Here is a 54123-nt window from a genome sequence, read left to right as displayed (position 1 = left end):
CGGATCTGCCACAGCGACACCAGCGGCACGTCCAGATGGTAGAAGACCTGGGCGTTGGGGGAGCTGATCAGGACGCCCAGATCGCGCTTCATCGTGCGCAGACCCGGGACGGTCGCTTCCTTCTCGGCGAACACCTCGCCGGCCAGGGCGTCATACTCGGGCAGGTGGTCGTTGACCGCGCGCAGGTTCAGCCAGATGCGGCCCTCGCGGGCCATCCGCAGCAGGGTCTGGCCAGACAGGTTGCCCGCCACGCCGCGCCGCCAGGTGCGCCACTCGCGCGGGTCCTCGCCCATGGTGAAGACGCCCAGCCTGTCGCGCGGATAGCGGTCCAGCAGGTCGGCCAGGCCGTCGTCGTCGAACATCGGCCGGGTGTGCAGGTCGTGGTCGAAGGTCAGCACTTCCTTGCCGAAGGCGTGGGCCTTGTCCGGGGTCCAGTCGCGGATGATGGTCATGCGCTGCGTCCGTAGAAGTTGATCTTGAAGGGGCCGAACCAGAGGGTCTTGCCGAGACCCCGGGCCACGCGGTCCAGGGCCTGGGCGCGATCGGGCGCTCCGATCATCCATTTGACCGCCGCGACCGCGCCGAAGACGGCGGTCTGGCCGAGGCCGATGACCATCCAGCGGGCGACGCCGGGCCAGTCGGGCGGCGTCGAGGAGGCGCAATGCTCACTGGGACCCTGTCCGTAGGCGAAGGCGCGCAGAAGCGTGTAGCGGAGCGTCAGCCGGTCCGGGATCGGGTCTTCCCAGACCCAGGCGTCCGGAGCCCAGACGAAGGTCGCGCCGGCCGCCTGCATGGTGCCGAACAGCAGGTCGTCCTCGCCGCCGATGCTGTTGCGGCCGAGGTCGAACGGCTGCTCCGGATTGGGCAGGGCCGCGCGGCGCAGCAGGCTGTCGCCGCAACCGAAATAGCCCGGCATCGGACCGGCGGCGGCCGGCCCCTCGCGGGAAAAGAAGCGCTCGAGATAGTCGCGGTGGACGCGGACCGTCTCCGGCGCGCGGGCGCGGACCGGTCCGAACACCACGTCGCCCTGATAGCGCTCCATCGCGTCCAGCAGGGCCGCCAGCCAGCCTGTCGGGGCTTCCTGGTCATCGTCGAGGAAGGCGATCAGCTCGCCCTGCGCCGCACGCATCGCGCCGTTGCGGACATTGGCCACGCCGGCCTCGGGTACATGGATGTAGCGCACGGGGAACGGCGCGCCGGTCGCCGCCGTCTCGACCGCCAGCCGCGCGCTGGGTTGCTGGTCGTTGTCGGCGACGATCAGTTCGAGCCGGGCCGGATCAACCCCGGTCTGGGCGAGCGCCGAGCGCAGGGCGACGGCCAGGCCCGCGGGCCGGCGCTGGGTCGGGATGACGATGGAAACCGTCGGCCCCATTGGCGCTATTCGCCCTCCGCCATGGCCAGGCGACGGCGCGGCTGGGCCGCGACCGCCTCGACGAAGCCGCGCACCCGGCCTGCCGTGGACAGTTCGGTCACCGCAATGGCGTCCAGGCGGCGGCGCAGGCTGGCGACCATGCCGTCGCGGCGGGCGCCCGCCAGGGTCCAGGCCCGCTCGCGCCCCCCCGCCAGGACACCGGCGGGGGTCGACGCGGCCGCCGTCCCCTCCCCGACCAGCTGGCTCGGGGCGGCGTAATGTCGCTTGTAGTGATCGTGGCTCGGGCCGAGGTCGTAGGTGGTCAGGCCCAGACCCGGCATGGCGGCGATGGCCTTCATCAGGAAGGTCTGGCCCGGCGAGTATTCGCCCAGGTCCGGGTTCGTCGAGGCGACCCACGGGTGAAACCAGCCGTTCTGCGCGACGCCGAAATGGCCGGCGGCGATGGTGTCGCCCGCCCACATCGTCAGGGTGAGGCCGCGCAGCGGGCCGCGCGCGGCGGCGAGGTTGGCCAGCAGTTCGCGCGTCCAGTCGGGACGCAGGAAGTCGGCAACGCCAGTGCGGATCAGCTGTTCGCGTTTCCAGTCCATGATCTGGTCGTAGACCGCCGGGTCATCGCTGGCCTCGATCCGCACGGGACCGACCTCGCGCTCCAGCTTGCTGTCGAGACGGCGCCAGTTCTTGAACCGCTTGGGCGATGCGGCGCGCAGGCTCTCGAGATAGTCGGCCGCCGGGCCGGTGAGCGTGACCGCGTAGCCCGACGTCTCGCCGATCGAGCTTTGGGCGAAGACACCATGGGGATCGACAAGGCCGGTGAAGCGCCAGGCGCTGACCCCGGCCAGGGCCAGGACCCGGTCGGCGGTCAGGCCCGGATGAGGACCGGCGATCAGGCCGTGATAGTCCGACAGCGGCGCGCCGAGCGGACGGGCCATGCCGCCGGGGCGGCGGTGATGGGGCAGGAAGCCGACGATGGCCTCGCCGTCGCGATAGACGGTCACCCGGGCGTCGCTGCGCACCGCGCCGACGGCCATGGCGAAGTCCGGTCCCATCAGCGGGTTGCCGAACGCCGGCTCGGCGGCGACCAGCGCCCTCCAGGCCGACACCTCTTCAGGAGTCAGGGCGGCGGGGTGGACAGAACGGGCGTTCAGCATCGCGGGGCGGCTCACTTTGGGGACAAACCCTGTCCCTGTCGGGGATTCTCACCCCCGCCCAAGCAAGTAGCGGGCCGGAATTAACGGCTGAATACGGACGTCAGGATTTGCTCCAGCCAGCGGGCGTCAACCGCGTCAAAGGCGGCCGGCTGGTCGGAATCGACGTCGAGAACCGCGATCAGGGCGCCGTCAGGGCCGAACACCGGGACCACCACCTCGCTCTGCGAGCGGCTGTCGCAGGCGATGTGCCCCGGAAAGGCGTGCACATCGGGAACAAGCTGGGTCTGGCCGGTCGCCGCCGCGGCGCCGCAGACGCCCCGGCCGAAGGCGATGCGCAGGCAGCCGAGCGTGCCCTGGTAGGGACCGACGACCAGCTCATCTCGCTTGTCCGGATCGACGACATAGAAGCCGGTCCAGAAGTAGTGGTCGAAACTCGCCGCCAGCATCGAGGCGACCGTCGCCATCCGCGCGGTGAGATTGGGCTCCCCGTCGAGCACCGAGGCGATCTCGGCGGCCACCTCGGCGTAGCGGGCCTCGCGGTCGGCGGACAGGGTCAGGTCGTTGAAAGCTTCGGCCATGGCGGTGGATATAGGGGATCGGCGGCGGCGATCCCAGCGCCGGAATAGCAGAAGGGGCCCGCTCGGTGTGAGCGGACCCCCTCCAGGTCGTTCTCCCAAGGTGGGAGGATCAGCCTTACATGCGCTCGACGATGATCGCCGGGGCCATGCCGCCGGCGGCGCACATGGTGATCAGGCCGTAGCGCTTGCCGGTCCGCTCCAGCTCATCGACCATCGTGCCGATGAGGATCGAGCCGGTGGCGCCGATCGGGTGGCCGAGGGCCATGGCGCCGCCGTTCACATTGACCTTGCTGCGGTCGAGCTTCAGGTCGCGGATGAACTTCTCGGCCACGACCGCGAAGGCTTCGTTGATTTCCCACAGGTCGATGTCCTCGACCGTCAGGCCGGCCTTGGCGAGGACCTTGCGGGCCGCCGGGACCGGGGCGTTGAGCATCAGGGTGGGGCTGTCGCCCATGTTGGCCATGGCCACCACGCGGGCGCGCGGCGTCATGCCGTTGGCCTTGGCGTAGGCGGGCGAGGTCAGCAGCAGGGCGGCCGAACCGTCCACGACGCCCGAGCTGTTGCCGGCGTGGTGGAAGAACTTCATGTCGAGGTCCGGATAGACCGCGGTGATCAGTTTGCGGAAGGTCGTGCCGTTGGCGTCGAGCGGCACGTCGGCCAGCGCCTCGAACGACGGCTTCAGGGCCGCGAGGCCTTCAGCGGTCGTCTGCGGACGGGGGAACTCTTCATGGTCGAGGGCCAGCGTGCCGTCTTCCTTGTAGACCGGGATCAGGCTCTTCACGAACCGGTTCTCGGCGATGGCCACGGCGGCGCGCTGCTGGCTGACCAGGGCCAGGGCGTCGAGGGCTTCACGGCTGATGCCTTCCAGGGTCGCGATGGAGTCGGCGCAGATGCCCTGGTGCGACTGGGGATGCTTGGCGCGCAGGCGCAGGTTGCCCTGGTCCATGGTCACCGGGCCGTCTTCCGGCGAGCGACGGTTGGGCATCGACATCATTTCGCAGCCGCCGGCCACAACCATGTCGGACATGCCGGCCATGATGGTCGAGGCGGCGAAGTTCACCGTGGTGATGCCAGAGCCGCAGAAGCGGTCGAGGGTCACGCCGCTGGACTTGATGTCATAGCCCGCGTCCAGAGCCGACATCCGGCCCAGATCGCCGGCGGCCGGACCGCGCTGCGAGCTGGTGCCCCAGATCACGTCGTCGACTTCGGCGGTGTTGATCTTGTTGCGCTCGGCCAGGGCCTTGAGAACCGTCGCGCCCAGCTGCTGCGGGTGCATCTCGGACAGGGCGCCCTTGCCGTATTTGCCGATGCCGCGGGGGGTGCGGACGGCGTCGATGATCCAGGCTTCACTCATGGTCGTGTTCCTTCGGAGGGGATGGGTTTGAAAGCGTCGAAAGTCAGCGGGGGGTCATGCGAATGGCGCCGTCGAGACGGACGTCCTCGCCGTTGAAGTAGCCGTTGGTGATCATGGTGTGCGCCAGGTGGGCGTACTCGTCCGGCATCCCGAGGCGGCGCGGGTTGGGCACCTGGGCGGCCAGGCCGGCCTTCACATGCTCGGGCGCGCGGCCCAGCAGCGGGGTGTCGAAGATGCCCGGCAGGATGGTGTTCACCCGGATCGACTCGCTGGCGAGATCCCGCGCGATGACCAGGGTCATGCCGACGATGCCGGCCTTGGAGGCGGTGTAGGCCACCTGGCCGATCTGGCCGTCCTCGGCCGCGACCGAGGCGGTGTTGACGATCGCGCCGCGCTCGCCGTCTTCCATCGGCTCGAGCGTCAGCATGCCCGCCGCGCTCTTGGTGATGCAGCGGAAGGTGCCGATCAGGTTGATGCCGACGATCCGCTCGAAGTTCTCCAGCGGGTATTCCTTGATCTCGCCGGTCTGCTTGTCGCGGCTGACCGTCTTGGCCCCGCCGCCGACGCCGGCGCAGTTCACGAGGATCCGCTCCTGGCCGATGGCCGCGCGGGCCTTGGCGAAGCCGGCGTCGACCTCCTCGCTGGAGGCCACGTTGACCTTGCAGAACACGCCGCCCAGCTCTTTCGCCAGAGCCTCGCCGAGTTCCTCGTTGAGGTCGAAGATGGCGACCTTGACGCCGTCAGCGGCGAGGCGGCGCGCGGTGGCCGCGCCGAGCCCGGAGGCGCCGCCGGTGATGACCGCCGAGATGGAGGAGTCGAGCTTCATGGAACCGGTCCTGTCAGTGAACGCGGAGACCTAATCGCTCTCTCGTTGGGGAAGGCAACAGGGACGTGGCGGAAGCCCTCGCGCCTGCTAGACCGGGCGGGCGATATCGGAGTCGGAGAGCGGTCGATGGCCCATTGGCTGGTGAAGTCGGAACCGGACGTTTTCAGCTGGGATGACCTGGTGAAGACCGGCGCGAAGGGCGAGCCCTGGACCGGGGTGCGCAACCACACCGCCAAGCTGAACCTGAAGGCGATGGCCCTCGGCGATACGGTGTTCTTCTACCACTCCCAGGCCGGCAAGGAGATCGTCGGCATCTGCGAGGTGGTGCGCGAGGCCTACCTCGATCCCACCGACGCCAAGGGGCAGTTCTTCTGCGTCGACCTGAAGGCGGTGAAGCCCCTGCCCCGCCCGTTCACCCTGGCCATGGCCAAGGACGACCCCGCCCTGGCGGCGATGAGCCTGATCACCAGCTTCCGCCTGAGCGTGCAGCCGGTGACCGATGAGGAATGGGCGCACGTGTGCAAGGTGAGCGGGCTGTAGCGGGCCCAAAAATTCCGCTCATCCCGGCGAAGGCTGGGACCCAGGTTTTTTCGGGAACACTCGGACCTTGGCCCGCAAACTAAAAACGCCTGGGTCCCGGCCTTCGCCGGGATGAGCGGGTGGAGTGAGCCCCTACGCCGCGAACTTCGCCAGGCGCTGGCGGATGATCTCGTCCGCCTCGCTCATGATCCGGTCGATCAGTTCCTTGCAGGTCGGGATGTCGTGGATCAGGCCCGCGACCATGCCGCAGGACCAGGCGCCGACGTCCATGTCGCCCTCGATCATGATCTTGGGATAGACGCCCGCGACTTCCTCGATGATGTCCTCGAACTTGATGTTGGCGCCCAGCTCCTTCTCCTTCTGGAGCAGGCGTTCGACGCCGGCGTTGGTCAGCACGCGCTCGGTGTTGCGCAGCGGGCGCATGACCAGGCGGGTGTCCAGCTCGCTGGCCGCGACGATGGCGTCCTTCACGTTCTGGTGGACCGGGGCTTCCTTCGTGGCGATGAAGCGGGTGCCCATGTTGATGCCGTCGGCGCCCATGGCCAGGGCCGCGACCAGCTGGGCGCCGTTGCCGACGCCGCCAGAGGCGACGAACGGGATCTTCAGCTCCTCGGCGGCCCGGGGCAGCAGCACCCAGTTGCCGACGTCGTCCTCGCCCGGGTGGCCGCCACACTCGAAGCCGTCGACGCTGACCGCGTCACAGCCGATCGACTCGGCCTTCAGCGAGTGACGGACCGAGGTGCATTTGTGGATCACCTTGATGTCGGCTTCCTTGAGCGCGGGAAGCCACTTGGCGGGGTTGTTGCCGGCCGTCTCGACCGCCTTCACGCCGCCCTCGATGATCGCCTTCACATAGCCGGGATAGTCGGGCGTGTTGACCGACGGCAGGAAGGTCAGGTTCACGCCGAAGGGCTTGTCGGTCATCTCCCGGCAGCGGGCGATTTCCCTGGCCAGATCGTCCGGCGTGCGCTGGGTCAGGCCGGTGATGATGCCCAGGCCCCCGGCGTTGGACACCGCCGCCGCCATCTCGGCGAAACCGACGAAGTGCATGCCGCCCTGGATGATCGGATGCTCGATGCCGAACATCTCGGTGATGCGGGTCTTCATGGCGCGTGTCCTGTCCTGGGGAGCGTTGTTGTTGGCAACGATCCTACGGACGCGTGAACGCGATGGGTAGGGGTGTCGTGGCGTCAGGCTTAAGGGGACATGTACCGAAGGTACGTGTCCCCCAATCGAGGCGCCGCGGGTTCAGGGGACACGTACCTTCGGTACATGTCCCCGCCGCCCTATTTGATCAGCTCGAAGGTCGCGTTGACGTCGATCCGCACCTTGAGCTCGCCGGCCTGGACCGGTGTGGACTCGGCCTTGTCCATACGCGCCATGGCCATCATCGGCATCGGCTGGGGCGGGCTGTAGCCGCCGCCTTCGCTCAGGGTCACCAGGCGGGCGCCGCTGTAGCCGGTCGCGCGGGCGTAGAGGTTCATCCGCGCCAGCAGCACCTTGACCGCTTCGGCGCGGGCGGCGTCTTCGGCGGCGGCGCTGTTCTGAAGGCCGAACTGGATGCCGCCGACATTGGTGGCGCCGGCGTTCACTGTGGCGTCGACGACCTGGCCCAGCTTCGTCAGGTCGCGCACGATGATCGTGACCTGGTTCGACACCTGGTAGCCGGTCAGCCTCGGCGGCAGGTTCTCCTGGTAGACGTACTGGGGATTGAGGCTGAGACCGCTGGTCTGGATGTCGCGGTCGGCGAGCCCGCCCTTCTTCAGGGCCGCGATCACCTGGTTCATCTTCACGGCGTTCAGGCGCATGGCTTCAGCCGCCGTCGGCGCCTCGGTCTGCACGCCCAGCGAGATGGTCGCCATATCGGGCGCTCGGTTGACCTCGCCATAGGCCGACAGGCTGAGCGTGGTGGCGCGGAAGATGGTGTCGGCCGCCGAGGTCGGCGCTGTCTGGGCGAGGGCGCCGCCGGCGGACCCGGCGACGAGCAGCGCCCCGATGGCGGCGGCGCGGAAGAGGGCTTTCATGGTCGGTCTCCGTGACGGGCGGTTGATGGGGTCCCGTCGATGGCTGGTTTGCCTGAGCCTACATGAACCGGACCTTTAAGGCGCGTTCGGGGCATGGTAACCGGCGGCTTCTTCACCTGAAGGCCCGTAGCTCAATGGTTAGAGCTGACCGCTCATAACGGTCTGGTTGGGGGTTCGAGTCCCTCCGGGCCTACCACTCCACCGTTCGCACGCGCGCGTCGATGTTCGCCAGCGCTCGCCGATGACCCACATTATCCTTAAAGGTCAATACTTTACCGTTCGCCTCCGTTCGCGGTTGACCGTTACGCGGCGCTGGCAGCCAGCGACATTTGTTGGTACTTTGTTGGTATTGGGCGGTCGGAGCAGCTGAATATGCCAACAAATCGACTTACTGAAGCTGCCATCCGGTCGCTTAAGCCTCGGGACAGGCCATACAAGGTTGCTGACGGTGGGGGCCTGCACCTGCTGATTCCCCCTCAAGGCTCGAAGCTCTGGCGCTTGGCCTATCGGTTTGACGGAAAGCAGAAGACGCTCGCGTTTGGCGGCTATCCCAACGTGACGTTGGCCGCTGCGAGGGGCCTGCGGGATGAAGCCAGGGCGGAATTAAGTCACGGCCGCGACCCGGGTGCTCCGTGCGCACCGCCGGTAAATCTGCATGAGACGTTCGAGCGCGTTGCCACCCGATGGTTCGACGCCAGAAAATCGAAGTGGACGCCGGGTCATGCGGCTCGGGTATGGAGCCGCGTCGAGTGCGATCTCAACAAGTCGCTGGGCGACAGACTGCTGTCCGACATCCAGAAGGCTGACATGTTGTCCGCACTCAGAGCGATTGAGAGTCGCGAAGGCGCGCCCATCGAAACGGCTCGCAGGGTGAAGGGGTATGCGTCCGACATTTTCGACTTCGGGAAGGCGGAAGGTATCGTTGACCGCAATCTCGTCCTTGAACTGCAAGGGGCCCTTTCCTCCCCACGACCGGTTCGCCACCGCGCCTCGGTGAAGCCGTCAGAACTGCCGGCCTTCCTTTCAAACTTGCGGGCCTACGCGGGCGACCGACGCACGGCACTGGCGTTGCGATTGATCCTGCACACTTTTGTGCGGACTTCCGAACTGCGGTTCGCGACCTGGGATGAGTTTGAAGGTTTGGATGGTGAAGAGCCGCTATGGCGAATCCCGGCCGAACGCATGAAGATGCGCCGCCCCCATCTCGTTCCACTAAGTCGCCAAGCTATAGGGATACTGGCCGAATTGCGGGTGCAGGGGGCGAATAGCTTGCACTTGCTCCCGAGCGACACGCGTTCCGGTGTTATCTCAGAGAACACGCTCATCTATGCTCTGTACCGGCTTGGATGGGCCACGAGGGCCACCGTTCACGGCTTCCGCGGAACAGCATCGACTGTTCTCAATGAGGCCGGGTTCAATCGAGACTGGATCGAACGGCAGTTGGCGCACACGGAAAGGGATGACATCAGGGCGGCGTACAACTCCGCCGAGTGGTTGGCCGACCGTCGGGTCATGTTGCAGTGGTGGTCGGACTTTCTAACGGCAAAGGAAGCTGAGGGCTTACGCTTGTCCGGTGCGCAACTGCGTAGTATAGGCTAGCGCCTTGATCATGCGTCTCGACGCGTTGCTACGGGTCTAAGGCCCAAACTTTACGATAGCGCACTCGCGCCTGACCAAACCGAAGGTTCAAGGTTTGGTCTTACGTTCGGCGAACGCCCCGCCTTTGTGGGCATAAAGTTCGTCCGCTTTCTATTGCAATTGAACTGTCACAGAAAGCCCGGTGCTGATTCAGCACGGGCCTACAAAGGCATTCTGCAAATGAAGGCAAACACTGAAGCTCACTCTCTCGATTCTTCCGTAGATTTCGAAAGTTCGCCAGGGGTGAGATACCGAAACCAAGAACGCGTTCTGCTCAACGTGGCAGATTTTTGTACCGCGACGGGCGTAGGCCGCACAACTTTCTATAAGCTCAAGGCAAGCGGATCACTCCCTACGGTCTCCATCGGCCGGAGAACCTACGTTCGAGTGTCGGATCTGCATGTCTGGCTATGCGGCCTTGGCGTGCCGGCCGGACAGTCGCTGCAAGGCGAAGGAGACTCGCTATGAGCTCCCAAGCGCCCGTCAAATCGATCAATCCCGCCGTGCGCCGCCTCATATCCGAGCTGCTCGCCACCGTGCGGCTCTCGGCTCCGCATCATCGAGAGCGGACGTTGAGAAACGTTGCGTTCAAGCTAGGCCAGCTCTGTGGGATGTCGCTGCTGGATCGAAGAACGGCCGAAGAGTCCTTGCGGACGCTGGCCCCTCAACCGGCGTCGCCGATTGTCTGGGATGAGGTCCTCAAGACGTTCGAGCAGGGAGCGACACGGAAGGACCGCGGTTGGCCACATGATCTGACAGAAAGCTCACGCGACCCTATAGCCGGCGGCGTACTGATCCAAGGTGAGACGGACGTCGCTAATGCGCAACGGCTCATCCAGATCGCGGGGTCCGAGCTTCTATTCACTAGGGGCAGTGGGTGGCACCGCTACGTAGAGGGGCGATGGTGCTCGGCAACCCGAAATCAGATGATGGGCATAGCAATTGAGGCTATCAACACGCTTGCGACTTTCAGTACCGCGTCTGGTGATCATACACTTCGGAACTTTGCAGAGAAATCGTTGAGCGAGCGCTCCATTCGTTCGACACTTTCTCTTGCAGAACATATGGCGGAGTTGCCAGATTCATCGCTTGATTCTTTCCCGTACCTGATTGGCGCCCCGAACGGGGTCATCGATCTGGCGTCTGGGCGGTTGAGAGCTCATGATCCAGCACTGCTCATCAAGCGATGCACTTCTGTACCTTACAGAAAATCATCGAAAGCTCCGAAGTTCGGTCAGTTCTTAGGGATGTCGACGGGCGGCAACGAAGAATTGGCCAGGCTGATCCAGCAGGCCGTCGGATACAGTTTGTTTGGTGGCAACGAGAGTCAGCTGCTGTTCTTTTTGCTCGGGCCGACCGCTTCAGGGAAAAGTACATTTCTTGGAATTATCAAAGACATTCTAGGTTCCTATGCGGCAACAACATCATTCAACACTATAGCTCGCAAAGGGTCTGATCAGTTTGCGCTTTCAGAACTAGCCAGACTTGTCGGTTCGAGGCTTGTGACGACATCCGAAGCCGACTACGGGCGGTCCCTCGACGAGGCGCTAGTCAAGTCCATCACTGGCGGCGAAGCGGTTATAGCCCGGCGACTGTACGGCGAGCCTTTTGAGTACAATCCAGACTTCAATCTTTGGGTTGCGGGAAATGAGTTGCCGAAGCTTCGGGAGACCTCTGAAGCGTTTTGGCGAAGGGTTGTCGTGCTTCCCTTCAACCACACCGTACCTTCAGACAAGCGTCAGGGGAACTTGGCGGATAGCCTTTTGGAGGAGGCCCCGGGCATCTTGGCCTGGGCCGTGAGGGGCGCTGTAGATTGGCGAGCAAACGGTTTCGTCGAGTGCCAGGAGGCGGCGGAGGCCAAAAGCACGTGGCGCATGACTCGCGACCACCTCGCCAGTTTTCTGGACGAGCGCACTACTGTCGATCCCGGCTATCCAGGCACAGCGGCGTCGACCCTCTACGAGGCCTACAAGGCATGGTGCAGGACAAGCCACGAAGAGGCGCTTCACAATCGAAGCTTTGTATCCAGACTAATGGAGCTCGGACACATCAAAAGGAAGACCAGTGCCGCATGGCTTTGGAGAGGAATCCGATTGCGGACTGGCTGGTAGTATCGCCGCCATCGCTGCCGCCATGGCGGCGATGGCAGTGGCTCTAGTGAGCTTTTTTCAGTTCAAATAATTCATATAGGATTGGTCGCCACCGCTGCCATTTGGCAGCGGTGGCATCCCCTAATCAGTTGCAGACAAGACTTTTCGAATAGCATTGCTGTCGGTCACCTTGGTCGCTGACCTGAGGCTATGCCTAGGATCACGTTGTAGCAGTTTGCACTGAAACGTCGTCTCCCGGGTGTGGCGGAACTATTTTTCTTCTGACTTCCGCGAAAACAGGCTCACTCGCCGTCCAAGTACCGGCCTTGAAGCCAAGTGATCATTTCCCGGTCTCCGAACTGCCGCTCCTGAAGGCCATCACTTCCGTCGGACACATCGACCAAGGCTGCGGCCTTGCCGGTCTTGATATCCAGGACAAAGGCCCCGCTTTTCGTCGTTCCACAGGACGGGGGAGCTTGGCCGATTGAGGTGGCGTAACGGCCGTCTTCGACCGCGACCTTGGTGTCACCGCTCATAACGCAGGTGATCTCATCCAAGCCCTCCGTGGTCAGCTGCCGCTCGATGTCAGGCTTGCGGGCGGGGTCGGTCAGCAAATCAAGGGTCGGTTGCCCCGCGAGCGCCGAGGCGGTCGACGGGGCTGCTTCACGGCCGTCCCCGAGGCGATCCATCAGGGTAGGAGCATTGGGGTCGATCTGCTGCCTAAGAGTCGCGGTCTCCTCGGCCGTTAGCGCCCGCAGGAGGGAGAACCGGCCGACCGACCCGTCGGTCGTGATCCAGAGCGTGCCGGGGTCTTCGCTATCGGCCCGGAAGATCGATTCAGAGACGGTGCCGACCATGCCGTCCCGGACCTTGATCGTGTCGGACCCGGTGCGCTGGTCGTGGGCAACAAACGTCAGGTGGTACGGGAAGACGCTGGAAAGAACGCCCTGTTGGCCTAGGAACAGGATCTTCGACCAACGACCGTTCTGATCGACCCAGACCCCATCGTACTTTCCGAGCGCAGCCGGGTCAGTCGCGCCGTCTTGGCTCGACTCGCCAACAGCGGCTTGCTCAGCGTCGATTAGAGCGCCGCTGACGCCGATCCCGGCCGCGCCAGTCACGATGGCCGTCGCAACCGTCGCTGCCGCCACAGCGACGCCTATGGCCGGCGCAAGCCAACTCACGCCGCCGCGACGCGCAATCTCAGCATCCGACCACCCTGCCGCGTCAGCGTCCCTCAGGAGCTGGCGGGTCCGCTTGAGGAGCAATGCCTCCGCGCCGAGGCCGACGAGGACGGCGAACAGGGCTGCCACGGCCAAGCCAATCACCGTGGAGGCTATGAGGCCCCCACAGATGACGATCAGCACCAGAAGCCCGGGAACGTAAAGCTTGCGGTGGAGCAGCCATACGGGGCCTAGCAGCATGGCCCCGGCATTGAATGAAAACTGTCGCTCGGCAGCAGTGGGGTCGCCACCAGCTCGGCTGACCATGATCTTCCATTGCTGGAGGTGATGCGCCGCATTGGGGCCAACCGCTTTGCCCAGCCGACCGTCCGCGAAAATCGATCCCTCAGTGTCTTCCATTCTGGTCCCCCTAGATCGCGCACAGGAGTACGAGCCGTTGCGGTGCGCACGCAGCGGACGCGACCAGGGCTATACCTGGAATTGTGACGTCTAGTTTTGATCATAGATGCGGCAAAAACCAGAACTCATGGTTCGTGGCTTGAGGGCGTGGCTGGCCGTCTAACTCAGGTCATGACCGACTCTGAGCTTCGAGCCTTCTTGGGCGCGCGCGTGAAGAAGTTTCGCGCTGAACTTGGACTGTCGCAGGAAGCACTCGCCCTCAAGATTGACCGGACTGTCGAGACGGTCAGCAAGATCGAGCGCGGCGCGGCGTCGCCGACGATGGACACCCTCGCGCGACTTGCTGATGCGCTGGAGGTCAAGTTCGTCGATCTGTTCTCATTCGACGATGAGCCGTGGGCTCATAGCGAGCGCTCCAAGAGCCGTCGGCAGCTTGTTCGGGAGCTCGGCGTGCTGAACGAAGCCGAAATCAAGCGGCTGCGGCGCATCGTGCGCGAAGTGGTCGCGTTTTCAGACGACCGGCGAGCCGGCGACAAGAAGTCGCCAACTGACGTCATTGACGAGTGAAACGGCCCTAACTTCGCCGGCAAATGACATTTTCGCAGACAGCGGTTAGTTGCTTGGCCGGTATGCCATCGTCGAACTCCAGATTGCGGATGAAGACAGCGAATGAAGTGCGCCGACGGACAGGCCGCCCGTCGGCGCCTCGCTGATCCGGGCCGGTCAGGCCTTCGTCGGCGGCTTCACGCCTACCGAGCGGCGCGGAACCATGAACTTCGGCTCGTCCTCGTAGCCGACCCACTTGATGGTGATCATGTCGCCCTGCTCCTGGACCCCGATCACTTCGGCTTCCCACCAGCCGGGCTCCGACTTCGAAGTGGCGAGCACAATCGTGCCCGCCTTGATGGCGCGCCAGGGATCGGCGGCCGGCATTTCGACCACGCGTGCGCCGTCGTTCTGAGCTTTGTCAGAAGTCATTGTATTTCCTAACGATTTTGAGTGAGTTTGTGGCGACGCTGTGACGCGCGGCCGTTCGCAGCATAGCGAAAAATGCGCGAATGCTCAAGTAGTCGTTATATTTCAATATCTTAAACTGAAGAGGTGGCGTTTTGAGTGCGACATGTGTCGCCAATGAGAAGCTGGCGCCTGATAGCCTATGTCCGCTGGCAGGCTGCCTCCGACTCATCTCGCCCGTTCCGAATGTCTGCCTCCCGGAACCGGATGCCAACGTCCGCTTGTTGGCCCGGACCCAACGGGAAGAAACGCCCCCCAAGCGACGTTGAGCGGGTCCGCTTCCCGGCTTAGGGGAACAAGCTATAGTGGGGGGATGAAATACGCCTCACTGCTCGCCTTCCTCAACGGACAGATCACGTCGGAGCAGTTCAGCGAGGAGATCGCGCCCGAGGTGGAAGAGTGCGCCGCCTCCATCAGGGCCACTCGACAGGGCTACATTCTGGCGCCCAAGGGGCCGGAGATTCCCTTTACGCGCGCCCAAGCCCGACGCTTAATTCAAGCTATGGCCGACAAGACCATCTCGCTAGAAGCGGCCTGCTACGTGGCCGACTGTGTGATCATGAGCCATTGCTTCGACTTCGACGAGGATGATGAAACGGCCCTCGAGGCGATGCATTTCGCATCCGATGACAGTCCCCCGCCTCCAACCGACGAGATGATCGCAAACGTGCTTAGAAGCCTGAATTGAGTCTGCAAACCACCCTTGGCTGACGTTCACCAGGTCCGCTCTCGGGCAGGACACTCGAAGGTCCGCTTTCTGGCTTGGTGCCAATGGGGGCAATCGACCCTTAGTCGACGTTGACGATCTTCCCCCAGCCTACCAACTGCGCGCCCTCCTGGATGCGCCACTCCTTTCCCACAACGAACGCCACGTCGTTCGGCCATGCGATAAATTGGATGTCGAGCAGCCGTTCTTCCCCGGGACTGAGGGGATTGGCTTGCGACACCTCCATAAGTCCCGTGGCCATCTGTCGATTGTCGGCGTCAAAGAAGTTGTGATTTGGTCGCCAACTACCCGCAACTGGCCTCGCACGGCCTCCCTGCTCTGTTGGCAGAAGGCGGACGATTGCGCGCACCTGGACAAGCCCACTACCCATAAAGATCCTCATTCAAGGCCAGCTTACGGCACATCGACGAATGTCCGAAAGCCACCCCGAACAGCCCTTCGGCAGGTCCGGTTTCCGAGGCGGCGTCGCACGTCCGGTTAGCGGCGGGATGCTTTCGACCGAACCCGACCCTTAGCGGACAAAAACTCCCCCTTCTTCCCGCTCATCCTCGCGGAAGCGAGGACCCAGGTTTACGGCGGGTGCACCTATGGCAGCCACCGTTTGCCGTGGCGGCTGGTGAACCCCGGCATCGGCACTTCGCGATGCTCGCCGACCCTTCGCACCAGGCTGTCGGTCGATCCGATGTAGAGGGTATCGTTGGGGAGCCAGACATCCGTTGAAGTGAGTGCACCGGCCGCAAACCTGGGTCCTCGCTTCCGCGAGGATGAGCGCAGGGAAAGGGGGCTGGACCGCCGCCTTCCACCCGTTGCGGACGTTGGACTACTTGGCGGTCTTCACGATGTTGACGAGTGCGAGCCCCTGGGTCGCGCTGGCGCTTACGCACCACACGCCCGCGAGCCCGTTCAACGGGACCGGGCTGTCGGTCGCTTCGTCAAAGGCTGCCGCGACCTCCTCCGAAACGGCATCGGCAATACGACTTACACGCAGCTTGTCTTGCCAAGCGCGAACTGCGGCCTGTTCGTCTGTTGCCCGCGTCTGCGCCACGTAGGTGCCGCCAGCGTAGTCGAGCAGGATCGTATAGAGATGCATGCCGCACGCTGGCACGGCCACGCGCTTTTTCCAACGTCCGCTCCCCACCCGTTGCGGACCTTGGTGACGTCCGCCTCTATGGCACCGAGCCGGGAAACGGACATTTGAGCGCCCGGCCCGAGAGCGGACCTGGTGAATGTCAGCGAAGGGTGGCTAGCGGACTTTGTGAGGCCGAGCGCAGAGCGGCATAACCCCGTCCACTTTTTCGGGGGAAGATCACACCGTCGCCGTCGCCGCAAACAGATCCGCGTAGGCTAGTAGGCGCTCCCCTTGGGCCCTTCCGAACGCCTGTCTCGCGCCGTTGGCCTGGCGCTGCGCATCAAGGACATCGAGCAGGCGCAGGGACCCCAGTTCGTACGCCCGCCGGGCCAGGCGCAGATTTTCCTCGGCCGTCGTCAATGCCGTCTGGCGCAGGCGCAATTCCGTCTCGCTGGCCGACACTGCCTCCAAACCATCAGCGACCTCGACGAAGGCCTTCAAAACAGTCGCTCGATAGCGCGCCTCAGTCCGCCTGGCCTCAGCCTCGGCCTGACGCACCCTGGCTCTTAGCGACCCGCCATTCCAGAGCGGGGCGGTGAGGCCTGACGCGAGATTCCAGCCGGCGCCTGCTGAGTCGAACAGGCCGTCCGGGCTGAGCGCCGTCTGCGCGAACTGGGCGGTGATGTTGAGATTGGGATAGAGACGCGCACGGTCGACGCCAATCTGGGCGATGGCTGCATGATAGGCGCTCTCGGCGGCCAGAATATCCGGACGCCCACGCAACAGCAGAGAGGGGATCGCCAATGGCCTGCCGGATGGCACGGTGAAGTCTTCCAGCGAAAAGGTCCGATCCGTCCAGTCGCCTGGCGCGCTGCCGGTCAACGCGGCCAGCGCGTTCTGAGCCGAGGCGAGATCGCGCCGAAGTGCGGGCAGGACAGCTAGGTCTTGCGCCAGCTGTGTCTGCACTCTCAGCAGATCGATCCGACCCGATGCGCCGGCGTCGACTGACCGTTGGGCCAAGGCCAAGGTCTGACGGTCATCGGCCACCACGGCTTCGGCAATGGTGATTTGCGCGCGAAGCGCGGCGATAAGGATGGCCGTGCGCGTCGTGTTCCCGGCGATGGCCAGGCGGGCCGCATCTAGCTGATAGCCCTGGCCTTGAACCTTGGCTGACGCGGATTCCAGAGCCCGACGATTGCCGCCGAAGAGGTCCAGATCGTAGGAGACCCTACTCCCGACCGAGTACCGGGAGATCGTGCGGTTTGGGAATCCATCGAAGCCGAAGGCGGCGCCGTTGATGCGGGCCCGCTCCACGCCGCTGGACAGACCGACTTGCGGCGAGCTCGCGCCTTCGACGACAGCCGCGGCGGCGCGCGCGGAGTCCAGCGCTGCCTCCGCCTCCGCAATCGTCGGGCTTCCTTTCAAGGCGGCGACGACGAGGGTGTCGAGATCGGTCGAGCCAAACGACGTCCACCACGGTGGTCCTGCGCTCTCACCAGCAAAGACGAAACCTCCCGTGCTCTCAACAGCCTGGTAGCGCGAAGGAGCAACAGCGGATGGGGAGGTGAAGTTCGGCCCCACCGTTGCACAGCCGGCCAGAAGGACCGCCATCATACAGACGCCTGTGGTCAATCTAGTCCGGTAACGCATCGCTGCCTCCAGCCACGACATCGCGCGGCGGCTTCAGAAATAGAATGAGTGGAATGGTCACGATGGTAAGCAACATCGAGAGATGGAAATCGTTCACATAGGAGACCATCGAAGCCTGTCGTCCGACCTCAGCAGCCATCATCGAAAGACCCTGAACGGAACCCAGATCGATCACGCCCCCCATCTGGCCCTGAAACACCGGGTTGTCGGGGCGGACGTTCTGCACCAGGACCGAATAGGAGGTCTGGGCGTTGCGCACGAACAATGCCTGCATCAGGGAAATCCCCACGGCGGAGCCAAGGCTTCGGGCCAGAGTGATCATCGCGGACCCGTCGGTCCGCAAACTCCCCGGAAGGGTCGCGAAGGCCAGGGTATTCGAGGATACGAAGATCAGACCAAGACCAAGCCCCTGCAGCAGGCCCGACACCATGATGAGATGGGCGTCCATCTGAGGCGAAGACATGGACATCTGCCACATCGCCGTCGCATTCAGGGCGAAGCCAACGAAGAGAACAGCCCGAGGGTCGGCCCGCCCGATGAACCGGCCGACAACCATCATGCTCACGAGCATGCCCAAGCCACGCGGCATGGTGACCAGGCCGACGGTGACCACCGGATAGCCGAGGATGTTCTGCATCAAGGGTGGGAGCAAAGCCAATGAGCTGTACATCAGCATCCCAGTCGCCAGACTCAGCACCATTCCTGCGGTGAAATTCCAATTTCGCAGCAGGACGCGGGAAAAGAAGGGGCGCTCGGCCGTGATTGTATGGACGGCGAATACGTAGAGACCGATTGCCGCCAGAGCCGCCTCAATAGTCACCTCCCAGGATTCGAACCAACCTTCGCCCGGGCCTCGGTCGAGCATCAGCTGCAATGCCGCGATAAAGAGGGCGAGCGCGCCAAACCCGAGGAAGTCGAACCTTCGGGGTGAGGCCGAGCGGCTTTCCGGCAAAAATCGGAGGACGCCAAGCAGGGCGAGAATTCCGACCGGGAGGTTGATGAGGAATACCCACGGCCAGCCGAACTGTTCGGTGATCCATCCCCCCAAGGCGGGGCCAAGCACGGGGCCCAATACGACGCCGGCTCCAAACGTCGCCATTGCCTGCGGGTGCCGTTCGGGGGGATTGATCTCAAACAGAATGGCTTGCGAGAGCGGCACGAATGACGCGCCGCAGAGACCCTGAATGATCCGAAAAACGATCATCTGCGGCAGGTTGGCGGCGAGTCCGCAGGCCAACGATGACAGTGTGAAGCCTACGATGGAGATAACCATCAAGGTCTTGCGGCCAATGCGTTCAGACACCCAGCCGACAAGGGGCGTCATCAGGGCCTGTGCGACAATAAAAGACGTCAGAACCCAGGTAATCTGGTCAAGACCAGCCGAAAGGCTTCCTTGCATATGCGGCAGGGCGACGTTCGCGATAGTGCTGTCCAAAGTGTACATGCTGGTGGCCAGCATGACCGACAGGGTGATCGGTCCCCGAGCAATCGGCCGCGTTGTGGTCACGAAAGGCCCTTGCCTTTGATCGTGGCCGCTTTGGGTCGCGTATCGACGCGCACCTTGGCGCTCATCCCGGCCCCGATCAGGAAGCCGGGTGGTGGATTGACCAGGACAAGGCGCACGGGGATGCGCTGGACGACCTTCACCCAGTTGCCCGTGGCGTTCTGAGGCGGCAGCGCGGAGAACACCGCGCCCGTGCCCGGACTGAAACTGGCGATCCGGGCCTCAAAGACCTTTCCGGGATAGGCGTCAAAGCGCACCGTGGCGCTTTGGCCAGCCCGCATGCTCTCGATCTGGTCTTCCTTGAAATTGGCTTCGATCCAGGGATCACCGGCAATCAGCCAGAAAAGGGTCTGCCCAGCGTTCACAAACGATCCACGCTGGACCTGATCGACCTTGGTCACCACGCCGGTCTGCGGCGCGATGACCAGGGTGTAAGACAGCGCCAGCCGCGTCCTCTCCAGACGCGCAGCGGCTTCGCGGACGGCGGGATGATCATCAATCGCGGCGTTTACACGGCCGCCAAGTTCCGCCAGCGCCACCGCCACGCCCTGTCTTGCGGCGGCCAGCGCGGAAGCGGCGGCGTCCACCGCATGATCTGCGGCCTCAACGTCCTGCCGAGACGCGATGCCCTCGGTAGCGAGCAGTCGCGCCCGCGCCTGTTCCTTCCTCGCGAAGGCCAACCCTTCCTCCGCGCTGCGCTGCGCCGCCACGCGGGCGCCGAACGTCGCTTCAAGGGCCGCCACACGGGTCCGGGCTGCCGCCAACGCGGCCTGTGCCTGGCTCAGGTCCGCTTCCGGGTTCGCTCGATCCAGAACGAACAAGACCTGCCCGGCCGCAACATGCTCGTTTTCACGCACCCGCATGTCGACTATCCGACCGGTGATACTGGTGCTGATCGGCACTCGCGCCGCTTGGACAAAAGCGTTGTCGGTTTCCTCGTAACGGCCGGCGGTCAGCATGAACCATGCGATCACTGCCAGCACCGCGACAGGCGCGGAAATCATGAACAGCAGGCGACGACGCCGCAGCAGCCCTTGAAGGCCACCCGCCGGCTTTGCACCCTGGTCGTCCCCGACTTCAGCCGCGTCGCTCATGATCCACTCTCCTACTCGGCCGATCCAATTTTCATCTCCACCAACCGGTCCCTCAGCCGCGCGAGCAACGACTGCAACTGGCTGACATCGAGGTCGGTGAGTCCGCTGAAGCATTCCGCCTGCAGGTCAGTGGCGGCGGTAATCACGTCCGGCAAAAGGTCCAAGGACGCCTGCGTAAGATGCACACGCCATTTGCGGCGGTCTTCGGGATCAGCGCGGCGCTCGACATGGCCCGACCGCTCCAGGCGATCCACGGCCTCGCCGACCGCGACCCGGCTGATCTCCAATCTCTGGGCCAGCGAGGCCTGCGTCTGCCCATCTTCTCGCGAGAGATAGGCGAGCACCCGCCAGGTCGCGCCGGTGAGGCCCACTCTCCGCATCCGTTGGTCGAAGGCGAGCCGAAGGAGGCGCGTGACCTCGGCAAGGGCGAACCCCGCGTCGAAGCGCGCATGGGCGGCTTCCTTCCGGCGTTCCGGCTCTTCGATTGGCCTGGGGTCGGACAACTTGGACCTTTGGTGATGACTATGTAATGGTCCTTATCATCAAGTGCCTTGCAAATGAAAGTTCCACTCATGACCGGACCTTCGCCGCTGACCTTTTTGGGGGATGAGGCGGTTGTGCTCACAGCGGACAGCTATGGGACACCAAATCGAGGAACAGTCCTCCTCGCCCACGGCGGCGGGCAGACACGGCATGCCTGGGCGAAGACTGGTGAACGCCTCGCCGCCGCTGGCTGGCGGGCGGTCGCACTCGACCTGCGGGGTCACGGCGACAGCGGCTGGTCTCCCACGGGGGACTACAGAATGCACCGGTTCGCCGCCGACATCGTGCGAGTCGCTGACCAACTCGGGGACAAGCCGGCCCTGGTTGGCGCGTCGCTCGGCGGGATCGCTGGAATGATGGTCGAGACGCTGGTCGCGCCCGCGACCTTCTCGTCACTGACCCTGGTCGATGTCACGCCGCGTATGGAGGCCGACGGCGTGGCGAAGGTCATGGGTTTCATGTCGGCGCGTGTTGCCGACGGCTTCGCTAGTCTGGAAGAAGCGGCCGAAACCATCGCCAGCTACATGCCGAGCCGGCCCCGAAGAACCGATCTCACCGGGCTTGGAAAGAACCTGCGCCGGCACCCCGACGGCCGCTACCGCTGGCATTGGGATCCGCGCTTCGTAACGAGTGTGATGGAAAGCCGCGACACTCACTCCATGGAAGACTTCCGCACGCGAGTGGGCGACATCAGCATACCTGTGCACCTAATCCGGGGGCGCATGAGCGAGCTGGTTTCCCAAGAGGCAGCCCAGGAGTTTCTGACGATGTTGCCCCAGGCGACCTTCACCGACGTCGAGAACGCCGGACACATGGTCGCCGGAGACAGGAACGACGCGTTCATCGAGGCTGTGGTCGGGTTTCTGTCACTGCGTGAGGCCATTCAATAATCGAAGCGGTGCGCGCCGCATTCGAAACGCCAGTGACGTTTCGCGTTTTCCGGCAATGGAGGTTGGGCGCGAATGACGGGCGTCAACTTCCGCTTTGGGTCGTTTCTCCCCATTGGATCAGCGTCGGAAACTCGCCTTTCCTGAGCATGCCACTCCAGGTCTGCCAACGGCGAGAAACCGGAACAGATCCAAGGCCTGCTCTTGGCGCGAAGGCGACGCTCTGCTCTAGCGAGGTGCCGCCGGATCCAGCACCACCAGCGCCCCATCCGGCAGCGGCCGTTGCAGCGCCGTCGCCTCACTCCAGGGCGCTCGCATCCAGACGTCGCGCTCTTCCTCTGTGGTCAGGATCACCGGCATGGCCTTGCTGTGGAACTCAGCCACCTCGGCGTTGGCGTCGGTCGTCAGGAAGCCGAACAGATGGCAGGTCTCCAGGCCGTCTTTGATCTTCCGCACGCAGGTCCATTCCGGCACCTCGACGCCAGCGAAGAAGGCGAGCGGCTGATCGTCGGCTAGGGCGAACCAGACCGGCTTGAGGGAGCCGCCGACCTGATCGGGTTCGCTGAAGGCGGTGAGTGGGACAAGGCACCGGTTGGCCGGCTCCAGCCATCGGAGCCAGTGGCGCGAGGTGGTGTTCCGCACATTCGTCGTCCCTCGATCAGGCTCCCTCCTCAGGAGCTCTTTGAAGGCTTCGTCGTCGATCTCCTTGCCCTTCTTGCGAAGGCCGTCAGCTCGCTTGCTGGCGGCCTTTAACAGCGCTTGGCTTGAGGAGGGTAGGCCCCACCTAGCGAGAACGAGTGCGTGTCCTTCGGCGCCGTTCCGGACAATCGGCGCGGCGTAGTCCGGGTAGATGTCACGAGGCTCAAGATTTCCGACGTCGGCCGACATCGCCCGGCTAGCGGCGAGGATATCAGCCGCGCCGGCGCGCATGCGGTAGAGGTTACACATCGGAACGTCCTGGGTCCGGGTGGGCGGCTCGGCAGGAGATCATGCGGGTCTATTGCCCACAAGCGCAGGGGCCTCAGGCCGCTACCGGATGGTGACGGCGATATGGTCGGTCTTGTCGCAGACCGAGCAGCGCGAGCGTAGTCGGATGCCATGCGGCGTCGCGCCTCGCCCGAAACGCTTGATCGCTACCGTGGCCGACATGCTGACCTCGTAGTCGCACTTGGTGCACCGCAGGAGCAGCCGCCCGTGCTCTCCTAGCGAGGGGCCGAGGAACTGGTGTCTCGCCGCCATCGGTTACCTGGCGGCATTTCGCATCGACCTGTGGTCCGCGGGCCTGTCGACATGACGCACCGCGATTTTATGAGCTTGGCCTAGATGTCGAAGCTATGAAGGTTGTTCACCCGGGGTTGGGTTGAGAGAGTGGTGTTGCGACACTCCAACCTCTAACCGGGGAGACCCCGGATGAACGTCCACAAGAATGCCCGTCTGACGCCGTCCGGTCGAGCCTTGCTGGCTGATCGTGTTGCTGGTGGCTGGACGGTGAAGGCCGCGGCTGGAGCGGCCGGCGTGTCCAGGAGGACGGCGCACAAGTGGCTGGTCCGGCATCGGCTCGGGGGCGAGCGAAGGCATCACGACCGCAGCTCGGCGCCGAGACGGTGTCCGCGCAAGGTCGGTGAGGACCTGGTGGCGCGGATCGAGGCCCTGCGGCGGGAGCGGCTGACCGGTCCGGCGATCGCCGCCCGGCTGGGCATGGCCCGCTCGACGGTCGGGCTGATCCTGCGCCGGCTGGGTCTTGGCCGGCTGTCGGCGCTGGAGCCCAGGCCGCCGGCCAACCGCTACGAGCGGGCCGCCCCCGGCGAGATGATCCACCTGGACATCAAGAAGCTGGGCCGGTTCCGGATGGAGGGTCACCGGGTCACGGGTGACCGTCAGGCCGGAACCTCGCGCGGCGCCGGCTGGGACTTCCTGCACGTCTGCGTCGATGACGCCTCGCGCCTGGCCTACACCGAGATCCTGCCCAGCGAAGGCCAGCACGACACGACCGCCTTCCTCGAACGCGCGTTGGCCTGGCTGGGCCGACACGGGGTCACGGTCGAGAGGGTCATGACCGATAACGGCTCGGCCTACCGCAGCAAGCTCTTCGCTGACGCCCTCAGCAAGGCCGGGGCCCGGCACGTCCGCACCCGGCCCTACACGCCCCGCACCAACGGCAAGGCCGAGCGGTTCATCCAGACCAGCCTGCGCGAGTGGGCCTACGCAAAGCCCTACGCCTCGTCAGACCAGCGCACCGAAGCCATCAAACCCTGGACCGACAGCTACAACGCCAGCCGACCACACTCGGGCATCAACGGCCTCACGCCTTGGCAGCGTGTGAACAACCTTCTTGGAAACGACACCTAGACCGCCAAATAGGGACAGGACCGCTTTGGTCTGCCGCAGCCCGGCCGCGATCTCGATCTGCGCGTCAGAGACCAAGTTCGCTAGGATCCTGCCTTCGTAGGTCGGCCAGTCCTGCATGCGCCCCGCTGCGGCAAGTCGCTCGATGGCGCCCGGGTCGCCGTCAGCACCAAACTGCGTGATCTCTTCGCGAGCGGTCTGTTCGATGACGCGTCGGTATTCCGGCCTCAAGTCGTCAAGCCGAACCGTCCGCGGTGCCGCCCCAAGCATGGGCTCCATCACTCTGTCCTCCTGGAATGCAGGGCACCGTAGCGCCACGCCGAATGAGAACAAAGAAAGAACTTCATCCTCGCGTCACCGTGATCAACGGCCCGACCGCGCGCCGCGGAGCTCCGCTCCGGCATGGGAGGCAAGCGTACCCCTCGATCAGGATATCAGTAATTGGAAGCAGTGATCGAAATCGACCGGTTTCGATACAGCGTGTTTATGTGTATCGAAAAATAGGATGTCCTCGATTTCAATACATGCGAAATTTCGAACCGTAGTTTCGATACACGGAGAACTTGGATGTCCAGAGTATTTGCCTATTGCCGGGTGAGCACCGGTGATCAAACAACTGAAAATCAAATCCGAGAGATCGCGTCCGCTGGCTTCAGCATTACCTCTCGGCGCACCATTGAGGAGACCATTTCAGGTTCGGTGCCGGCGTTCGAGCGAAAGCAGTTCGCGCGTCTCGTCGAAAAGCTCGAACCCGGAGACGTCTTGGCCGTCACCAAACTCGACCGGCTAGGGCGGAGCGCCATGGACGTGCGCGCCACTGTTGACCGATTGGCGCAAGAGGGCGTTCGCGTACACTGCCTAGCGCTGGGGGGCGTCGACCTGACCAGCGCAGCAGGCCGCATGACCATGGGTGTGATCGCCGCTGTTGCGGAATTCGAGCGCGACCTGCTTATCGAGCGAACGCAGTCAGGCCTCCGCCGCGCCAAGGCTGCCGGCAAAAGGCTTGGTCGGCCGCCGGCGCTAAACGCGGCGCAAAGGCTAGAAGCAGTCGAGGGGCTCGCGGCAGGCTTATCCCTGGGAATGCTCTCCAAGCGTCTGGGCGTGTCGCGGTCCGCTATCCAAAGGATCGCCCGACAATCGGCCAACGCGCAAGGTAGCGCCACAGTTCGAATCTGACTCAAAGTGGCAGCTTGATTGGCCTGCCAGTGGCACAGCCTGTTCTCAGAAACCCCTGCGGACCTTCAGGCTCCGAACCCCTGCGTACCTCCAGGACGGGTATCGCACTGACGCTGCCGGGGCGCCTCGGCAGTCACAAGTGCGGACCAACGGTCGCAGCCGCGGCCCGCGCCGGCCTTCGGACGCCCAACCGCGCCGGCGCTCGGATTGAGCGGCTTTGGAGGGCGCTGCGGATAAAGACCCGCCGACGGTCGACAGCGGACTAGCGGATCGAGGAGCCGGCGCGCTAAACGACACAGCAAGCGACCAGGCTTGAAGAGATCGGCGACTGCGATGACCATGGCTGGTGAGTCCGTTCGGGATGTCATTCAGGAGCTCTGGGCCTTGTGCGACGTCCTTCGGGACGATGGCGTGACCGCGCAGGACTACCTGACTGAGCTCACGTATCTGCTGTTCCTGAAGATGTTGGCGGAGCAAGGGCGCGAGGAGGTTCTGCCTGCCGACTTTCGTTGGAAGTCTTTGGTAGAGCCGCGCCCCGACAACGCCCTGGCGCATTATGAGCAGACCCTGTCCATGCTGGCAGCGCATACGGACAAGGAGGTCGCTGCGGTTTTTGCCAACGCGCGCACATCGGTTCGCAGCGATGCGACCTTGATGCGTCTGATTGGCGCCATCCAATCCCTTTCATGGTACGCGAGCGACGTCGAGCGGATCGGCGACATTTACGAAGGCCTTCTGGAGAAGGTCGCGACGGACCGAAAAAGCGGTGCCGGGCAATATTTTACACCCCGGCCGCTGGTCGATTGTCTTGTGGCGGTCACCCGGCCAAGGGCCGGTGAGATCATTCAGGATCCGGCGGCTGGCACCGGCGGGTTTCTGGTGGCCGCAAAGCGAGCCGTCGAGAGCCAAACAGGGGCGGCGGCAGCAGACGCGCACTTCACCGGATCCGAACTCGTGCCGGAGACATTCCGCCTGCTGCTGATGAATTTTCTGCTGCATGACATGAGGGCCGACGGCATAATCTCTGGGGATACCTTGGGAACAGCGGGCACCAGTCTTCCACGGGCGGATCTCGTGCTCAGCAACCCGCCCTTCGGTGTGTCGAAGGGCGGTCGGAAGCCGGGTCGCGACGACCTCATTTTGACCGGTGATAGCCGGAACAAACAGCTGGCCTTCATTGAACACATCGGGAGATCGCTCAAGTTGGGGGGGCGGGCAGCAGTGATCGTCCCCGACAATGTCTTGTTCGCGGGCGGAGTGGCGCGCCGGGTGCGCACTTGGCTCCTAGACGAGTTCGATCTTCATACGATCCTTCGACTGCCGTCCGGCATCTTCTATGCGCAGGGCATCCGCACCAGCGTGCTGTTCTTCAATCGCACCCCCGGAGCCACTACGTCGAACACGTGGTTCTACGATTTGCGGGCGGGCCTTCCCGCCTTCGGCAAATCGCGGCCGTTGCGCGCCGACGACTTCGTGGACTTCATAGCTCGGTTCGGGGGAGCGGCGGACGGCTCTGGAGCACGCGTCGACACCGGAGAGGCCGAAAGCCGCTTTCGAAAAATCTCGCGAGAAGAACTCGAGAAACGCAACGACACACTTGACGTCGTTTGGCTGACGGAGCCGGACGCCAGCGAAGACGAGCTCGACGAGCCTTCCGACCTCCTCGACGCCGTGCGTGAACATATGCAGCGAGCATCTGCAGCGGTTGAGGCACTCGCCGCGCGTATCGACGTTGCGACGGCGGATTGATGGCGCTTCGAAGCAGCACTTCGGAGTTGGTGGCGGCCTCGACTGACCCTTTGCTGGGGTCCGCCGAGCGATGGCCCCGCGTCGAACTCCGGATGATCGCTGACATTCAGTCCGGTTTCGCGTTCGCGTCCCGCTACTTCAACGAGTTGGGCGGAGTGCCCTTGATCCGCATTCGGGACATAGGACGCAACAATACCAAAACACTCTATTCCGGACCCATTGACGACCGCGACTGGGTGGAGCCCGGTGAGTTCTTGGTCGGGCTGGACGGGGAGTTTCGCTCCGCCCGCTGGGAGGGACCGCGTGCGCTCCTCAACCAGCGCGTTGCAAAGATCACCATCGACTCGCCGCATTACCGACAGGGATTCCTAGAGTTGATCCTCCCGGCTTACCTTCGGGCGATCAACGCGAACACCTCGTCAATAACGGTCAAACACCTCTCCACCCAGACGCTTGCGAGCCTTCCCCTGCCTCAACCAGCGTTGTCGGAGCAGGACGAGATCGTGAGGTTCATGAACGAAGTCGACCGAACGGTTGGAACTGCGGCTTTGGAGCTGGCCTGCGCGACCAATCAGCTTTCCGCCTATAACGAAGCACTGTTCCGGGCCGCCTACGCGCCGCGCGACGGCTGGACGACCAGGAACCTGGGCGATATCGCCGACGTCCAGGGCGGCGTCGCCTTGGGCCGCCGTTACGCTCCGGACGAAGAACTAGTCGAACGTCCCTATCTCCGCGTCGCCAACGTTCAGCGCGGCCATCTCGATCTGCGCGACATCCGCACGATACGCCTGCGTAGGACAGACGCTGATCGTCTGGCGTTGAGGTCAGGCGACGTTCTGATGAATGAGGGCGGAGACCGCGACAAGCTAGGTCGAGGTTGGATCTGGGAGGATCAGATCGCCGACTGCATTCATCAGAACCATGTATTCCGCGTAAGGCTGACGACAGGCGGGGTTAGTCCGCTGTTCCTAGCCCGTTACGTCAACTACGTGGCGCACGGATATCTCGAGGCCGCTGGAACGCAAACGAGCAACCTCGCCTCCATCAGCTCGCGGGCGGTCAAGGCCCTTCCGATCCCGATCCCGCCCTCTTCCGAAGTCGACCAGATCGACGAGACTCTGAGCTTCGCGGTCGCGGAAATCGAGAATTTCGAAAGGGAGGCCCAGCAAGCGAAACGCCTCTTGGACGCTGTCCGGCCGATGCTGTTGGCGCAGGCCCTAGAGGGCCTTCGAAGTCGTCCGTCCGAGGAGCCATTAGCGCCGATTGCGTCCCCGGCTGAAACGGCCCGGACACGTCCAGCCAAAGCGAAGAGGTTGACGCCTTTGAAAATAATGCAGCACACAAAGCGAGTGTCGCTCCTGGATATCATCGCAAAGGCCTCTGGTCCGCTCTCTCCGGAACAGCTGTTCGCTGCCTCCAACCTTGATGTCGAAGAGGTGGAGGTTTTCTATGGTGAGCTTAGCCAGTTGGTGGACGCAAACTTGATTGCGGAAGACGAGGATCGCAATCTCATTGCCGGCCCTGGACGCGATCCGTCATGAGAGTGCTGGAACTCAGCCTGCCCCGCTACAAGAACCTCGCTGGCTTCGAGATCGAATTCGATCCGAACGTACCCGACGTGCTCATTGTGGGAAACAACGGCGCCGGCAAGTCGAACCTTATCGAGGCCCTCGTCATCATCTTCAGGGACCTCATTGAGGGCCGGGCGTCGGAGACCGATTTTCCCTATCGCCTTACCTATGAAATCAAGGGCGCTCGGGTCCGGGTCGACCACGATCCATTTCGGGAACGTCCACGCACCCTTTTCTCCGTTGATCAGGCGCCCGTGCAACTCTCATCCTTGGCTGAAAAGGGCTTCCTGCCGAAAACTGTGTTTGCCTACTATTCTGGTGCAAGTGATCGGCTCAGCCGCCTGTTCGACAGATCCCTCGTCGCGTTTCGCGACCGGATGATTGCGGGCGACATCTCAGCGCATCAGGGCCTGATCTACGGCCGTCCCATTCACAGCCGGTTCGTGCTGCTCGCCTTCCTCATCGAGCAGGAAGCCGAGGCTTTATCGGTCTTGCGCGAAGAGCTCGGCATTGAGGAACTAGATAGCGCGCTCTTCGTGCTGCAGAGACCCTCTTGGGGCGTCAATCAATCCGTGCGCGACAAGGCCAGGTTTTGGAAGGCCAAGGGCGTCGTCAGAGAGTTTCTAAAAAGGCTCTACAAGGCCTCGCTCGCCCCCCTCCAGCTGGTGGCTAAGGAACGAACGGGCATCAACACCAAGACCGGCCGACAAAGGATCCACCTTTTCATTCGGCGCGTCGAAGATCTGCGTCTGATCGTCGACAGCCTGCGCCCCCCGGACGAGCCGCGCTCGAGAAGTTTGTTCCGGCTATTGGAAAGCGCCTTCGTCTCAGATTTGATCCACGATGTGGCCGTGACGATCCGCAAGACGGACGCGGACGGCGGTATCGGCTTCAGAGAATTGAGCGAAGGTGAGCAGCAGCTGTTGATGGTGCTCGGGCTCCTCAGGTTCACGCGTGACGAGGAGAGCCTCTTCCTGCTCGACGAGCCAGATACCCACCTCAACCCGGTCTGGGGCCTCAAATTCTTGGAACTAGTCGAAAAGGTGGTCGGGCAGGATCAGACTCGCCACCTCCTTCTGGTGACTCATGACCCCGTCGCCGTTGCCATGGCAGACCGTCGGCAGGTCAGGCTGCTCGTCAAATCGGACAACGGCCGGATCGAAGCTAGGGCCCCGACCGAAGATCCGAGCAAGCTGGGCGTGCCCGGTGTGCTCATGAGCGAAATGTTCGGGCTGGCCTCACTCATGTCCCCATCGGTTCAAAAGGACGTTGAGGACAAACACCAGCTTGTGGCTCTCGGAGAGGGCCGGTCGCCAAAGCAGTCGGCCGAACTCCAGCAAGTCAATGAACGACTGGCCGAGGTCGACGTCTCCGCCGCCTTGCCCGATCCGCTTTACGCGGAATTCGTCAAGCGTGTGATGGACCGCGAGGCTGCCCTGTTTACTGGGGACGCCGCCCTTACCAGCAAGCAACTGAGGGATCGCGACGAACTGATGGACAAGGTTCTCGACGAGTTGTTCGATAGCCCAAAATGAGAGGTATTTCGCTAAGCGACCTCATTCTGCCCGCAGGTTGGACAGCACGGGCATTGGCCGCGGAGGAGGCCGTTAAGGGGGCTGCCGACAAGCCGGCGAAGATCGGCGAATACGCTTCCATCTGGGGGGACCTCAAAGACCCCCTGAGCCAGCTCTCGAAGAATAAGTGCTTCTATTGCGAGACTTTGCGGATCCGCGACGACTATCAGGTAGACCACTATCGACCGAAGGGCGGCGTCGCCGCCAACGGTCATTCCGGCTATTGGTGGCTTGCGTTCAAAAGCGAGAATCTGAGGTTCGCTTGTCGCTTCTGCAATGAGAGACGCATCAACGCTGGCTCTGTTGTCGGCGGCGGTGGGAAAAGTTCCGAATTTCCGCTCCTGGCGGGCGGAACGCGCGCAAGCAAACCCACCGATCCTCTTGAGGACGAGTATCCCGCGCTAATCGATCCCTGCCGCGCCAACGAGGTCGGGTTGATCGGCTTCAACGATTTCGGGGTTGCGACACCGCAGGCGGCCATTGCCGACGAGCCGACGGAGTTCGAACGCGCGAGAGCGTCGATCCGCATTTACCATCTCAACCACGCCTACATCCGGCGCCGGCGAGAACAAAAGGCCCTGATTATCCGCCGGAAAATTGCCGAGGTGACGCTGCAGCTCGACATGGCTGTACGGCGAACGAAGGCTGGAAATCAGCAAGCCGCACTGGACGCCAAGGCCCGAGCCGGCCAGCTAATAACGGAACTCGCCGAGATGCGGAAAGCCAATGAAGAATACTCCGCGCTGACGACACACGTCCTAAAGCTCAATCAAACTCGCAACCGCCGCTGGATTGATCGCCTTCTTGTGACCGCAGCATGACGAGGTCGTGCCTCGCAAGGCCAGATCGCATCAGGGCTTCCGCCGGATCGTGGCGGCCTGCCGCTTGGTCACCGCGGACCGCCTTTGCCAATGTCCACGCGTGGTGCGAAGCCGCCCGAGTTTTGTTGGTATATCTGTTGGTACGAAACGGCAGTGATTTCGAAAACAGTAATAGTTTCAATGATCCGTGGTAGCCTCCGGGCCTACCAGCCTTCGCGCCGCACTGATGTGCGCCGCTACGGCTCGGCAAGCCGGCCGGCGCGAAGGCTGTCACCCAGGAAGCCCGGACACTCGGGGACACTTACCTTCGGTACATGTCCCCTGCCCGACTACAGGCCGGACTTCTTGAACGCGCTCTCCAGCCGGACCTTGATTTCGCGGCCGGGGAGGACGCTGGGGCCCTGCATGTTGGCGGCGTAGGCGAGATCGCCTGCCGTCGAGCCGGCCGAGGGGGTGATGGGTCCGGAGGCCCAGCCGACGCGGCCCGCGTCGCCGGTCGCATCGCAGCTGGTGGTGCGCGTGTCGCCGGCCGCGGCCAGCTTCGCGAGATCATCGGTGCTCAGTATGCCGACGCCGTCGCAGGCGGGGCGGCCCAGCGCGCATGTCATGTAGTCGCCGTAGCGGAACACGACCTTGGCGGTGCTCTTCTCGACGATCAGCACGCAGGTGTTGGGATCGCCGATGGCCTTGCTGACCTGCTGGGTCAGCAGCTCGCTGTCGATGCCCTTGGGGCCGGCCGGCTCACAGGCCGCCAGGCCCAGCGCGGCGAGGCCGACGGCGAGAACAGTCAGGGACGTGCGCATGGAATCCTCCTGTTGGAAGAACCCTGCGCCATCCGGCCGGTTCACTCAATGCGCTGGATCAGGCCGCGTGCTTGATGTGGTTGGCGTCGTCGAGAAGCACGACGGTCGGATTGTAGTTGCGGGCCTCTTCAGCCCGCAGCTGGCAGTAGGTCACGACGATGATCTTGTCGCCCTTCTGGACCAGACGGGCCGCGGCGCCGTTGACGCCGAACACCTTCGAGCCGCGCGGGGCCTCGATGGCGTAGGTGGTGAACCGCGCGCCGTTGGTGATGTTGAGCACGTCGACCTGCTCGTGCGGCAGGATGCCCGACTGGTCGAGCAAATCCCGGTCGATGGCGATCGAGCCTTCATAGTCGAGATCAGCCTGGGTCACCGTGGCGCGGTGCAGCTTGGCCTTCATCATGGTCAGCAGCATAGCGGGTCCCTCTACTCGGGAGATTTCGCGGCGCCGCACAAAATCGACGGCCGCTTCGGAGGCAGGGCATATAGCTCTTAAGGCCTCGCCGTTCAATTGCGCCGCAATATGAACGGTGTTCAGTTGAGCCGCGTCAGGCCCGTTTGCAGTCGCCCTGGACGGCATTCCCTCAACCTTGCCAGAGGGTTGGCCCATTGCGGGCCGCCACGCAGAAATCGCGGCTTTGACAGGGGGTGGAGGCCGGGCCAGCCTGACCGGACCTGGTTGCGGAGATTTCGATGCGCGCGCTGCTGCTGACCGCCCTGCTCCTGCTGACCCCCGGGGCCGCCTGGAGCCAGTCGCTGGACGACGCACCGCCGATCTATGTCGCCGGCGTCTACGACCAGCTTGCCAACGGCGGCGATTATGATCCGCCCGACGCGCTCTACACGCCGCGCATGCTGGCCCTGTGGGAGGACATGCGCAGGGACTCCGGGGGCGAGGTCGGCCGGGTCGACTTCTTCTACTGGACCAATGCCCAGGACTGGACGCTGACTGACCTGTCGATCGGCAGCGCGTTCGTCGACGGGCATGAGGACCGGATGACCGTCACCGCGTCGTTCCGCAACGGGGGCCGGGCCGAGCGCATCCACTTTCATTTCGAGAAGTCCGGCGGCCGCTGGCGGCTGGACGACGTCTCGTCCGGTGGCGCCGATCCCTGGACGCTGTCGGTGTTGCTGAAATACGGCCGGACCGGCGCGGACTAGCTCAACCGCCAGGGCGGGAAGCGGCGGGACTCGGCGGCGCGGTAGAGGCAGACGCGGTTGCCGGAGGGGTCCCGCAGCCAAGCCTCGCGCCAGAGCCACCTCTGGTCAACGGGATCACTGTCGAACGCCAGACCGGCCGCCTTCAGCCGCCCGACGGTGGCGTCGAGGTCGTCGTCCTCGAAATAGACCGACGTCGCCGTGACGCCGGCCGCGTCGGGGTCGAGGTGCAGCGAGAAGGTCGCCGGCTCTCCGCCGTCGCTGTCCGGGCACTCGAAGCGGACGTAGTGGTCGGTCTGGACGATCAGCCGAAGGCCCAGCGCCTGGTAGAAGGCGGTCGAGGCGGCGAGATCGCGGGCGGAGGCGGTGACCTGGTTCAGTCTCATGGCCGGTAGATGGGCGCCGAAAGGCCGGACGCTAGAGCCGCGCCTTCAGGAATGTCGCCATCTGATCCAGTACCGGTGCGCGACCCCGAAGCGGGCGGGACAGGGTCAGGACGATGCCGGCGTGGTCGACACCGGGATAGTAGTGCGCCTCCACCCGTCGGCCGGCCTCGCGCAGGGCCTTTTCCAGCTTGCGACTGTTGCGGGGATAGACGGTGGTGTCCGCCTCACCCGTCGCGAGGAAGACCGGCGGCGTTTGGGGGCCGACGAACCGGATCGGCTGGGTCAGGGCGAGGTCCGGCGCGTCGCCGAACGTGCGGCGCGTGACGGGTCCGTCCAGCGGCAGGAAGTCGTACGGACCGGCCAGGCCCGCCACGCCGCGGATCGCCGCCGGATCCACGCCGGCCGCCTCAAGCCAGGACGGGTCTAGCGCCAGCATCATCGCGTTGTAGGCCCCCGCCGAATGCCCGATCAGCACCAGATGCGACGGGTCGCCGCCGTATTCCGCCGCATGGTTGGCCGCCCAGCGGACCGCCAGGGCTCCATCCTCAAGGAAGGCCGGGAACCGGACTTCCGGATAGAGGCGATAGTCGGCGACGATGGCGACGAAGCCCTTCGCCGCCAGCGCCTGGCCGACCCAGCGATAGTCCTGCCGACGTCCCGAGTCCCAGGAGCCGCCATAGAAGAACACGGCCGTCGGCAGACCGGGCGCCGGAACGGCCGGGGTGTAGACGTCGAGCGTCTGCCGGGGCAGCGGGCCGTAGGCGATGCCGCTCGCGCCGCGACGGGCGCGGTCCTTCGGCGCCAGGGTGGCGAACATGGACAGCGGCGAGCAGGCGGCGGCCAGACTGGCCGTGAGCGCCGCGAGGCCGGCGAAGAGCGCATTGCGACGCGTAAAGGTCATGCGGAGGACTTAACTCGCCCCGCGCCGGGAGCAAGGGCTAGCCTCTTCCCTCAACCAGCTTGCTGATCGCGTCGAGGTAGGCGGCGAACGCCTTTCGGCCGTTGTCGGTCAGGGTCAGGGTCGTCAGCGGCTTGCGGTTGACGAAGGCCTTCTCGACCTTGACGAACCCGGCGTCCTCCAGCTTGCGCAGATGGGCCGAAAGATTGCCGTCCGTGGCCTGCAGCCGGGCCTTGAGGGTGTTGAAGTCGGCCGATCCGGCGCCGGACAGATAGGCCATGACGCCCAGCCTGACCCGGCCGTGGATGACCTCGTCGATGCCCTCGATGTCGAAACCGTCGGTCATGACGCGACCCTTCTCAAATCGTGTCCGACGGTTCCTGACGCATCAGCACCAGGCCCGGCACGACCGCCAGCAGGAACAGGCATCCGGCATAGCCGAGCATCTGCTGCGTCGTGCCGCTCATGAAGCCCATCAGCACCGCGCCGGCGAACGAGCCCAGGGCGACCAGCCTGATCCAGCCCTTGCCCGTCATGTCGCCGGCGACCAGCCAGGCGGCGCCGTAGACCCCGAAAATGATCACCGGGAAGATGTTCATCACCTCCCAGGCCTGGTTGCGCCAGGCATAGGCCATGATCCCCATCCACATGGCGAAGATGGCGAACCCGACCCCGGACCAGGCCGAGCCCGTGGCCCTGTTGGCCGCGGCGTTGAAACCCGGTCGTGAACTGGCGCGGCGAACCAGCAGGGTGCAGACCACGCCGAACAGCGCCCCGGCGCCCACCCAGTTGATCAGATAGGCCCAGTCGGACACGGCCAGGATGTCCGTGGCGATCAGCCAGTGCCCGACCGACGCCGCGCCAAAAATGAGCCCGGCGGCGACCATGTTGCCGCCGAACAGCAGCGGCACGGTGCTGCCCTCCTGGGCCAGCGCCTTCATGAAGGCGATGTCGTCCCTGAGGGTCTGAATCTTCTCGTCGGTCATGTCAGGCGCTCCCGGCCCCAATGTCTGTGATTCCGGATTAGCGCACTTACTTTGCATCGTAAAGTGCTTTTTCATAGACTGACCGACGGGCAGGCGCGTCCGATCGGCTCAAACGTGACGATCTCCGGGAAACGCCATGACCGATCTGCCCATCCTGCATCACTTCGACACCTCGCCCTTTTCCGAGAAGGTGCGGCTGCTGTTCGGCCTCAAGGGCATGGCCTGGAAGTCGGTCATCATCCCCAGCATGATGCCCAAGCCCGACTATCTGCCGCTGACCGGCGGATACCGGCGCACGCCGTCGCTGCAGATCGGGGCGGACGTCTACTGCGACACCCAGGTGATCCTCGCCGAGATCGAGCGGCGCTGGCCCGAGCCCCGCGCCGTGCGCGGCGGCCTGGACTGGGCGATCAACCTGTGGGCCGACCGGCCGTTCTTCCAGGCGACCGTGCCGATCATCTTCGGCGCCATCGGCGACAGCGTGCCCGCGGCCTTCATCAAGGACCGCGAGGCGATGTCCGGCCGGCCGTTCGACACCGCGGCGATGAAGGCCGCCGGCCCGCCGCTGTCGCAGCAATGGCGGAGCCAGGCCGGCTGGATCGAGGACCAGCTGGCGCAGACCGGGGGCGGCTGGCTGCAGGCCGACGGCCCGGGGCTGGCGGACATCGCGGCCTACATGAACGTCTGGTTCCTCGGCGGCGCCCTGCCCGACACGCTCAAGGCGCTGACGCAGGGCATGCCGCGCCTGACCGCCTGGAGCGCGAAGGTCGCCGGTCTGGGCCACGGCAAGCCTGAGGCCATGACCGGGTCCGAGGCCCTGGCCGTCGCGAAGGCCGCCTCCCCCGCCCCGGCGCCCGCGCACGAAGACAACGACCCGCTGGGTCTGAAGCCCGGCGCTCCGGTGATGGTCATGGCTGACGACTACGGCCGCGATCCGGTGCACGGAACGCTGGTGGCCGCCAACCGCGAACGCGTGGTGCTGGCGCGGGACGATGACGCGGTCGGGACGGTGCATGTGCACTTCCCGAGAGCGGGGTACCTGGTCGTTCCGGGGCAGGTCGTCAACGCCTAGGCCCCGAAGCGCCCTTCCGGGGTCAGACCCCTGGGCCTTCCGGCGTCGGCCGGCGAAACCGGCCCTCGCGCCCTACAGCACCCAGCCGCCGTTGGTATCGCCACCACCGGTGTAGAGGTTGGCGGTCGTGGCGGTGACGTCGCCGTTGATCTCGACGATCAGGTCAGCCTTGCGGTCGCCGTCGACGTCGAGGGACAGGATGCTCTTGCCGCCGCTGAGCTTCAGCACCGCCTGGCCGGCGACGCCGCTCAAGGCGCTCACGAAGGTGAACGCCTGGTCGCCGCCGACGAGGGCGTTGGCGTCGATGGCCGAGAGGTCGATCCGGTCGTTGGCGGCGAAGCTGAGGTCGAGGATCTGGTCCTTGTCCGGCGTCAGCCCGAACCCGGGGCCAGTGCGGCGGATGTCGGCGGCGGTGAACAGGAACGCGTCCGCGCCGGTCCCGCCCGTCAACCGGTCCTGGCCTGCGCCGCCGGCGAGGCTGTCGTTGTCCGCGCCGCCGTCGAGGGCGTCATTGCCGGCCTCGCCGTTGAGGACGTCATTGCCCGCCAGGCCGTAGAGCACGTCGGCGCCGTCGCCGCCGCTCAGGGTGTTGGCCCCGCTGTTGCCGGTCAGGATGTTGGCCAGCACGTTGCCGGTCCCGTTTAGGTCGGCCGAGCCGGTCAGGGTCAGGCGCTCGACGTTGGCGGTCAGGCTGTAGCTGATGGAGGCGGACACCGCGTCGGTTCCGGCGCCGGCGACTTCCGTCACCGTGTCACCACCGTCGTCCACGACATAGCTGTCGTTGCCCGCGCCGCCGGTCATGGCGTCCGCGCCGGTCCCGCCGTTCAGCGCATCGTTGCCGTCGCCGCCGTTCAGGGTGTCCGTCCCGGCGCCGCCATTGAGGGTGTCGTTCTGGCTTTCGCCGTTGAGCGTGTCGTTGTCGTCGCCGCCATCCAGGCTGTCGTTGCCGCCGCCGCCGTTGAGGGTGTCGTTGCCGGCCAGACCGGTGATCGTGTTGGCCAGGCTGTTGCCGGTGATCACGTTGGCCAGTTCGTTGCCGGCGCCGGACCAGGTCCCGCCATTGCCGAGGGTCAGGTTCTCGATCCCGGCGCCCAGGGTCCAGCTGATCCTGCTGATCACAAGATCGGTCCCGTCGCCGCCGGTCTCGTCGGCCGTGTCTCCGGCGTCGGTGACCAGATAGGTGTCATCGCCGGCGCCGCCCTGCATGGCGTCGGCGCCGGTCCCTCCGCGCAGGTAGTCGTTGCCGAGCCCGCCGACGAGCAAGTCGTCACCCGCACCGCCGTCGAGCAGGTCGTTGCCGCCGCCGCCATCGAGCGCGTCGTTGCCGTCCTGTCCGGCGAGACTGTCCGCGGCGGACGATCCGGCCACCATGTCAGCGCCCACGCCCGCAAGGGCGCCGAGCGTATAATGGCGACTATGGACGTCGGTATTGGTGGCCACACCGTTGTAGTAGCCAAAGTAAACCGTGAACCCGCCATCGGGCGTCCCGGACACTTTCGGGGTCGGAACGTGCGAATTGAGGGGGCTGACCTCGAACGCTGACGTCAGCGCGACACCGGCGGCGTCAAAGACACGCGCCATGACCCGGGCGGCGCCGTTTTGGACGGGCTGGTCCGTCCACACGACGACGACCTGGCCGCCGGCCAGCACGGCGACGTCCGCCCGGTTCTGGTTCCCGACGGTCGCCGTATTGACCTGGATCTCGGTTGTTCCCGAGACGCCGCCGGCCTCGGTGACCCGACGCAGAAACACCCCGTCGCCTGAACCGTCCCGTCCCGTGGCGCTCCAGGCGACCCAGACCTCGGAGTCCGTTACCCTCGCCATGGCGACCGAGGTGGCGGCGGCGGAGTCCAGCAAGACGTAGTAATCGCTCCAATGGAAGGCGGTACCGTTGGGCCCTGAAGCAGCGACTTGAAGACGATCATTAGCGGTGACCCCTGCATCAACCCCACTATAAGCCCCACCCAATTCTGCAATAGAGGGATCTTGAAGCAATACACCTGATTCATTCGGCCCAAATTGCAGCTCTTTACTTTTTCTAAACCCAGAAACATAGCCCATGAAATAAACGTATACTTTTTCTTGCGAATGGATATAAGTTGTAGAAATTGAAAATGTTCCATTGTTTGTAAATAGAGCGCTTGAGGAAGATGATATTATGCTTCCATTGTTGTCGAAAGAGACGGCGTAAATTCGATGGTCTGCGCCACTCCTAGCGACATAGCTGAAATGGATATTCCCTGCGTCATCCAGGACCAACTCACTGAAACCCGACATGAAACTCAGAGTGTTTCCCAGGGACTGACTCGACGCGATTGAGCCGTCAGGGTTGTGAAATTCGACGACGATCAGGGCGGTTCCGGAAACGTAGGCCAGCACATAGCGCCCGTCCGTCAGCTGAAGAATCTGCGGATTGGTCTGGGAATCGGCCGTAATCCCGGTGGCGATGACGGCGCTTTCAGCGCTGATGACGGTTGGCAAACGACTTCCCCTTCCCCAGGCGCGCACAGCGCGTGACCGACGCGCCCCCGCGCGCTAGTCATTACAACAACTAGCGTTCGACGGCCGCTCGGGGGAGTGCGCAAAATTGGATCACCTCGACAAGGAGTCCGGGGGCGGAGACGCCGATTTCGCGGCCGCGCTGAATCATCCGGCGATCATCGAGGCGGCCTTGGCGCTGTCGCGGGGGATCATCGAGGTCCACCGTGGAAACCGGCTGCTGAACCTGCTCGGCAACGACCGGGGCCGGTTCGTGATGATTCACATGATCTTCTACCTGGCCGCCCGGGGCGAACTGACCACCAACCGCTTCAAGGCGGTCTGTGTCCAGATGGGCGCCTGCAGCGCCGGCCGTGCAGCGGCGATGCTGTCCCTGCTGCGCTACGTCGGCTTCGTAACGGCGGGCGAACCGGCCCGACGGGGCCAGCCCCAGCGTCTGGTTCCGACCGAGGGCTTCACGACGTCGCAGCGGGAACGATGGCGCAACCTGTTCGCCGCCGCCGCCCTGATCAGCCCGCTTGGCGTCGAAGGCCTGGCGCGGATCGACGACCCCGCCTTCTTCGATCGTTATGCCGCCGCCATGGGGCAGTGGGCGCTCGATGGGCGCCGTGCAATCGACAACGCCCCCGCGCTCGAGCCGCTGGTCGAGAAGACCGGTGGCATGTTGCTGCTGCTGATGATCTTCGTCGCCGCGGACGGGGTCGCCGGCCGCCCGGCCGCGCTTGCCGTCGGACCCGCCGCACACAAGCTCGGCGTGTCGCGCGCCCACATCGCCCGGGTGCTGCGCGAAGCAACGGATCTGGGCTTTGTCACCCGCCCGGGGCCCGACGCTGATCTCGCCATGACGCCCATCTTGCTCGAGACGGTGATCCGTCTGCAGGGCGGCAATCTCGGGATCGCGATCGGACGCATCCGGGAGGCGCTGGAACCGTCCGCCCCGTGACCGCTTCAGCCGAGGCGCGCCGCGCCCCTAGAGCTTGAAGCCGCCCTCGCAGATCTTTTCGAAGCTGGCCTTGCTGACCTTGGTCCAGGCCTTCTTCACCGGATTGCGGAAATACAGCGGGTCCTTGACGCGGGCGGGGTCGAAGCCGTCCTCGACCAGGTCGACCTTGCGGTACTTGAAGGTGCCCGTCGTCTCGATCTGGCGCTGCAGCCGCAGGAACAGCGGCTGGGCGTAGGACGGCAGCTCCTTTTCCACATGGGCGTGGAAATCCGGCAGGCTGAAGTCGTCATCCACCGTCAGGGCGACCATGCCCACGCGGCCGTCCTGGCCCGGGACCGAAACGCCATAGACATTGGCCTCCAGCACGCCCGGCGCCTCGGCCAGACGGTCGGCGACCTCGCCGGTCGAGACGTTCTCGCCCTTCCAGCGGTAGGTGTCGCCGATCCGGTCGACGAAGTAGAAATAGCTGTCGGCGTCCTGCCGCATGAGGTCGCCCGTGCGGAACCAGGCGTCGCCCTTCTCGAAGACGTCGTGCAGCACCTTCTTCTCGGTGGCTGACTTGTCGGCATAGCCGCTGAAGCTGGTGCGGGGGTCGGTGGTGTCGATCCGGCCGATGCACTCGCCGATCTGGTCAGGGCCGCACTCGATGCAGAAGCCGGCGGCGTTGCGGACGGGCTGCTCGGTCTCGACGTCGAACTGCACGAGGCGCGCGTTGACCTTCTTCTTCAGCCATTTGGGCACGCGCCCGATGGCGCCGATGTGGCCGTCGAAGTTGAACATCGACACGTTGCCTTCGGTCGAGCCGTAGAACTCCATCACCTGGGGGATGTTGAACCGGGCGACCATCTGCTCCCAGACATCGGCGCGCAGGCCGTTGCCGAACGCCTGGCGCAGCTTGTGATTCCGCTCCAGCGGATGCCCCGGCGCGTTGACGAGGTAGCGGCAGAGCTCGCCGATGTAGACGAACATCGTGCACCCCTCGTCGTGCACGTCCTGCCAGAAATGGCTGGTCGAGAACTTCTTGCGCAGGACGACCGACCCGCCCGTCAGCAGGGCCGCGCCCATGCCGCAGAGGCCGCCGGTGGCGTGATAGAGCGGCAGCACCTGATAGATCCGGTCGCTCGCCAGCGCGCCTGTCGCCCCGGCGAAACCGCGCATGTAGAGCTGGACGCGCATGTGGTTGATGCGGGCGGCCTTGGGCAGGCCCGTGGTGCCGCTGGTGTAGATCCACAGCGCCGTGTCCTTGCCGCGCAGGTCGCCGCGGGCGGTCTGGCGATCGGGGCGCAGGCTGCTGCAGCTCTTCAGGGCCGCGGTCAGGTCGCGGCGGTCCTCGATGACCGGTCCGAGCGTCCACTGGGCGACGTGTTTGGTCATCTGGCCGCGGGCGGCCTCGAACGCCGGCGAGGTGTCGCCGTCGACCAGGCAATGCAGGGCGCCGGAGATGTTGAGGCAATGCGCCAGCTGCGCACCGGTCAGGTTGTTGTTGATCAGCGCCGTGGCCACCCCGACCTTGGTCAGGCCGTACCAGATCGGCAGGTAGTCCATGCGGTTGGGCATGAACAGCGCCACGGTCTGGCCGCGGGTAATGCCCTGTTCCTTGGCCCAGTGGGCGTAGCGATTGGCGAGGGCGTCCATCTCGCCGTAGGTGAGGGTCTTGCCCTCGAAAGTGATCGCCGGACGGTCCCTGTGCGCGTCGACCGCGGCCTCAAGGTCGTCGCAGATCAGCTCCTTGCTGTCAGGCGCAATGGGCTTGACCCACTTCAGCGTGCGACCCAGGCCCTTGATGAACCTCAGCTCGCGCGTGATCCGCGCCTTCAGCTTCATGGGAACGCCCTCCAAACGCCACTGACCTTTCGCCTGTCGGGCGAATTGCGGTCAAGCCAAGCCTAGGTCGCAGGCGTTGCAGGCGGATGAACGTGGCGCAAAGAGCGCACCCGCGGGCCATCCCCGAGCGGCGACCTGTGCAATAAATGATCAGCGGTCGGGAAGAACAGGGCGAGATTGTGTTCTGTAAAAACCGCCACGGGGTTCGTCATGGCGTCCCCTGCGAGATTTCGAAGCCCCCTGTCCGGTATGCCGCCAAGCAACAGGAAGAACAGACGGGCGGGGCCGGGATCGACTGCAGGCAACAGGCGACGCCCGGAACCTTCGGAGGGCGACGTTCGTTGAACCCCTGACAGATTTCAACAGAGAGGCCTGCCATGACCTTGAATCGTGATGCCGCCCGCGCGTTGTTCGACAACGCCGAACCCACGCCCACCGGCAACGGGGCGCCGTTCGCGGCCGCCTCCCCCTTCGCCTCCGTCGCGCCGTTCGGCGACGGCGCCAGCGAGCCCTATGCCGCAGCCACGTCCAGGCCGGCGCGCAAGGGCGCGGACTGGCGCCTGATCGCGCCGATCGGGGTCGCCGCCGTCTGCGCGGTCGCCGTTCTGGTGATCGCCCAGACCCGCGACACAGCCGAGCCCGGGAGGACCGTCGCCGCCAGCGAGATCGTCCCGCCCACCCCGATGCCGAAGGCCGCGCCGCCGACCCCGGCCCCGGTCGAGACCGCCGCGCTCGCGCCGCCCGCGTCATCGATCGTGACGCCCCCGGCGACCCGGCCCGCGCCGGTCGCGGCGGCCCGCGTACGCACAGAGCCGGCCCGTCGCGCGCCGGCTCCCAGGGCGGTCGCAGCCGCTCCGAGCGCCGCTGACGCCTCATCCGATGCGAGCACGCGGGTTCCCTATGTGCCGCCGCCCGCGCTGGGCGCCCCGGCCGTCGTGACCATCGCCCCGCCGGCTCCGGCTCCCGCGCCCGTTCCGACGCCGGAACCGCAGCCCGTCACGCCGCCCCAGTAGGGCCGGCGCCGATATGAGACTGAAGGCCCTCCCCGTCGGGAGGGCCTTTTGTCGTGAGCGGGCTAGACTGCAGCCCGACCGGAGCCTGATTCATGCCGCAACGCCTCGCCCTGACCGCCCTGCTCGTCGCGGACTACGACCCGGCGATCGCCTTCTTCACGACGGCGCTGGGCTGGGACCTGGTCGAGGATGTCGCGCAGGGGCCCGAGAAGCGCTGGGTCGTGGTCGCTCCGGCCGGGGGATCGGGACTGCTGCTGGCGAGGGCCGCCGACGAGGACCAGCGCGCGATGATCGGCAAACAGGGCGGCGGCCGGGTGTTCCTGTTCCTCGAGACCGACGACTTCGACCGCGACCATGCGCGGATGACCGCGGCCGGCGTCCGGTTCCTGGAGGCGCCCCGCCGCGAGGTCTACGGCACGGTGGCGGTGTTCGAGGACATCAGCGGCAACCGCTGGGACCTGATCGAGCGGGCCTAGGGGACATGTACCGAAGGTACGTGTCCCCCAATCGAGCTTCTGCGGTTTAGGGGACACGTACCTGCGGTACATGTCCCCGCTACTCCGCTACCCCGTGACCGCTGTCGCGCCGAGCGTTTCGCGCCAATGGCGTTCGCGGCTCTTGAGCTTGCTGGTCAGTTCCCAGCCGGCGAGGTCCTCCTCGTCGAGGGTTTCGAGGTCCTCGATCAGGAAGGCGTCCGCGCCGTGGGCCTTCCACTCGGCCTGCAGCGCCTTGTTGGGATGGGAGCCGAGTTTCAGCGGGAACCACACCCCGTTGCGGCAGGTGTCGAGGTTGACCGCCGCCTGGACCCAGACCTGGCCGGTCGCCGTGCAGCGCACCGCGAACACGCCGGGCCTGGGCTTCTTCTCCTTGTAGGCGGCCAGCAGTTCCTTGCGGCGCTCCTTGCTCATGACGCCTCTCCGAAGGGGACCTATATACGTGATTGACCCAAATCGGAGTTTGGGTCATAGTCGGCGCATAGGGAGATCGCGCCGTGACCAAGAACTTCGACAACCTGATGCAGCTGTTCGCGGCGTTCCCCGACGAGCAATCCGCCATCGATCACCTGACCTCGATCCGCTGGGCTAATGGCAAGTTCTGCCCCCTGTGCGGCAACGCCAACGAAGCCCGCATCTACACCTTCGGCGACCGCAAGACGCACAAGTGCGCAGATTGCCGGAAGCGCTTCTCGATCAAGGTCGGAACGATCTTTCAGGATACGAAGCTTCCCCTCCGCACCTGGTTCGCTGCCGTCTGGATGATCACGAACCACCCCAAGGGCATCGCTAGCACGACCCTCGCAACTGATCTGGGCATCACTCAGAAGTCCGCGTGGTTCGTTCTGCATCGCCTTCGCCACGCAGCTCTGACCAAGAGCTTCAACGCCCCGCTGGATGGCGAAGTGGAAGTTGATGAGACCTACGTCGGCGGCAAGGCCCACAACCGCCATGGCGGGCGGTCGGGCAAGGGCACGGGCGTTGTCGGTAAGACGCCGGTGATCGGCGCCGTCAGCCGCAAGGGCAAGATCGTCGCCCGCGTCATCGCGCGGCCGGATACCGCCACACTGGATGGCTTCGTTCACGCCAATGTGTCGCCGCAGGCGACCATGGTTGTGACCGACGAACACGCTGGATACCGCCTCCTGTCGCGCACCTACGCTCACCAGATCGTCCGTCACGGTAAGGGCGAATATGTGAACGGCGCGGCCCACACGAACAGCATCGAGGGCGCTTGGGCGCTACTGAAACGCCAGATCATCGGCATCCATCACTGGGTTTCGCCCAAGCATCTGGATCGCTACGTTCAAGAGATGACGTTCCGCTACAATCGCCGTGAGATCGGCCAAGGCGGGCGCGTCAACGCTCTGCTTTCGCAAGTCGAAGGCCCGCTTCCCTACAAGGCGCTGATCGCATGACCGACGACTCCGACCACTCCAGCAAGCTCGCCGACATGGCGTTCGGGGAGGCGCTTCAACGCTTCGCCCAAACCAAGCCCGAGGAGGTCACGGCGATCACGCCGCTGGCGGCATCCGACGAAACCATTGAGGGGCTGATCGCTGCCTTTGAGGCCGCCGCGCAGGTGGATGACGACGGCAACGAATATTGGTTCGCGCGGGACCTTCAAACACTGCTTGGCTACACCAAGTGGGACAACTTCCTGACGGTGATCGCGAAGGCGAAAGAGGCCTGCGAACAGGCCGGTCATGGGTGCGATGACCATTTTGCCGGCGTCGGGAAAATGGTCCCCCTCGGCAGCGGAGCGGAGCGCGAGATCGAGGATATCGTTCTCAGCCGCTACGCCAGCTACCTCGTCGCCCAGAACGGCGACGGCCGGAAGCGCCCGGTTGCGTTCGCCCAAACCTATTTCGCAATCCAAACTCGGCGGCAGGAGATCGCCGACCAGGAGGCCCAGGAATATCTGCCGCTCTCAGAGGACGAGCGCCGGGTCCTGCTCCGCGACGAGATCAAAACCCACAACAAGGCTCTGGCGAGCGCCGCAAAGAATGCTGGCGTCCGCGAGGGCATGGACTTCGCCATCTTCCAGACCGAGGGCTACAAGGGCCTCTATGGCGGTCTGGACGTGCCGGGCATTCGGCGTCGCAAGGGCCTGACGCCGAAGCAAGGCATTCTCGATCACATGGGCAGCACCGAGCTTGCGGCCAATCTGTTCCGGGCGACACAGACGGAAGAGAAACTTCGGCGTGAGGGCATCAAGGGGAAGGAAGCGGCCAACCGCGCCCACTATGAGGTCGGCGCGAAAGTCCGCCAGACCATCAAGGACCTTGGCGGCGTGATGCCGGAACGACTCCCAGCGCAAGAAGACATCAAGAAGGTCGGGCGCCGACTTCAGAAGGCGATCAAGAGCACCGCCCGGATCGGTCGAGACAAGGGCTAGCAGCGAGAGTCTTAACGCTAGGCGGCGGTCGGCAGAGGTAGCCGCATTTTGATCCGCATTACCGTCTCAGACACGTCGAATTGTCGGGCGAGTTCCTTGACGTCCGTAACGCCTGCCGCTTGGGCCGCACGCAGCCAGTGACTCGGAACAAGCAAGTTTGCTGCGAAGTTGTTCGCCTGCCACTCTTGCTCTCGCTGGATGTTCTCGTTTGGCAGCTCAACCGCGTCCGCGCGATAGGCCAAAGTATCGCTGACGCCCTTATTCAGCAGATCGCGGTGGTAGATGAAGTGCCCAATTTCGTGCGCCACCGTGAACCGCTGACGGACGCGGGCGTGGCGAGAATTGTAGACCACTTGCCAATGACCATCCGCCCTACGGATCATGCCCGAAATATCGTCCGGCAACGGCTTTGCGCACGGCCCCAGATCAAGCTCGCGCGCAAGGTCGAACACCCGCACTGGAACGTCGTTCCAGTAGCGCTTGGTAATCTCAAGTGCCTCACGCGGGGTCTTTAGCGGGGTCTCCACCTAGTCCTACCTCCTGCTCCTTGTGAGAGAGCGGTCTACGTTCGGGTTGGCTTACGGGCGCGTCCGCGTCCACCCAATTGGGCACGATATCGGCCACAAACTTGGCGATCTCGTTGGGTGCGTTCCGATCCATCCACTCAGTCACAGCCTCCTTAGCAGCCTTTTCAGCCCAAATCTTGACAAGCCAGCCCCACCCGAGAGTGGCCAAGATAGCCACTATCCCCAAAGCAATGGTCCAGATCGTCAGATAATTGGCCTGCGAGGCAATTGCGTTGCCCTGAGAGGCAATCGCCGCCGCCAGTGCGTCGAAGTTGGGATTTGTGGGCGCAGGCACGGGTGCGGGTGGTGGTGTTGTGCACTTGGACACCACGCCATTGATAAGGCGCTCGCAGGTCTCGATCGCGATGGCTGGCTTCTGCAATGCCCCCTCCCATGAAGTTGGCATTGTGACCCCAACGGTGGCTTAGACGCAACGGCGGGTCAATCACGTATATAGGTCCCCTCCGAAGCCGGGTTCCGCGATGGTCAGGACGTGCTCGCGCACGTCCCGAGGCCAGGCGGCGATGTGGGTCTCGAAGGCGGGGCGGTCAGCGGCGTAGAGGGCGCGCGTGGCTTCCTCGAACCCGGCCAGATTGCCGGCCAGGGTGCTCATGAAGCGGTAGGCGCCGTCGCGCGCGGCGCGGGCCAGTTCGCGCGGATCCTTGCGGGCCGCCTCGACCAGCCGGCGCAGCGCCACCGACGCCCCGCCCTGCTGGGCCGCCAGCCATTCCCAGTGCCGCGGCAGCAGGGTGACCTCGCGCGGAACCACGCCCAGCTTCGGGCGGCCCGGCCCCTTCTCGAGCGGCGCCATGCGGGCGGCGACCTCGGCCACCGTGCCGCGCAGGTCGACGTCGATCCGGCGGCTGTCGTCGTCGGCGAGGATCAGGATCGAGGCGTTGGGCCGCGCATCGAGCGCCGCCCGCACCTGGGGCGCGACGTCGCCGAGCGGGCCGGCGGCGATGCGGCGGACGCCCTCAAAGGCGGTGCAGAGGATTTCGGGGTCGAACGACATGGCGGCGCTCCTTTCACAGGACGCGCCTTTTACCCGGATAAAACCGTTTGTCAATATCGCCCGGGTAAAACCCTATTCGGTCGGGAGGGTGTAGGCGACGTAGCCGCGCTCGACCATCCGGCGCATGGCTTCATAGGCCTCGGCCAGTTCCTCGAAGGTTTCGCGCAGATGGGTCAGCTGGTTGAGATCCTGCGGCGTCATCTTGCCGCCGGCGGCGGAGACGGCCAGAGCCTGGGCGACCCAGGTGGCGCGGGCGGCGGCGGCGGCTACGGCCAGCCGCTGGAACTTGCGCGAGTCGCCGGAGCCCAGCGCCTGGCTGATGACCGACTTGTTGGCGGCGAACGCGGTGTAGTCGATGTGGTCCAGAATGCCGCGCATGCGCCGCTGGGCGTGGGGATCGCTCTGGTCTTCGGGCTCGAAGTGATCGCTGTGGCGCCGGAAGCTGTTTGTGCGGGTTACGGACATCGCGTCCTGCCTTGCTCGAACGTCGGGACAGTCCCGGATTCACGCCAGAGTGGAATGCTTCGCGTTAACAGGCAGTTAGGGTTCGACGGGCGTCAGCGGCAGCCAGTAGTAGCCGTCGGTCGTGTAGCGGCCTTCCTCCAGCTTCAGCGCGCGCGGCTCCAGACCCCAGCGCTGGAAGCCGTGGCGCTCGTAGAGAGCCACCGCCGCGGTGTTGGTCGAAACCACCACGAGGTTGAGGACCTCGACCTCGGTCCGGGCATGCTCGATGATCGTCCGCAGAAGTTTGCCGCCAAGGCCGTGGCCGCGCGCCGAGGCGCGGACATACATGCTCCAGACCGTGCCCTTGTGCTGCTCGCGCAGGGGTTTCATCCGGGCGAAGCCGGCCATGCCGACCAGTTCGCCGTCGACGAAGGCGCCGAACATGGCGTTGTCCGTCAGGCTGGCGGCGCTGGTTTCGACGGTCCGCCGCCGTTCCTCAGCGATGTCCGTGCCGAAGCTCTCGGGCTCGGCGGTCATGGCCTCCAGCCGAAGGGCGCGGAAGGCGGCGACGTCCCCGGCGGTCAGGCGGCGGATCATGCTCACGGCGCCGCCGCCGGCTCGGCTTCCGGTCCCGGAAAGGCCCAGCGCAACGCGACCAGGCCCGACGGATGGTAGGTCGTCAGGTGCCGCTCGTCCGGGAAGCGCCGGTAGGTCCAGGTCAGGTCCTTCGGTCCCGCCTTGAGCGCCGCCGTCAGCCGGTCCATCGCCCCGGCGACCAGCGCCCCTTCGTTGGCCTGGGACAGGTAGAGCTTGCGGCCGGCGGGCCAGGGCCGCGCGGCGAGCAGGCCGGCCGCCTGTCTGGTCAGGCTCTGGTCGTCCCACCAGATGCTGGGGCTGACCGCGATATAGGTGTTGAACAGCTCCGGCCGGCGCAGGGCGGTGTCGAGCACGAAATAGCCGGCCAGGCTCTCGCCCATCAGCGCTGTCTCGCCGGACGTGCGGTAGCGGGCGGCGATGATCGGCAGCAGGTCCTCGACGAGGAACTGGCGGAAGCGCGGCGCCTTGCCGTGGGTCGGGAATTCCGTCTCCGCGCCGACCGCCGGCGTGGTGAAGTCACGCGTCCGCTCGGCCCGGCCACCGCTCCGGATGCCGACCACGATGAACTCGTCGGTGACGCCGTTCAGCCAGCTCAGCGCGCCCAGGCCCACGACCGGCAGGAAGTCCTGCTGCTCGCCGCCGTCGAGCAGATAGAGCACCGGATAGCTCGCCTTCCCCTGGCCGTAGGACATCGGCAGCCAGACGGTGATGTGGCGCGTCTCGCCCTCGGCGCGCGAGGGCATGTCGAAGGCCTCGCCGATGGTGATCGGCGTCGTGGCGGGGGTCTGGGCCGTCGCCGGCGTCGCGAACAACAGGGCCAGGAGCAGGAGAAGACGCATCATTTTGACTTACCTCGCGCGGCGGCCCGCGACACACAGTCTGCGATGATCCGGCGCAGCAGGGGCTCGGGGATCGGCCGGCCGGGCTGGAAGCGGATCGTGCCCTTGCTGGTGGAAAAGTCCGCCAGTTCCGGCAGGAATTCATCGGGCAGTCCGCCCGGATAAAAGGCGCAGTGCTGCTTCGTCGCCGCGAAATAGCAGATCACCGGCTTGCCGACGCGGAAGGCCGGCATGCCGTAGCTGATGCATTCGACAGCCATCGGAGCGACGTCGAGGATCGTCTCGCGCAAGGCCTGCAGCGCGGCGCGCTGGTCCGGCGGGATGGCCGCCAGGTAGGCGTCGATCGAGGCGGACGGGGCGGTGTTCCGCATCGCCTCAGCCGCCGCAGACCCGGAGCAGCGGACCGAGCACAGCCGCCGCCCCGGCGCCGGGGATCACCCGCTCCTCGCCCAGCAGCATCAGGGTCAGATCATTGCCGGCCATCAATCCGGTCACGGCGTCCGAAGGGCTCGGCAGCTGCGCACTGACATTGGGTCCGTCGCCGAGTTCGATCAGCCCGCCTTCGAGCATGTCCATGCCCGCGTCGGTGGACGCGATGATCCGGACAAGCCCGTCCGACCCGGCAGAGTCGGGATCGACCGGCGTGATCAGCACCAGGGTCTTGCCGCCCTCGCAGTCGATGCGGAGGGCGCGATCATCGGTGTCGGGAACGCCGAACGCGACGCTGGTGTCGGTATAGGCGTTCCAGACGTAGCCGGACGGTCCGGCCGCGGGATCCTCGCGGGCGACCGCGGGCGCGGACAGGGCGGCGACGGCCAGCACGGCAAGGCTCAGGGTCCGCATCGTTTCCTCCTACCGGAACGCGCAGGTCACGCCTGCCCAGAGGTGGGTGATCTTCGCGTCGGGAGCGGCGTCTTCGAACAGGCCGCCCATGTCGGCGACGGCGAACTCCGTGCCCAGCGTGCTGTCCTCGACGGTCGTGGCCGGGCGGGCGGCGAGCAACTGGGCGCGGGTCGAACCGACGCCGATGCCGTCCATCGTCGTCAGGCCGGCCTTGTCCATGGTCCAGCCGACGAAGCGGTCCTCCTGGAACAGCAGGGTCAGGCCGCCCGGCCACTCGACGAAGGTCAGGGTCCCGGCGCCGCACTCGGTGTTGACCGACTCCACGCCGGGCGCCGGCTCGACGCGGCTCATGGTCACCAGGGTCTGGGCCTTGTCGCGGCTGAAGGCCAGCAGCTGGGTCGAGCCGCTCTCGGTGACGACCGTCAGCCCGTCGCCGGTCAGGGCCAGCTTCAGCGGCATGGTCGGCGTCGCGGGAGCCGCGGGCGCGGCCGGCGCGGCGGCGGGCGCAGGGGCGGCAGGCGTCGCCGGCGTCGCGGCGGGCTTGTCGCAGGCGGCGAGGCCCAGGGTCAGGGCGGCGGCGAGGAGGATGCGGGCATGGGTCATGGCGAGAGCCTAGCCCCGCCCGCGGGCGGCGGTCGAGTCCCGCTCAGAGCGGCGGCTGGGCCGGGAATTCGAGCCGGCCGGTGTCGTAGCCCAGCGCCCGGGCGCGCGCGACCAGCATGGCCAGGGTCTCCGCGTCCGGAACCTCGCGCGTGTAGATCCACAGCTTCTCGAACTTCGGATCGGCCGAGATGAACCAGCTGTAGTCATCGGCGCGGTCGAGCACCTGGTAGGTCCAGGTGATGAAGAACGGATAGCGCACCTTCAGGGTGGCGTTGTTCGACCCGGCGTCCTGCAGCGTGCCGGTTCCCTTGATCGACCGGGTCTTGCCGCCCGGGACGCCGACCTGGCAGCCGTCGAACACGGCGACCTTGCCGTCCGGGCGCCGGGTGTAGTCGGTCCAGCCGGCGACGCAGCCGTCGGTCAGCCCCATCGGCAGGCGGGCGATCTCGAGCCAGCGGCCGGTGTAGAAGCGGGCCGGATCGACCGGCTTCGCGGGCGCCGGCGCCTCCGCGGCGAGGGCCGGCGCGGCCGTCAGCCAGAGGGCGGCGGCAAGGGCGATGAGGGCGGTGGGGCGGCGGGTCATGGAGGGACTCCTTCTCCCCCGACACCTGGGGCGGACGTCCGCCGGGTCAAGCCGGATCGGCGGTCCGGCCCCCTGCCCGCCGGCTGGCCGCGAGCGCCAGGAAGATCGCCGGGGCGACCACCGCCGCGCCGAGCAGGAACGGGCCGTCGATCACCTGGGCGAACACCAGGCCGGCGCTGAGCGGCCCCAGCACGCGCGACAGGGCGCCGGCGGCGTTGTTCAGGCCCATGATCTGGCCCTGCCGGTGCGGGTCCGCCGCCCGCGAGATCAGCGCCCCGACATTGGGGAAGGCCACGGACGAGCCGACCGCGCTGAAGCACATCAGCACCGTGGTCATCACCCCGCCGGTCGAGAGCGTCTGCAGCAGCATCGAGATCACCGTCATCGCCATGCCGACCGCCAGCATCGGCCCCTCGCCGAAGCGCTCCGACAGGCGGCCGGTGACCATGGTCTGGGTGACGAAGGCGCAGACCCCGACCCAGGCGAAGGCGAAGCCGATGTCGCGCGGCGACCACTCGAACCGCGCCTGGGCCCACAGGCCGAACACCGACTCGATGCCGGTGAAGGCGAAGCCGATCAGGAAGGTCAGCAGGATCAGCCGCCCGATCACCGGATGTCGCAGCGCCTCGCCGGCCGCCGCCCAGCGGCTGGCCCGGTGGGAGATGTCGGTCTGGCGCACGCGGCTCTCGCGGATCACCGTGATCACCGCCGCCACGCAGAGGAAGGCCAGGCCCGAGGCGATAAACAGCGGGATGCGGAAGCCGGCCGGGCCGATGCCGGTATGGGCGAACAGCCCGCCGATCGAGGGGCCGACGATCAGCCCGACGTTCCAGGCCGCGCCCTGGTAGCTGAGCTGGCGCGCGCGCTTCTCGGGCGGCGTGACGTCGGCGATGTAACCCTGGATCACCGCCCCGTTGCCGGCCGCCAGCCCGCCCAGCAGGCGGATGACGAAGGCCGCCTCGATGCTCGGGGCGAAGGCCAGGAACAGGTAGCAGAGGCCGTTGGCGGTGATCGTCGAGATCAGGATCGGCTTGCGGCCATAGCGGTCCGACAACCGGCCCCAGAACGGCTCGCCGAAGAAGGCGCCGACCGAATAGGCCGAGAAGATCAGCGCCATCTGCCAGGGCGGGGCGTCGAACGAGTGGGCGTAGAACGGCAGCAGCGGGACGATGATCCCGAAGCCCAGCATGTTGATGAACACCACCCCGATCAGCGACGCGGCCGCGAACGGCGGCGCGGACTGCTCTGGCCCCGTTGCGGGCGGCGGCGGGGCGGAGGGGGACATGTAAGCGGTGATAAGTTGAGCGGCGGAGTGGAGCAAGCGGGATCACAGTCCTCTCCCGCGAGGGAGATGGGGACCAGCCGGAGGCTGGTGGAGAGGGGGAGGGAGACGCCGGTGGCGGACGTCGGAGTCAGAACGCGGTTGGTCCTGTCAGGTCCGCGCCGGCCCCTCCACCATGCTTCGCATGGTCCCCCTCCCCGCTACGCGGAGAGGATCATCAAGGCGAGACCACGTAGCCGTCGTTGAACTCCACCCAGATCACCGGCTGGTTCAGGTCGGGCCGGGGCGCGTCGCCGATGGACACGTTGGCCATGTACCCTTCGCGGAACGGGACGAAGGTGGTGCAGACCTCGACGCCGTCGAAGGCGGTGAAGGCGCGGGCGATCTGGCCACGCAGGTCGGCGGTGATCGACGCGTCGGCCGGCTTGCCGTCGACGGTGAAGGTCGCCTCGGCGGCGCCCGCCATCCGGCCGCAGACAGCCGGACCGCGCACCGTCACCGTCGTCAGGGTGGTCATCACGATGAAGGGGCTGGGTGTGATCACCACCTGGGCGCGGTTGAGGATCTTGCCGTCGGCGGGAAAGCCGTAGGCGGTCATGGCGGCGCAGGTCTTCAGCGCCTGGTCGGGGCTGTAGCAGAGCAGCCTGCCGAGCTTGGCCGGGGCCAGCGGATTGGCGACCGGCGCAGGCGGCGGGGGCGGCGCGGGCCGGGGCGCGGCCGGCGCGGCGGCGACCGGCGCGGGGGCCGGCAGCAGCGGCGGGACGGCGGGCGGGGCCGCGTCGACGGCGGCGGCAAGGACAAGGGCGAGCAGGCTCATCGCCGCAGGATACAGCCCCGCGCCGGCGGGCCTACGGTCTGCACCTGATCGGGGAAGTGGGCGTCGGGGAGACGGACTTCCCATCGCCGCGCGGGCGGCTATCCTCGCGGCTGACGGGGGGACCACGATGACGCTGTTCGACTTCACCTTCGGCCTCAGCGCCGTGATCCTGGGCCTGGCCCTGGCGCAGATGGCCTCCAGCCTGCACCGGCTGGCGATGGCCGGCCGGCGCGTGAAATGGGCGCCCGAGCCGCTGCTGCTGGCGGTGCTGGTGTTCCTGGTGATCGTCTCGGTCTGGCTCTACCAGTGGGACGAGCGGCTGCGCACCAGCACGACCATCGGCCTGGTGCTGCTGAACGTGCTGAAGCTGCTGTTCCCCTACCTGGCGGCGGCCTTCGTCCTGCCCGAGCAGCCACAGGCCGAGGGCGAGGTCGACCTCTACGCCCACTATGACCGCACCCGGCCGTTCACCTACGGGGCGATGATCTGCGGGCTGATCCTGTTCTGGCTGACCGGCCTGATCGGATGGGTCGTGCGCGTCCTCATCCCGCAGAACAGGCCCTTTCCGTGGCTGGACGCGCTGGCGGAGGGCCCCTGGGTGGTGGTGGCGCTCTACGGCGCGCTGATCTGGATCCGCAACCGCTGGGTCCACCGGCTGGCGCTGGTGGGGGCGGTGGGCTGGTACGGCTGGTCGATCGCGGGGATTTCGCTGACGCAGTAGGGGCGCGCTGGGCCCCTTCTCCCCTTGCGGGAGAAGGTGGCGGTCGAAGACCGCCGGATGAGGGGTCTCGCGGAGGGATCGGGATGGCGGACAGGATGTCGAGGCGGCGCCGACCGTGCGCCCCCTCATCCGTCAGGCTCCGCCTGACACCTTCTCCCGCGAGGGGAGAAGGGAGCGTGCCCTCAATCTCACGCAGGCCAGCCTGCCGACCGGTCCAGGTCAGTCAAGGCGCGCCCTCCGGGCGCCCGCGCGCGGCGGGCCGCAGGCCCGGCCTTGAGTGACCTGGGCCGGTCGGGGATCGTCTTGGCATGAGATGAAGGGATCAACTCAAACAGTAGTTTGAGGAAAAGTACGCAGCCGGGTTGCTAAACGACCCTCGGTTTCCCAGATGCTCCGCAAGCCCGATGTGTATCCCACGTCGCGGCCTTCGACGCCTTCGTGCGGTGTCGTCACCTGTGTGCGTA

Annotated in this window: 60 protein-coding genes and 1 tRNA gene (1 of these 61 cut by a window edge); 22 read left to right on the top strand and 39 right to left on the bottom strand. The window is 65.5% G+C overall.

The window, feature by feature from the left end:
- From AC3WJT_RS10140 to AC3WJT_RS10115, 6 genes are all read right to left on the bottom strand, one after another.
- Positions 1 to 452, bottom strand: the start of a protein-coding gene (locus AC3WJT_RS10140; RefSeq protein ID WP_492342991.1) for a hypothetical protein. Its footprint begins 466 nt before the window's first position; 452 of the gene's 918 nt are visible here — the first part of the coding sequence; it begins with the start codon at positions 450 to 452; its stop codon lies off the left edge, out of view.
- On the bottom strand, positions 449 to 1372 hold the full coding sequence (locus tag AC3WJT_RS10135; protein ID WP_492342990.1) for a glycosyltransferase family 2 protein: 924 nt from the start codon (positions 1370 to 1372) through the stop codon (positions 449 to 451). The genes AC3WJT_RS10140 and AC3WJT_RS10135 overlap by 4 nt, the downstream gene beginning before the upstream one ends.
- 5 nt (positions 1373 to 1377) lie before the next feature.
- Positions 1378 to 2535: a GNAT family N-acetyltransferase gene (locus tag AC3WJT_RS10130; RefSeq protein ID WP_492342989.1), complete on the bottom strand. Its 1158-nt coding sequence runs from the start codon at positions 2533 to 2535 to the stop codon at positions 1378 to 1380.
- A 65-nt stretch (positions 2536 to 2600) separates the two neighbouring features.
- Complete coding sequence (locus AC3WJT_RS10125; protein ID WP_492342988.1) at positions 2601 to 3098, bottom strand: GAF domain-containing protein; 498 nt, start codon at positions 3096 to 3098, stop codon at positions 2601 to 2603.
- Positions 3099 to 3213: 115 nt separating this feature from the next.
- Positions 3214 to 4452 (bottom strand): acetyl-CoA C-acetyltransferase, encoded by a 1239-nt coding sequence (locus AC3WJT_RS10120; RefSeq protein ID WP_492342987.1) that lies wholly within the window; start codon positions 4450 to 4452, stop codon positions 3214 to 3216.
- A gap of 43 nt (positions 4453 to 4495) precedes the next feature.
- A complete protein-coding gene (locus tag AC3WJT_RS10115; RefSeq protein ID WP_492342986.1) occupies positions 4496 to 5278 on the bottom strand; it encodes an SDR family NAD(P)-dependent oxidoreductase in 783 nt (260 codons plus the stop codon).
- A 126-nt stretch (positions 5279 to 5404) separates the two neighbouring features.
- Between AC3WJT_RS10115 and AC3WJT_RS10110 the strand changes: the two genes are divergently transcribed.
- Positions 5405 to 5818, top strand: coding sequence for an EVE domain-containing protein (locus tag AC3WJT_RS10110; protein WP_492342985.1), 414 nt, complete (start codon positions 5405 to 5407; stop codon positions 5816 to 5818).
- Between the two features lie 132 nt (positions 5819 to 5950).
- Here AC3WJT_RS10110 and AC3WJT_RS10105 read toward each other — a convergent pair whose 3' ends face one another.
- Both AC3WJT_RS10105 and AC3WJT_RS10100 read right to left on the bottom strand, forming a co-directional pair.
- Entirely contained in the window at positions 5951 to 6925 is a 975-nt protein-coding gene (locus AC3WJT_RS10105) for an NAD(P)H-dependent flavin oxidoreductase (RefSeq protein ID WP_492342984.1), read from the bottom strand.
- Between the two features lie 179 nt (positions 6926 to 7104).
- The gene (locus AC3WJT_RS10100; RefSeq protein ID WP_492342983.1) at positions 7105 to 7842 is read right to left on the bottom strand and encodes an SIMPL domain-containing protein; all 738 of its coding nucleotides are present in this window, start codon (positions 7840 to 7842) and stop codon (positions 7105 to 7107) included.
- A gap of 120 nt (positions 7843 to 7962) precedes the next feature.
- Between AC3WJT_RS10100 and AC3WJT_RS10095 the strand changes: the two genes are divergently transcribed.
- From AC3WJT_RS10095 to AC3WJT_RS10080, 4 genes are all read left to right on the top strand, one after another.
- Positions 7963 to 8038 (top strand) — tRNA-Ile (locus AC3WJT_RS10095).
- A gap of 176 nt (positions 8039 to 8214) precedes the next feature.
- Positions 8215 to 9441: a tyrosine-type recombinase/integrase gene (locus tag AC3WJT_RS10090; protein ID WP_492342982.1), complete on the top strand. Its 1227-nt coding sequence runs from the start codon at positions 8215 to 8217 to the stop codon at positions 9439 to 9441.
- Positions 9442 to 9660: 219 nt separating this feature from the next.
- Positions 9661 to 9948: a helix-turn-helix transcriptional regulator gene (locus tag AC3WJT_RS10085; protein WP_492342981.1), complete on the top strand. Its 288-nt coding sequence runs from the start codon at positions 9661 to 9663 to the stop codon at positions 9946 to 9948.
- A complete protein-coding gene (locus AC3WJT_RS10080; protein ID WP_492342980.1) occupies positions 9945 to 11591 on the top strand; it encodes a DNA primase family protein in 1647 nt (548 codons plus the stop codon). Before AC3WJT_RS10085 ends, AC3WJT_RS10080 begins: the two co-directional genes overlap by 4 nt.
- A 281-nt stretch (positions 11592 to 11872) precedes the next feature.
- Here AC3WJT_RS10080 and AC3WJT_RS10075 read toward each other — a convergent pair whose 3' ends face one another.
- The gene (locus AC3WJT_RS10075) at positions 11873 to 13153 is read right to left on the bottom strand and encodes a DUF2628 domain-containing protein (protein WP_492342979.1); all 1281 of its coding nucleotides are present in this window, start codon (positions 13151 to 13153) and stop codon (positions 11873 to 11875) included.
- A gap of 171 nt (positions 13154 to 13324) precedes the next feature.
- Here AC3WJT_RS10075 and AC3WJT_RS10070 point away from each other — a divergent pair, with 171 nt between their 5' ends.
- Complete coding sequence (locus AC3WJT_RS10070) at positions 13325 to 13720, top strand: helix-turn-helix domain-containing protein (RefSeq protein WP_492342978.1); 396 nt, start codon at positions 13325 to 13327, stop codon at positions 13718 to 13720.
- Between the two features lie 156 nt (positions 13721 to 13876).
- Here AC3WJT_RS10070 and AC3WJT_RS10065 read toward each other — a convergent pair whose 3' ends face one another.
- Positions 13877 to 14131 (bottom strand): tudor domain-containing protein, encoded by a 255-nt coding sequence (locus tag AC3WJT_RS10065; RefSeq protein ID WP_492342977.1) that lies wholly within the window; start codon positions 14129 to 14131, stop codon positions 13877 to 13879.
- Positions 14132 to 14480: 349 nt separating this feature from the next.
- Here AC3WJT_RS10065 and AC3WJT_RS10060 point away from each other — a divergent pair, with 349 nt between their 5' ends.
- The gene (locus AC3WJT_RS10060; RefSeq protein ID WP_492342976.1) at positions 14481 to 14855 is read left to right on the top strand and encodes a hypothetical protein; all 375 of its coding nucleotides are present in this window, start codon (positions 14481 to 14483) and stop codon (positions 14853 to 14855) included.
- 100 nt (positions 14856 to 14955) lie between these two features.
- Here AC3WJT_RS10060 and AC3WJT_RS10055 read toward each other — a convergent pair whose 3' ends face one another.
- The 6 genes from AC3WJT_RS10055 to AC3WJT_RS10030 all read right to left on the bottom strand — a co-directional run bounded on the left by AC3WJT_RS10055 (position 14956) and on the right by AC3WJT_RS10030 (position 20714).
- Entirely contained in the window at positions 14956 to 15135 is a 180-nt protein-coding gene (locus AC3WJT_RS10055) for a hypothetical protein (RefSeq protein ID WP_492342975.1), read from the bottom strand.
- Positions 15136 to 15714: 579 nt separating this feature from the next.
- Entirely contained in the window at positions 15715 to 15984 is a 270-nt protein-coding gene (locus AC3WJT_RS10050) for a hypothetical protein (RefSeq protein ID WP_492342974.1), read from the bottom strand.
- Between the two features lie 216 nt (positions 15985 to 16200).
- Positions 16201 to 17577, bottom strand: coding sequence for an efflux transporter outer membrane subunit (locus tag AC3WJT_RS10045; RefSeq protein ID WP_492342973.1), 1377 nt, complete (start codon positions 17575 to 17577; stop codon positions 16201 to 16203).
- 19 nt (positions 17578 to 17596) lie between these two features.
- Complete coding sequence (locus AC3WJT_RS10040) at positions 17597 to 19120, bottom strand: DHA2 family efflux MFS transporter permease subunit (protein WP_492342972.1); 1524 nt, start codon at positions 19118 to 19120, stop codon at positions 17597 to 17599.
- Positions 19117 to 20211 (bottom strand): HlyD family secretion protein, encoded by a 1095-nt coding sequence (locus AC3WJT_RS10035; RefSeq protein ID WP_492342971.1) that lies wholly within the window; start codon positions 20209 to 20211, stop codon positions 19117 to 19119. Before AC3WJT_RS10035 ends, AC3WJT_RS10040 begins: the two co-directional genes overlap by 4 nt.
- 11 nt (positions 20212 to 20222) lie before the next feature.
- A complete protein-coding gene (locus AC3WJT_RS10030) occupies positions 20223 to 20714 on the bottom strand; it encodes a MarR family winged helix-turn-helix transcriptional regulator (RefSeq protein ID WP_487299786.1) in 492 nt (163 codons plus the stop codon).
- A gap of 69 nt (positions 20715 to 20783) precedes the next feature.
- Between AC3WJT_RS10030 and AC3WJT_RS10025 the strand changes: the two genes are divergently transcribed.
- Positions 20784 to 21644, top strand: a complete 861-nt coding sequence (locus AC3WJT_RS10025; RefSeq protein WP_492342970.1) for an alpha/beta fold hydrolase — start codon at positions 20784 to 20786, stop codon at positions 21642 to 21644.
- Between the two features lie 225 nt (positions 21645 to 21869).
- On the opposite strand, the gene AC3WJT_RS10020 is transcribed toward AC3WJT_RS10025, so the two are convergent.
- Both AC3WJT_RS10020 and AC3WJT_RS10015 read right to left on the bottom strand, forming a co-directional pair.
- Positions 21870 to 22589 (bottom strand): SOS response-associated peptidase, encoded by a 720-nt coding sequence (locus AC3WJT_RS10020; RefSeq protein ID WP_492342969.1) that lies wholly within the window; start codon positions 22587 to 22589, stop codon positions 21870 to 21872.
- An 81-nt stretch (positions 22590 to 22670) separates the two neighbouring features.
- Positions 22671 to 22880, bottom strand: coding sequence for a hypothetical protein (locus AC3WJT_RS10015; protein WP_492342968.1), 210 nt, complete (start codon positions 22878 to 22880; stop codon positions 22671 to 22673).
- Between the two features lie 171 nt (positions 22881 to 23051).
- On the opposite strand from AC3WJT_RS10015, the gene AC3WJT_RS10010 reads away from it, so the two are divergent.
- From AC3WJT_RS10010 to AC3WJT_RS09985, 6 genes are all read left to right on the top strand, one after another.
- A complete protein-coding gene (locus tag AC3WJT_RS10010) occupies positions 23052 to 23990 on the top strand; it encodes an IS481 family transposase (RefSeq protein WP_492342967.1) in 939 nt (312 codons plus the stop codon).
- Positions 23991 to 24554: 564 nt separating this feature from the next.
- On the top strand, positions 24555 to 25163 hold the full coding sequence (locus AC3WJT_RS10005) for a recombinase family protein (RefSeq protein ID WP_492342966.1): 609 nt from the start codon (positions 24555 to 24557) through the stop codon (positions 25161 to 25163).
- 333 nt (positions 25164 to 25496) lie between these two features.
- Positions 25497 to 26912, top strand: coding sequence for a class I SAM-dependent DNA methyltransferase (locus AC3WJT_RS10000; RefSeq protein ID WP_492342965.1), 1416 nt, complete (start codon positions 25497 to 25499; stop codon positions 26910 to 26912).
- The gene (locus tag AC3WJT_RS09995) at positions 26912 to 28453 is read left to right on the top strand and encodes a restriction endonuclease subunit S (RefSeq protein ID WP_492342964.1); all 1542 of its coding nucleotides are present in this window, start codon (positions 26912 to 26914) and stop codon (positions 28451 to 28453) included. Before AC3WJT_RS10000 ends, AC3WJT_RS09995 begins: the two co-directional genes overlap by 1 nt.
- Positions 28450 to 30018, top strand: a complete 1569-nt coding sequence (locus AC3WJT_RS09990) for an ATP-binding protein (RefSeq protein WP_492342963.1) — start codon at positions 28450 to 28452, stop codon at positions 30016 to 30018. Before AC3WJT_RS09995 ends, AC3WJT_RS09990 begins: the two co-directional genes overlap by 4 nt.
- Positions 30015 to 30878 (top strand): HNH endonuclease family protein, encoded by an 864-nt coding sequence (locus tag AC3WJT_RS09985; RefSeq protein WP_492342962.1) that lies wholly within the window; start codon positions 30015 to 30017, stop codon positions 30876 to 30878. Before AC3WJT_RS09990 ends, AC3WJT_RS09985 begins: the two co-directional genes overlap by 4 nt.
- A gap of 329 nt (positions 30879 to 31207) precedes the next feature.
- Here AC3WJT_RS09985 and AC3WJT_RS09980 read toward each other — a convergent pair whose 3' ends face one another.
- Positions 31208 to 31681, bottom strand: a complete 474-nt coding sequence (locus tag AC3WJT_RS09980; RefSeq protein WP_492342961.1) for a hypothetical protein — start codon at positions 31679 to 31681, stop codon at positions 31208 to 31210.
- A gap of 58 nt (positions 31682 to 31739) precedes the next feature.
- The gene (panD, locus tag AC3WJT_RS09975) at positions 31740 to 32096 is read right to left on the bottom strand and encodes an aspartate 1-decarboxylase (RefSeq protein ID WP_492342960.1); all 357 of its coding nucleotides are present in this window, start codon (positions 32094 to 32096) and stop codon (positions 31740 to 31742) included.
- 278 nt (positions 32097 to 32374) lie between these two features.
- Here panD and AC3WJT_RS09970 point away from each other — a divergent pair, with 278 nt between their 5' ends.
- Positions 32375 to 32842, top strand: a complete 468-nt coding sequence (locus AC3WJT_RS09970) for a YqhG/Tai3 family protein (protein ID WP_492342959.1) — start codon at positions 32375 to 32377, stop codon at positions 32840 to 32842.
- Here the strand turns inward: AC3WJT_RS09970 and AC3WJT_RS09965 are convergent.
- The 4 genes from AC3WJT_RS09965 to AC3WJT_RS09950 are packed head-to-tail and all read right to left on the bottom strand — an operon-like array spanning position 32839 to position 35109.
- Entirely contained in the window at positions 32839 to 33225 is a 387-nt protein-coding gene (locus AC3WJT_RS09965; RefSeq protein ID WP_492342958.1) for a VOC family protein, read from the bottom strand. The two genes, AC3WJT_RS09970 and AC3WJT_RS09965, sit on opposite strands and share 4 nt — an antisense overlap.
- A gap of 31 nt (positions 33226 to 33256) precedes the next feature.
- Positions 33257 to 34126, bottom strand: coding sequence for an alpha/beta hydrolase (locus tag AC3WJT_RS09960; protein ID WP_492342957.1), 870 nt, complete (start codon positions 34124 to 34126; stop codon positions 33257 to 33259).
- Between the two features lie 37 nt (positions 34127 to 34163).
- Positions 34164 to 34469 (bottom strand): winged helix-turn-helix domain-containing protein, encoded by a 306-nt coding sequence (locus AC3WJT_RS09955; protein ID WP_492342956.1) that lies wholly within the window; start codon positions 34467 to 34469, stop codon positions 34164 to 34166.
- A 13-nt stretch (positions 34470 to 34482) separates the two neighbouring features.
- Entirely contained in the window at positions 34483 to 35109 is a 627-nt protein-coding gene (locus AC3WJT_RS09950) for a hypothetical protein (RefSeq protein ID WP_492342955.1), read from the bottom strand.
- A 136-nt stretch (positions 35110 to 35245) separates the two neighbouring features.
- Here AC3WJT_RS09950 and AC3WJT_RS09945 point away from each other — a divergent pair, with 136 nt between their 5' ends.
- Complete coding sequence (locus AC3WJT_RS09945) at positions 35246 to 36181, top strand: glutathione S-transferase family protein (RefSeq protein ID WP_492342954.1); 936 nt, start codon at positions 35246 to 35248, stop codon at positions 36179 to 36181.
- A gap of 72 nt (positions 36182 to 36253) precedes the next feature.
- On the opposite strand, the gene AC3WJT_RS09940 is transcribed toward AC3WJT_RS09945, so the two are convergent.
- A complete protein-coding gene (locus tag AC3WJT_RS09940) occupies positions 36254 to 38038 on the bottom strand; it encodes a calcium-binding protein (RefSeq protein ID WP_492342953.1) in 1785 nt (594 codons plus the stop codon).
- A gap of 730 nt (positions 38039 to 38768) precedes the next feature.
- On the opposite strand from AC3WJT_RS09940, the gene AC3WJT_RS09935 reads away from it, so the two are divergent.
- Positions 38769 to 39623, top strand: a complete 855-nt coding sequence (locus AC3WJT_RS09935) for a hypothetical protein (RefSeq protein ID WP_492342952.1) — start codon at positions 38769 to 38771, stop codon at positions 39621 to 39623.
- A gap of 27 nt (positions 39624 to 39650) precedes the next feature.
- Here AC3WJT_RS09935 and AC3WJT_RS09930 read toward each other — a convergent pair whose 3' ends face one another.
- Positions 39651 to 41447, bottom strand: a complete 1797-nt coding sequence (locus AC3WJT_RS09930) for a long-chain-acyl-CoA synthetase (RefSeq protein ID WP_492342951.1) — start codon at positions 41445 to 41447, stop codon at positions 39651 to 39653.
- Positions 41448 to 41824: 377 nt separating this feature from the next.
- Between AC3WJT_RS09930 and AC3WJT_RS09925 the strand changes: the two genes are divergently transcribed.
- The gene (locus AC3WJT_RS09925) at positions 41825 to 42460 is read left to right on the top strand and encodes a hypothetical protein (RefSeq protein WP_492342950.1); all 636 of its coding nucleotides are present in this window, start codon (positions 41825 to 41827) and stop codon (positions 42458 to 42460) included.
- A 92-nt stretch (positions 42461 to 42552) separates the two neighbouring features.
- A complete protein-coding gene (locus AC3WJT_RS09920; protein ID WP_492342949.1) occupies positions 42553 to 42936 on the top strand; it encodes a VOC family protein in 384 nt (127 codons plus the stop codon).
- Positions 42937 to 43023: 87 nt separating this feature from the next.
- Here AC3WJT_RS09920 and AC3WJT_RS09915 read toward each other — a convergent pair whose 3' ends face one another.
- Positions 43024 to 43368, bottom strand: a complete 345-nt coding sequence (locus AC3WJT_RS09915) for a GIY-YIG nuclease family protein (RefSeq protein WP_492342948.1) — start codon at positions 43366 to 43368, stop codon at positions 43024 to 43026.
- An 83-nt stretch (positions 43369 to 43451) separates the two neighbouring features.
- Between AC3WJT_RS09915 and AC3WJT_RS09910 the strand changes: the two genes are divergently transcribed.
- Together AC3WJT_RS09910 and dinD are read left to right on the top strand one after the other, a co-directional pair.
- A complete protein-coding gene (locus AC3WJT_RS09910) occupies positions 43452 to 44372 on the top strand; it encodes an IS1595 family transposase (RefSeq protein ID WP_492342947.1) in 921 nt (306 codons plus the stop codon).
- Positions 44369 to 45352, top strand: a complete 984-nt coding sequence (gene dinD, locus AC3WJT_RS09905; RefSeq protein WP_492342946.1) for a DNA damage-inducible protein D — start codon at positions 44369 to 44371, stop codon at positions 45350 to 45352. The genes AC3WJT_RS09910 and dinD overlap by 4 nt, the downstream gene beginning before the upstream one ends.
- 17 nt (positions 45353 to 45369) lie before the next feature.
- Here dinD and AC3WJT_RS09900 read toward each other — a convergent pair whose 3' ends face one another.
- The 12 genes from AC3WJT_RS09900 to AC3WJT_RS09845 all read right to left on the bottom strand — a co-directional run bounded on the left by AC3WJT_RS09900 (position 45370) and on the right by AC3WJT_RS09845 (position 52938).
- Complete coding sequence (locus AC3WJT_RS09900; protein WP_492342945.1) at positions 45370 to 45879, bottom strand: ImmA/IrrE family metallo-endopeptidase; 510 nt, start codon at positions 45877 to 45879, stop codon at positions 45370 to 45372.
- Positions 45851 to 46300 (bottom strand): hypothetical protein, encoded by a 450-nt coding sequence (locus AC3WJT_RS09895; protein WP_492342944.1) that lies wholly within the window; start codon positions 46298 to 46300, stop codon positions 45851 to 45853. Before AC3WJT_RS09895 ends, AC3WJT_RS09900 begins: the two co-directional genes overlap by 29 nt.
- Positions 46301 to 46363: 63 nt before the next feature.
- Positions 46364 to 46930, bottom strand: coding sequence for a DUF2239 family protein (locus AC3WJT_RS09890; protein ID WP_492342943.1), 567 nt, complete (start codon positions 46928 to 46930; stop codon positions 46364 to 46366).
- Between the two features lie 72 nt (positions 46931 to 47002).
- Positions 47003 to 47395 (bottom strand): hypothetical protein, encoded by a 393-nt coding sequence (locus tag AC3WJT_RS09885; RefSeq protein ID WP_492342942.1) that lies wholly within the window; start codon positions 47393 to 47395, stop codon positions 47003 to 47005.
- Between the two features lie 75 nt (positions 47396 to 47470).
- On the bottom strand, positions 47471 to 47971 hold the full coding sequence (locus AC3WJT_RS09880) for a GNAT family N-acetyltransferase (protein WP_492342941.1): 501 nt from the start codon (positions 47969 to 47971) through the stop codon (positions 47471 to 47473).
- A gap of 2 nt (positions 47972 to 47973) precedes the next feature.
- On the bottom strand, positions 47974 to 48813 hold the full coding sequence (locus AC3WJT_RS09875) for an alpha/beta hydrolase (protein ID WP_492342940.1): 840 nt from the start codon (positions 48811 to 48813) through the stop codon (positions 47974 to 47976).
- Complete coding sequence (locus tag AC3WJT_RS09870; RefSeq protein ID WP_492342939.1) at positions 48810 to 49181, bottom strand: iron chaperone; 372 nt, start codon at positions 49179 to 49181, stop codon at positions 48810 to 48812. The genes AC3WJT_RS09875 and AC3WJT_RS09870 overlap by 4 nt, the downstream gene beginning before the upstream one ends.
- A 4-nt stretch (positions 49182 to 49185) precedes the next feature.
- Positions 49186 to 49653, bottom strand: a complete 468-nt coding sequence (locus tag AC3WJT_RS09865) for a hypothetical protein (protein ID WP_492342938.1) — start codon at positions 49651 to 49653, stop codon at positions 49186 to 49188.
- A 9-nt stretch (positions 49654 to 49662) separates the two neighbouring features.
- On the bottom strand, positions 49663 to 50256 hold the full coding sequence (locus tag AC3WJT_RS09860) for a hypothetical protein (RefSeq protein ID WP_492342937.1): 594 nt from the start codon (positions 50254 to 50256) through the stop codon (positions 49663 to 49665).
- A 43-nt stretch (positions 50257 to 50299) separates the two neighbouring features.
- On the bottom strand, positions 50300 to 50839 hold the full coding sequence (locus AC3WJT_RS09855) for a lipocalin family protein (RefSeq protein ID WP_492342936.1): 540 nt from the start codon (positions 50837 to 50839) through the stop codon (positions 50300 to 50302).
- A gap of 46 nt (positions 50840 to 50885) precedes the next feature.
- Entirely contained in the window at positions 50886 to 52124 is a 1239-nt protein-coding gene (locus tag AC3WJT_RS09850; protein ID WP_492342935.1) for an MFS transporter, read from the bottom strand.
- A 214-nt stretch (positions 52125 to 52338) separates the two neighbouring features.
- Positions 52339 to 52938: a hypothetical protein gene (locus AC3WJT_RS09845; RefSeq protein WP_492342934.1), complete on the bottom strand. Its 600-nt coding sequence runs from the start codon at positions 52936 to 52938 to the stop codon at positions 52339 to 52341.
- Positions 52939 to 53065: 127 nt separating this feature from the next.
- Here AC3WJT_RS09845 and AC3WJT_RS09840 point away from each other — a divergent pair, with 127 nt between their 5' ends.
- Complete coding sequence (locus AC3WJT_RS09840) at positions 53066 to 53659, top strand: hypothetical protein (protein ID WP_492342933.1); 594 nt, start codon at positions 53066 to 53068, stop codon at positions 53657 to 53659.
- Positions 53660 to 54123 lie beyond the last annotated feature (464 nt).

It is taken from the genome of Caulobacter sp. FW305-C-30-S16, from assembly GCF_058783025.1.
This window is presented reverse-complemented; position numbering and strand designations above follow the sequence as displayed.

Coding starts and splice junctions, on each gene's coding strand:
- AC3WJT_RS10135 (WP_492342990.1), bottom strand. CDS start 1,372: ATGGGGCCGACGGTTTCCATCGTCATCCCGACCCAGCGCCGGCCCGCG.
- AC3WJT_RS10125 (WP_492342988.1), bottom strand. CDS start 3,098: ATGGCCGAAGCTTTCAACGACCTGACCCTGTCCGCCGACCGCGAGGCC.
- AC3WJT_RS10120 (WP_492342987.1), bottom strand. CDS start 4,452: ATGAGTGAAGCCTGGATCATCGACGCCGTCCGCACCCCCCGCGGCATC.
- AC3WJT_RS10115 (WP_492342986.1), bottom strand. CDS start 5,278: ATGAAGCTCGACTCCTCCATCTCGGCGGTCATCACCGGCGGCGCCTCC.
- AC3WJT_RS10110 (WP_492342985.1), top strand. CDS start 5,405: ATGGCCCATTGGCTGGTGAAGTCGGAACCGGACGTTTTCAGCTGGGAT.
- AC3WJT_RS10105 (WP_492342984.1), bottom strand. CDS start 6,925: ATGAAGACCCGCATCACCGAGATGTTCGGCATCGAGCATCCGATCATC.
- AC3WJT_RS10100 (WP_492342983.1), bottom strand. CDS start 7,842: ATGAAAGCCCTCTTCCGCGCCGCCGCCATCGGGGCGCTGCTCGTCGCC.
- AC3WJT_RS10090 (WP_492342982.1), top strand. CDS start 8,215: ATGCCAACAAATCGACTTACTGAAGCTGCCATCCGGTCGCTTAAGCCT.
- AC3WJT_RS10085 (WP_492342981.1), top strand. CDS start 9,661: ATGAAGGCAAACACTGAAGCTCACTCTCTCGATTCTTCCGTAGATTTC.
- AC3WJT_RS10080 (WP_492342980.1), top strand. CDS start 9,945: ATGAGCTCCCAAGCGCCCGTCAAATCGATCAATCCCGCCGTGCGCCGC.
- AC3WJT_RS10075 (WP_492342979.1), bottom strand. CDS start 13,153: ATGGAAGACACTGAGGGATCGATTTTCGCGGACGGTCGGCTGGGCAAA.
- AC3WJT_RS10070 (WP_492342978.1), top strand. CDS start 13,325: ATGACCGACTCTGAGCTTCGAGCCTTCTTGGGCGCGCGCGTGAAGAAG.
- AC3WJT_RS10065 (WP_492342977.1), bottom strand. CDS start 14,131: ATGACTTCTGACAAAGCTCAGAACGACGGCGCACGCGTGGTCGAAATG.
- AC3WJT_RS10060 (WP_492342976.1), top strand. CDS start 14,481: ATGAAATACGCCTCACTGCTCGCCTTCCTCAACGGACAGATCACGTCG.
- AC3WJT_RS10055 (WP_492342975.1), bottom strand. CDS start 15,135: ATGGCCACGGGACTTATGGAGGTGTCGCAAGCCAATCCCCTCAGTCCC.
- AC3WJT_RS10050 (WP_492342974.1), bottom strand. CDS start 15,984: ATGCATCTCTATACGATCCTGCTCGACTACGCTGGCGGCACCTACGTG.
- AC3WJT_RS10045 (WP_492342973.1), bottom strand. CDS start 17,577: ATGATGGCGGTCCTTCTGGCCGGCTGTGCAACGGTGGGGCCGAACTTC.
- AC3WJT_RS10035 (WP_492342971.1), bottom strand. CDS start 20,211: ATGAGCGACGCGGCTGAAGTCGGGGACGACCAGGGTGCAAAGCCGGCG.
- AC3WJT_RS10025 (WP_492342970.1), top strand. CDS start 20,784: ATGACCGGACCTTCGCCGCTGACCTTTTTGGGGGATGAGGCGGTTGTG.
- AC3WJT_RS10020 (WP_492342969.1), bottom strand. CDS start 22,589: ATGTGTAACCTCTACCGCATGCGCGCCGGCGCGGCTGATATCCTCGCC.
- AC3WJT_RS10015 (WP_492342968.1), bottom strand. CDS start 22,880: ATGGCGGCGAGACACCAGTTCCTCGGCCCCTCGCTAGGAGAGCACGGG.
- AC3WJT_RS10010 (WP_492342967.1), top strand. CDS start 23,052: ATGAACGTCCACAAGAATGCCCGTCTGACGCCGTCCGGTCGAGCCTTG.
- AC3WJT_RS10005 (WP_492342966.1), top strand. CDS start 24,555: ATGTCCAGAGTATTTGCCTATTGCCGGGTGAGCACCGGTGATCAAACA.
- AC3WJT_RS10000 (WP_492342965.1), top strand. CDS start 25,497: ATGACCATGGCTGGTGAGTCCGTTCGGGATGTCATTCAGGAGCTCTGG.
- AC3WJT_RS09995 (WP_492342964.1), top strand. CDS start 26,912: ATGGCGCTTCGAAGCAGCACTTCGGAGTTGGTGGCGGCCTCGACTGAC.
- AC3WJT_RS09990 (WP_492342963.1), top strand. CDS start 28,450: ATGAGAGTGCTGGAACTCAGCCTGCCCCGCTACAAGAACCTCGCTGGC.
- AC3WJT_RS09985 (WP_492342962.1), top strand. CDS start 30,015: ATGAGAGGTATTTCGCTAAGCGACCTCATTCTGCCCGCAGGTTGGACA.
- AC3WJT_RS09980 (WP_492342961.1), bottom strand. CDS start 31,681: ATGCGCACGTCCCTGACTGTTCTCGCCGTCGGCCTCGCCGCGCTGGGC.
- panD (WP_492342960.1), bottom strand. CDS start 32,096: ATGCTGCTGACCATGATGAAGGCCAAGCTGCACCGCGCCACGGTGACC.
- AC3WJT_RS09970 (WP_492342959.1), top strand. CDS start 32,375: ATGCGCGCGCTGCTGCTGACCGCCCTGCTCCTGCTGACCCCCGGGGCC.
- AC3WJT_RS09965 (WP_492342958.1), bottom strand. CDS start 33,225: ATGAGACTGAACCAGGTCACCGCCTCCGCCCGCGATCTCGCCGCCTCG.
- AC3WJT_RS09960 (WP_492342957.1), bottom strand. CDS start 34,126: ATGACCTTTACGCGTCGCAATGCGCTCTTCGCCGGCCTCGCGGCGCTC.
- AC3WJT_RS09955 (WP_492342956.1), bottom strand. CDS start 34,469: ATGACCGACGGTTTCGACATCGAGGGCATCGACGAGGTCATCCACGGC.
- AC3WJT_RS09950 (WP_492342955.1), bottom strand. CDS start 35,109: ATGACCGACGAGAAGATTCAGACCCTCAGGGACGACATCGCCTTCATG.
- AC3WJT_RS09945 (WP_492342954.1), top strand. CDS start 35,246: ATGACCGATCTGCCCATCCTGCATCACTTCGACACCTCGCCCTTTTCC.
- AC3WJT_RS09930 (WP_492342951.1), bottom strand. CDS start 41,447: ATGAAGCTGAAGGCGCGGATCACGCGCGAGCTGAGGTTCATCAAGGGC.
- AC3WJT_RS09925 (WP_492342950.1), top strand. CDS start 41,825: ATGACCTTGAATCGTGATGCCGCCCGCGCGTTGTTCGACAACGCCGAA.
- AC3WJT_RS09920 (WP_492342949.1), top strand. CDS start 42,553: ATGCCGCAACGCCTCGCCCTGACCGCCCTGCTCGTCGCGGACTACGAC.
- AC3WJT_RS09915 (WP_492342948.1), bottom strand. CDS start 43,368: ATGAGCAAGGAGCGCCGCAAGGAACTGCTGGCCGCCTACAAGGAGAAG.
- dinD (WP_492342946.1), top strand. CDS start 44,369: ATGACCGACGACTCCGACCACTCCAGCAAGCTCGCCGACATGGCGTTC.
- AC3WJT_RS09890 (WP_492342943.1), bottom strand. CDS start 46,930: ATGTCGTTCGACCCCGAAATCCTCTGCACCGCCTTTGAGGGCGTCCGC.
- AC3WJT_RS09885 (WP_492342942.1), bottom strand. CDS start 47,395: ATGTCCGTAACCCGCACAAACAGCTTCCGGCGCCACAGCGATCACTTC.
- AC3WJT_RS09880 (WP_492342941.1), bottom strand. CDS start 47,971: ATGATCCGCCGCCTGACCGCCGGGGACGTCGCCGCCTTCCGCGCCCTT.
- AC3WJT_RS09875 (WP_492342940.1), bottom strand. CDS start 48,813: ATGATGCGTCTTCTCCTGCTCCTGGCCCTGTTGTTCGCGACGCCGGCG.
- AC3WJT_RS09870 (WP_492342939.1), bottom strand. CDS start 49,181: ATGCGGAACACCGCCCCGTCCGCCTCGATCGACGCCTACCTGGCGGCC.
- AC3WJT_RS09865 (WP_492342938.1), bottom strand. CDS start 49,653: ATGCGGACCCTGAGCCTTGCCGTGCTGGCCGTCGCCGCCCTGTCCGCG.
- AC3WJT_RS09860 (WP_492342937.1), bottom strand. CDS start 50,256: ATGACCCATGCCCGCATCCTCCTCGCCGCCGCCCTGACCCTGGGCCTC.
- AC3WJT_RS09855 (WP_492342936.1), bottom strand. CDS start 50,839: ATGACCCGCCGCCCCACCGCCCTCATCGCCCTTGCCGCCGCCCTCTGG.
- AC3WJT_RS09850 (WP_492342935.1), bottom strand. CDS start 52,124: ATGTCCCCCTCCGCCCCGCCGCCGCCCGCAACGGGGCCAGAGCAGTCC.
- AC3WJT_RS09845 (WP_492342934.1), bottom strand. CDS start 52,938: ATGAGCCTGCTCGCCCTTGTCCTTGCCGCCGCCGTCGACGCGGCCCCG.
- AC3WJT_RS09840 (WP_492342933.1), top strand. CDS start 53,066: ATGACGCTGTTCGACTTCACCTTCGGCCTCAGCGCCGTGATCCTGGGC.